The sequence below is a fragment of the Amycolatopsis sp. NPDC005232 genome (assembly GCF_040607795.1).
In the GTDB taxonomy this organism is placed as follows: Bacteria; Actinomycetota; Actinomycetes; order Mycobacteriales; family Pseudonocardiaceae; genus Amycolatopsis.
Genome location: NZ_JBEXHL010000019.1, coordinates 57,672 through 115,342 on the forward strand (window position 1 = coordinate 57,672; position 57,671 = coordinate 115,342).

The following is a 57,671-nucleotide window of genomic DNA, read 5'->3' on the forward strand; positions in this document are numbered from 1 at the left end:
GCGCCGGGTGACTTCACGGGCGCTCGTTGCCGGACAGCTCCTCGAACACGCCCCGAAGCTCCTCAGGATGCGCGAACGAACCACTGAAGCTGTTGCGCGCCAGCGTCCTGACCTCGGCTTCGGCAAGCCCGAGCGCGTCGGTGACGGCTGCGTAGTTCTCGTTGACGTAGCCGCCGAAATACGCCGGGTCGTCGGAATTGACGGTCACCGGGACACCGGCGTCCATCAGCCGCTTCAACGGGTACGTCGTGAGGTCGTCCGTCACGTGGAGGCGCAGGTTCGAGAGGGGGCACATCGTCAGCGTCACCCGCTCGTCGGCCAGCCGGGCGACAAGGCCTGGGTCCTCGGCCGCCGCGTAGCCGTGGTCGATGCGTTCCACGCGGCACACGTCCAGCGCCTGGGCGACACACGCGGCCGGCCCCTCTTCTCCGGCGTGGCACGTGGTGCGGTAGCCCTCCGCACGAGCGGCGTCGAAGTAGCGCGCGAACTTGGCCGGCGGGTTCCCACTCTCGGCACCACCGAGACCGACCCCGAGGACGCGGTCCCGCCACGGCCGGACCACCTCGAGCAACTCCAGCGCGTCAGCCTCTGCGCGATGGCGAGGCGCGCTGACCAGAAGGGCGCCGTCGATGCCCCAGGCTTCGCGCGCTTCGTCGATCCCGTCGACGATCCCGCCGAGCTGGTCGTCGATCGGGATGTCGTGGTCGAGGAAGGCCTGCGGGCCGAACAGCATCTCCGCCCGCCGAACGCCTTGGTTCGCGGCGCGCTCCAGGTACGCGACGGTCAGTTCGCGGAAATCCTCGCGCGTGCACAGCACCCGGCAGCCCTGGAAGTACACCGACAGGAAGTTCTCCAGCCCGGTGAACGAGTACGCGGCCCGCAGCTCCTCGGGTCCCGGCCACGGCAGCTGAACGCCGTTGCGGGCGGCGAACCGCACCGTGTCCTCGGGCTCGAGCGTGCCTTCGAGGTGGACGTGCAGCTCCGCCTTGGGCAGCGCGATCAAGAGTTCCTCCCGGGATCCGCGAAGTGAACTGACCGATTCACTTCCGGCGGGAGTCTACCTACCCGGGCAACAGCGCAGCGACGGCCCGCTCATGCGCAGCGTCGACCTCGGCCGGCGGCGTACCGCAGATCAGCGCCATCTGCAGCCCCCGCCACAACGCGACGATCGCGGTCGCGGCGTCCCCAGCCTCCGCGACTTCACCCTGAAGCGCCTCCGTCACGACAGCCGCCCACCGCTGGCCCGTCTGGGCGAGGAACTCCGGGTGTCGCCCTGGCACGTCGGCCGCCATGCCGAACCTCGCGAAGAACAGCTGCAGATGCGGCAGCCGCGCCGGATCCGCGATGTGCCGCCACGCCGCGCTCACTCGCTCGGCCGGCTTCCCCTCTGTAGTGAGGATCTCGCCAAGCCGATCGAGCAACGAGGTCCCTCCGAGGATCTCGTCCACCGCGGCAGCGACCAACGCATCGAGCGACCCGAAGTGGTAAAGCAACATCCGATTGTTGGACCCGATACCGCGCGCGAGCTCACTCAACGACAGGTCGACCACACCACGCCCGAGGATGAACTCGCACGTTTCACGCAGAAGCCGCGCGCGCTCAACCGGTCCACTCGCCACGCCGCGATCGTAGGGCAGGCCCCTGACCTGCCCACTTCGCGTGGTTGCTCACCCCATGACCGTGTGCCCCACGGCGCGCAGCAGCTCGCTGAGCCAGACCAAGTGGTAGGCGAGAGGGGGTCGCTCGCTCTCCACCAGCTGTCGCACATGCTCTTCGCACTCTGTCAACTGCCCGATGGTGAGCGCTTGCGGCTCCTCGGTGACGTTGTAGAGCGCCTCGGGTGGGATGGACCAGAAGTAGTCGGCATCCACCGCCACCAAGTCCCCGTGGACCTCCCGCACGTGCTCGAACAGCCTCTCGGCGGCCGCGGCCAACTGGTCAAGCCGGATGCCGTTCGCGGTGGTCAACTCGCTCTGCCTTCCTGAAGACTCATCGCGCTGACCCTATTCGAGGGGCCGTGGCGCCACCTCCGATTTTCTTGCGGCACGAGGAAACCACGCAGCCCTTGGCGGAGTTCAGCGGTCCCGTGTGGGCAGCCTGTCGGTCCGGTGCCCACTTCCAGGCAGCCGGCGACAGCTCACCTGCCACGTGCTGGCTCCCCTGACGCTCGCCACCCGCGGGCCCGAGCGCCGCTCGGCAGGCATTGGTGCGTCACCCTCTGTTGCCGGTGTTTGCGCAGGTCGGGCCGTAAATGTGGGCCTCCCTGCAACCCCCCGATCGCGACCCGCTACAGTACTCACATCGCGCTTCACGGAGCACCTCCGGGGAGCACGGGTCCGGGCTGTGGCGCAGTTTGGTAGCGCACTTGACTGGGGGTCAAGGGGTCGCAGGTTCGAATCCTGTCAGCCCGACCGGAAAAAAAGCCGTTTGACTTGGGAAAGCGCCAGGTCAAACGGCTTTTTTGAGATCATGCGTTTGATCTTGCTGGTCAACAAGGCCCCCAGTTTGGGGACCATCGTCGGACATGCCGGGCCGATCCGGTGACCAAACCAAGAACGGTCGCCGGAAGACGAAGAACGCCCGCAGGAACGCGCGCGGTTCGTCCTCGACGAGGCGAACAAGAGTTTCCGTTTCAGCGCGTCCGGTTTGGCGCGCTGAACTCGGGAGGCACCCGGGTAGGGAAGATCACCCGGGTAAACTGTCCGGGTGGGTTCGAGTAGGTGCTAACGCTGGCCCGGCGATGTGCCCGAGGTGTCGACGAGGCCGAACTCGCGGGCGGAGACTATGGCGGGGTCGATCCGAAGGACCAGACGTCGCTCAGCGAGCGGCGTGTCTTCGTCGTTCACCGCGTAGACAAGCAACGCGGGGCGTGGTTGTGGCGGTCGATCGCTCCTCGCGCCGTCCCTCACCACGAGCCTCGCAGACCAGGTCAGCTCGATCCGCCCCGGCGCGGTCTCACGCCAGTTGAACTGCGAGGCTTCGCTGTAATCGGGACGACTGAACTGAAACCGCCCCGAGCCATCGGGGCTGATCACGAGGGACTCATCTTCAAAGGTGCTGTGGTAGAGCCCCGCTGATTCCGACGACCAGGTGCCGACCCACCCATCCAGGCGCTCACCTTCGTACACGGGACCAGCTTCGCACGCTCCACGTTCCCTGCACGTGATGATTCATTGCAGCCGACAGTTCGGCTACGCCGAGGCAGGCACAGCCGTTTCGATCGCGTCGAGCATCGCAGACCAGGGCAGTTCGCGGCCCGGAGCACTGCGCGGCTCGTCAGATGTGCTGTCGCTGGCGGCAATGTGCACGGACCCGTCGCCGGTCATACTCGAGCAGTGGGCGTCGTCTGAGGCATTTCTTTGCCGCTGCAACTCAGCGGATTTGCCCGCGGCAATGACCCCAGTCAGGCCCACTAATCCTGGACCGTGGCCTGATGGTGATGGCGCTCGGCGAGTTTCTTCCAGTTCAGCAACTGCCGTCGAGCCATGATCAGGTCGCCGACGGACAGTCCGAAGGCCGCCCAGCGGTGGGATTGCATAACGGCCTTGAGCAGCAGGCGTGTGGTGCCATGATCCTGGGGCACGACGACGTAGGACATGAAAGCACCCATGATGGTGCCCGTCAGCTGTTTCCCCGGGGCGACCGAGACGACCCGACCCAGCTCACGCCCGCCGGCGGTCGTGAATCTGTCTCCGACGTGAGGCTCGGGAAGGCGTACCAACTCGCGAGGTGAGCGGCGGCCAAGATTGTCGATCCAGTCGTACGAATATGGCGCAAGCCTCACTTGTGTGACCCACGGCCACACCGCTTCGGCGGGCGCCTCGACGCGCACGCCCCGCCAAGCCTGCAGCGCGGGCGAGGTGACGAAGTCATCGCACGGGTAGGAGCGCACGATCTCGCTGGCAGTCACACCCCACCGGTCACCGATCATGCATCCCCCTTCCACCAAGAACCCCTTTGGTCGGCGGTCGAAGCCTGGCACGCGCATCGGCAGGTAGGACTACAGGACCGGACCCCTCGTCTCCATAGTTACACAACGTATCCCCGGCACGGCCAAATATCTCGCCACTAACTGGCCGCCGGCCCGTGAGCTGCGCAAGCCCCCACAGTCGCGCGGGCGGTTCGTCATCGAGATCGATGTAGGGCGCGGCCTTCGATTAGTCGCTGACGGGATCACGGTAGGCAACGTCGCCACCGAGCGCCTTCGTAGGTCGGCGACGAACGAACTGTCAAGACCGCCGCTGTGCACCATGATCGGTACTGGGCCACGCGCCTGAGCGGTGCTGGGGCAAGTCGTGTGGAGGGTTCTGGGCAGCTGGGAGCCGCGGAAGCCGGGATTGGATTCTGACGGCTGTTTCCTGCAGACCCTCTCCCTCTTGGCAACAACGGACTACGGGGTGTTCTGCACTCGATCATCGGACGGTGCCCGTGCCAGTCTGGCCTCCGCCGGGAGCAAGGTGTCGATACTGAGCTGTGGCAGGAGGTTCGGCTAGGGGCGGCAGGGACTGGGAAGAAGGGGCCAGGCTGCCTCCGTGCGTCGGCCGTCGTGCGGGGTGAGATGAAGACGCACTTCGACGATGGGGTGTTATCGCTGGAGCTCATCGGGTCACCTCCACCAGGTCGTATCGGGTGTGCAGCTCGGTCCAGTCGGCGTGGTGCCTGCCATCAGGGGTGTGCCAGCGACCATCTGGGCCGGCGCGCCACTGGCGCATCAAGTCGTCGCGGACGGTCGGCCTGTCGGCCGGCGCGGGCCGCGCACCGAGCCCGGCCGCGAGCCACACCCGCGCCCGCCGCGGGGTCTCGGTGGTAGTCATGACCGACCAACTGCCCGCTGCTGCTCGCCCCAGTGAGCGCGCCACGCCCTGATCTCGGTAGCGGGCGAGGTCGTGTCGATACCCGGGTCGCAGCTGAACTCGCGCGCCGCCTGCACGGCCTGCTCATCGCGCCGGATCAACGGGGGCAGGACTCGGCAGTGCTCGGGCAGCACGCACATGCCGGTCCAGTAGTCGATCCCGCCGAGGACCCCGTTCGCGGTGGGTTCGAGCGCCGGCGCCACGCCCAGGCCGCCGATCGGCAGGTACGGGCGGGGCATGGCCACCGTCACGCCGCCAATCTCCTGCTCGTTCTTCACCACGGAAACGCCCTGGCCAGAAAGATGAAAGGACACGAGGTCGAGATAGGTCATCGCTTGTTTCCTTTCCTGGAGGTCTCAGAGGTCTTCGGAGCTGCGAGGCGAACGGTGTGGTGGGCCTCGGCGTGCAGAGCCGGCGCCGACTCGCTCGGAACCGGATCGACCGGCCACAGGTTGGGGTGGGGTTCCCAGCGCTGCGGGGAAGCCCGGGATGTCGGACCAGTCCAGGGCTTCGGGCCGCCCGGCTGATCAAGGCCAGACCCGACGATGGGGACCACGCAGGGACCACACGTCATGCACGCCGACGAACGACCAGGCGATTCAGCAACACCAGTTGATTAAGGCCGCCCCTGAGCTGCAAAAAGCCAACTCCCACGCCCCGATAGCGCACGCCGGCGGTGGTAGTCAGGGTCGGCTTCGCCGTCCAGGAAGCCCCGATGGACCGCCTTCACCAGCTCCGGCCGGCACGTGGTGCACGGCATTGGCGAAAGCGCCGCCCCGGTCAGCAACACCGCCATGCGGGTCGCGTGGACGCTCGGCATCCGGGCGTGGACCAGCATGTCCGGGACAGCACGAAACCGCCGTCGTTTTCGGACTGTCAAGACACGCCTGTGTCACGCAATCGGTCAACTCGGAAAGCCGGACGAACCCGAAACTGATTCACATTCGCTCGAAGGGTCGAAATCGCGCCGGAACAGGTGTAGGCAGAAGTCGCGGTGGGGCGTGGAGGTGTCGGATGGACACTGGTGGGCTGCCGGGGCGGGATTCGGCCGCTCAGGTAGCCGTGCTGAGTGAGACCGGGCGTACGCGCGTCTGCCGGGTGTCGCTCGGGAAGCGGACCGTGGTGAGCAAGCAGCCGCTGGGCCCGGACGCACACGAGAGGCTGCGGCACGAGCGCGCGATGCTGGAACGGCTTCGCGGGGTTCCGAATGTCGCGCAACTGCTGGACGCGCCACGGTATGAGGGCTCGATTGTGCTGGCGGATGCCGGCGGCCGGAGCCTGGCCGGGCGGGCGGAGCCGCTGGCCGTCGATGTTCTGGTCGAGGTCGGGCTGGGGGTGGCCCGGGCCGTCGCGGCGATGCACCGGCGCGGGGTGTTGCACTGCGACATAACCCCCGCGAACGTCGTGCTCTCCGGCGACGGCACCCCGTGCCTGGTCGACTTCGCGCTGGCCGCCTCTTTCCCCGATTCCGCTCCGCCGGCCGCAGGGCGCCGGGAGATCGTCGGGACGCTGGCCTACCTCGCGCCCGAACAAACCGGGCGGACCGGCCGTGCGGTGGATCAGCGCAGCGACCTGTACGCGTTGGGGGCCACGCTCTACGAGCTGTCGACCGGCGCGCCGCCGTTCGGCTCCGGCGACCCGCTGCGCCTGGTTCACGACCACCTGGCCCGGGTCCCGGCGCCGCCGGTCGAGGTGAACCCGGCCCTGCCGGCCCCCCTGTCCGAGATCATCCTGCACCTGCTGGACAAGGAACCCGACAACCGGTACCAGACCGCGGAAGGTGTCGTCCACGACCTGGAACGGTTGCGCGACGCCCGCGCCGGGCGCACCGCGGAACCGATCCGGATCGGGTACCACGACTTCCCGCGCCGGCCCGTCGCCCCCGCCCGGCTGGTCGGACGCGAGGCCGAGTTGGCGCAGCTGCAGGCGGCGTTCGAGGACGCGCTGGCGGGCCGCTGTCCAGGCGTGCTGATCAGCGGCGCGGCGGGGGTCGGCAAAACCGCCCTGGTCCATGAGCTACGCCCGGCGGTGGCGAGCCGGGGCGGCTGGTTCGTGGCCGGCAAGTTCGACCAGTACCGGCGCGATCTGGAATTCGACGGGGTGTTCCAGGCGTTTCGCGCGCTGGGCCGGCTGCTGCTCGCCCAGCCGGAGAGCGAGCTGGTCCAACTCCGGCAACGGATCACCGCCGTGGTCGGACCGAACGCGGGCCTGCTCACCGCCGTCGTGCCGGAATTCGCCGCCCTCCTCGCCGTCCCCCCGGACCCCGGCGACCCGCTCACCGCGCAAGTGCGCGCGCAACACAACGGCGCCCGGCTCATCCGCGCGATCGCCTCCCCGCGCCGGCCGCTGCTGCTGTTCCTCGACGACCTGCAATGGGCCGGCCCCGGCCCACTCGGCTTCGTCGACCTGCTGCTCGACACCGACCCGATTCCCGGCCTGCTCGTGGTCGGCGTCCACCGGGACAGCGACGGGGAAACGGCACAGTCACCGGTGCTGTCGCGATCTCGTGACCGACCCGGCGTGCGGTACCTGCAGCTGCCGAACTTGCCCACCCCAAGCCTGATCGACCTGGTCGCCGACATGCTGCACGCCGACGCAGCCGCGGCGGCAGGTCTGGTCGAGGTGATCGCGCCACGCACGTCCGGCAACCCCTACGAGACCGTGCAGCTGCTCACCGCACTGGCTCGCCACGGCGTCCTCAGCGCGACCTCGGCGGGATGGCAGTGGGCCCCCGCGGCGGTGCGCGCCCACCTGGGCCCGGCGGAGGACTGCGACCTGCCGGCGTCGCAGATCCAAGCCCTGCCTCCCGAGTCGCGGCAGCTGGTGGAGGCGATGGCCTGCCTGGGCGGGCAAGTCGAGACTGAGGTGCTGCGGGCCGCCACCGGCGAGCCGGCGAACGTGGTGGCACAGGGCCTGGCCCCGGCCGCCGACGAGGGTCTCCTCGTGCTGGAACGCGGCGCCGCGAGGTTCCGCCACGACCGCATTCGCGAGGCCGTCCTGCGCGGGCTCAGTCCAGAGCGGCGCAGCGCCCTGCAACTGGCCATGGCACGACGACTGGCCAGAGCACCTGACCTGTTCGCGGTCGCCGCCGAGCAGTACTTGCCGGTGCTCGACGACGTCGAGGACGACCTCGAGGAGCGGCGAGCGGTGACCGAGCTGATGCAGCGCGCGGCCGGCCAGGCCGCGCTGATCGGCGATCACGCGCTGGTGAACGCGCTCCTGGCGGCCGCGCTGCGGGTCGTGGACCCCGCCGAGACCGCGGTGGCGCTCGAGCTGCGCACGGCCCGGCAGTCGGCGCTGTTCAGCTTGGGCCGCCTGGTGGAGGCCGACGAGGAGTACCGGGAGATCGAGCGGCTCTGCCCGAGGGCACCGGACCGCGCGGATGCGACCGCGATTCACGTGCGGAGCCTCAGCTACCAGGGCCGGTTCGGGGAGGCGATCAGCCTGAGCCTGCAGTCGCTGCGCGAGTGCGGGCTCGACGTCCCGTCGGCCGAGCGGCTCCCCGCCGCGATCGACCGGGGGTTCGACCTCCTGCACCACTGGCTGGAGCACAGCGACCCCGCCGACGACGGGGCCCGGCCGGACCTCACCGACCCCGTGCTCCTGGCTGCGACCCACGTGCTCGACGCGGCGTTCCTGGCGGCCTACTTCGCCGCCGATTTCGCCTCGGTCGCGTGGGTCGGGCTGGAAGGCTTGCGGATCTGGATCGAACACGGCCCCGGCCCGACCTTGCTCGGGCCGGCCGGCGCCGCCGCCTACTGCGCCGTGGCGCAGCGCGGCGACTACGTCGGCGGATACCAGGCGGCGCGGCGCCTCCTGGCGTGGGCCGAGGCCCGCGGCACCGAACCCGGCACGGCGCGGGCGCGCCACAGGTCCGCCCTCTTGAGCTGCTGGCTGGAGCCGATCGAGAACGGAGTCCACGAGGCTCAGCAGGCCCGGGAGGGTCTGATCGCCGGGGGCGACCTGACGAACGCCGGCTACACCTACCTTTTGACAGTGCGGTCCCTCGCGGACTGCGCGCCCTCGCTGGACAGCCTCCTCACCGAGGTCGACAGCGGACTGCACTTCGTGCACCGGACCGGCAACGAGCAGACCGGGCAGGTGCTCGAGACCTACCGGTGGCTGGCCGACGTGCTCCGCGGCGACAGCCCTCCCGGCCCGATCACCCTCGACCGGTTCACCGACAACCCGCTCGCCCTTCTCCACGCGTATCTCGCCCGCGCGATCGCCGCCGCCGTCTCCGGGGATCTGGCCGGTCTGATTCGAGAGAGTGCGGCCGGAATGCGGCTGCTCCCGGTTGCCGCCGGTTTCTACCCCACCGCCGTGATCCGCTCGCTGCACGGGCTGGCCCTCGCCGAGCGCGCCCGCGCGGCCGACGGCGACGAACGCGCGGCGCTGCTGTCCGAGCTGGACGAAACGACGGGCTGGCTGGCCGCCCGGGCCGCGGACGCCCCGGACAACTTCCTGCACCTGCTGCGGTGGGTGGAGGCCGAGCGGGCGTGGGCGGCGGGTGAGGTGCAGGCCGCCGAGCTAGCGTTCGACGCGGCCCGCAGCGAGGTTTCCCGCCGCGCCCGGCCCTGGCACCGTGCGTTGATCACCGAGCGCGCCGCGCGCTTCCACCTGGCCCGCGGCCTGGACCACGCCGGTCGCGAACTGCTCGCCCAGGCCCGTCACTCCTACGCCGCCTGGGGCGCGAGCGCCAAGGTCACCCGGCTCGATGGGGCTTACCCCGCCCTGCGACGACACTTCGACGCGAGCCTCGGACCGGCAATGGACCAGCCCGGCGAGCTTCTGAATCAACCCGGCGCGGTCACCACTGGCACCCTCGACCTGCTCGGCATTCTCTCCGCGTCCCAGGCACTGAGTTCCGAGACCAGCATCGAGCGCTTGCACACGCGCGTCGTCGAGGTGCTCAGCACGATGACCGGGGCCACCGACGTCCGCCTGCTGTTGTGGAGCGACGACCAGCAGAACTGGCTGCTGCCCGAACCCGCGGACACCCCCGGCGACGACCGCGCGGTGCCGATGTCGGTGCTGCGCTACCTCCGCCGGACCGAGGCACCGCTGGTGATCGACGACGTCGTCCACGATGAACGGTTCGCCCACGACGCGTGCTTCACCGACCTCCCCGGCTGCTCGCTCCTCGCCGTACCCATCCTCAGCCGCGGAACCTTACGAGCCGCGCTGCTGCTGGAAAACCGTCTGATCCGCGGCGCGTTCACCACCGACCGGCTCGACGCCGTCAAGCTGATCGCCGGGCAACTCGCCGTCTCCCTCGACAACGCCCAGCTCTACACCCAGCTCACCGCCTCCCGAGCCCGCATCGTCACCGCCGCCGACCAAGCACGCCAGCGCGTCGAACGCGACCTGCACGACGGTGCCCAGCAACGCCTGGTTGCCCTCACCCTGCGCCTGCGCGCGATCCAAGCCGAAATGCCACCGGACGCCGGTCACCTCACCACCGAACTGGACCACCTCGCCGCCGAAACCACCGGCGTGCTCGACGAGCTCCGCGAAATCGCCCACGGCCTCCACCCCGGCATCCGGGCCACCGGCGGACTCACACCGGCCGTTCGCGCTCTCGCCCGCCGCTCGCCGATCCCGGTCGAGCTCGATCTGCACCCGCTGCCACCACTGCCCGAGCCCATCGAAGTCAGCGCCTACTTCATCATCGCCGAAGCCCTGACCAACGCGGCCAAACACGCACGCGCGTCCTCGGTCACCGTCACCATCGATCCCGACCCCCCGACCGGCGTCCTTCGCATCACGGTCCGCGACGACGGTGTCGGCGGCGCCGACCTCGCCCGAGGCACCGGGCTGCTCGGCCTCAAAGACCGCGCCGAAGCCATCGGTGGCTGGCTCCACTTCCAGAGCCCAGCCGACGCGGGCACCACCCTGCACGTGACCCTTCCCCTCGCAGGACCGGACCGGAGATCATCCCGGCCGACGAGGGCACCGTCGTCACCATGACATGGGCCGACATCCGGGGCGTGGGCCGGCATGTCTGTGACTGCTGTGAAAATGCGCAAGTCGAGAAGGCTTGCCTGGTCGCCGATGTCGCTGTGTTCGCACGTCACGCGAAGAGATCAAGGGGTCGCTGAGCACTTGCCGCAACAACAGGGCGATGCCCCGAGGCTCACTGAAAGAGCCCCGGGGCCACAACAACGAGACCTCAGTTCGGGTTGTCGGCGTGGGTCAGCGTCTGCCAGGCGACGAACAGATTGTTCGTCCCAGCCGGGCGCTGGCGTTCGGTCAGCGCCTGGGTGTTGGTCATGGCGATGCCGAGGCGCCCGTGCAGTGCGTTGTAGCCCACCTCGGTCACCGGGCCCAGGCCGAGGTTCAACGAGCCGCCGCAGAGATTGCTGGGGACCGCCGCGCCGAGTTCGTACTTCGATTGGAAGCCGAGGGCCTGGCGGAGGCGTTCGCCGATGTCCGTGGGGTACAGGTCCTGGCCCTGGATGCGCGAGGTTTCGGCGACGTCGGCGATGGAGGCGATGCCGTAGCCCGTGTGGACGAAGTCGCGGCAGGTTTCCTGGGTGAGGCCGGTGGTGAAGGTGCCTTGTTTCTGCCAGTAGTTGACGATTTGGTCGCGCGTGGACAGTCCACTGCCGGGCACCGTCTTGGGGAGGGTGCCGTCCGTGGACAGATACACGTAGGCCGCGACGCGGTTGCGGTAGCGGGTCATGGCGGAGTCGTAGCTGGACTTGTCGTCGAGGAAGACGGAGATGCCCACGGCGGCCTCCGTCATGACGAGTTCCCAGTTGCCGTTGCTGTTGGAGCCGGCCAGGAGCTTGGGCAGGTAGACGTTGCGCAGCATCGTCGCGAAGCGCCCGGCGTTGGGCCAGCTCGTGTAGGTCGACTTGATGAGCTCCGCGGCGCGCGACCACGACGCGCCGGCCCAGCCCGTCTGCAGGGGTGCGTTGCTGTTGGTGTGGCTGGTGATCGTCGCGGACCACGCGTCCATCAACGCGATGGCCTTCTGCGCGTAGCGCGCGTCCTGCGTGATGTACCAGGCCAAGGCGTCGGTGTAGGCGGCGATGGCGTCTTCGCGTTCGTCGGTGCAGCCGTTGTTAGGGTTGGAGTACGAGCCACACTCCACGACGGCGCGGGGTTTCGCCGTGCGCGTGAGCGAGGCGTACTTGCTGCCCATCATCTGGTCGTACGCGCTCTTCCACGGCTGCGCGCCGGCGTTCACCTTGGCACGCACGAAGTCCAGCTGCGGACGGCTCACGAGCACGCCGGGGTGGGTGAACGTGGCCGGAGCGGCGGAGACCGGTGCCGCCAGCAGTCCCAGCGCGACAGGGATCGTCGCGACCAGCGACGCGAGTTTTCGGGCCCGAAAGGACATGGCTCTCCTCGGTGAGGGGGAAGGGAGGTCGTCGTCGATCTCGATCACCGGTGAGCGCTGCGCACCAGTGTCATGGTCCAGACCACCTCACGTCAAGCACGCACGTGGACATCATTCGCATTCGAAAAATACGTTCAGCCCGCTGAATGAACTCGAATGGCGGCTTCTGCGGATAACCCGTGACACTGCATCCGAGAAGGGGTGATCGATGGACGACGCGGGGGTGATCGGCCGGTCCGTGGCCGAGCCCGACCTGTTCGCCGCTATCTTCGACCGGCACGCACCGCACATCCACCGCTACCTCGCGCGGCGGCTGGGCCGGGACGTGGCCGACGACGCGCTGGCGGACACGTTCCTGGTCGCGTTCGGCAAACGGGCTCACTATGACGGCACCCGGCCCGACGCGCGGCCGTGGCTCTACGGCATCGCGACCAACATCGTGAGCCGTCACCGCCGCGACGAAGTGCGCCAGTACCGCCTGCTGCGCGCCGTCGGCCCGCAGGCCGCGGTCGACGGGCACGCCGAGCGCGTGGCCGCCCAGGTCAGCGCCCAGGCGCGCGGGCCGGAGCTCGGCGCGGCGCTGGCGGCCCTCAGCGCCAAGGACCGCGACGTCGTGCTGCTCGTCGCCGCCGAGCAGCTCGCCTACGAGGAGGTGGCTCAGGCGCTGGGAATACCGGTCGGGACCGTGCGGTCCCGGCTCAACCGCGCCCGCCGCCAGTTGCGCGCCGCCCTCGGCGGTGCCGAACACCCCGACGTGAAGGAGGTTCCGTCCCATGGATGAGCTGCAGTTGGTCCGCGACCGCGCGGCCGACGTCCCGCTGCCCGACCTGGCCGAGCTGGGTGCCGCCCGCGCCCGGCTGCTCGCGGCCGCCGCGAGCGAGCCTCGCCGCAAGACCGGGAAACGCCTTCGGCAGGCCGGCGCCGCGACGCTGGGGCTCGCGGCGGCCATCACCGCCGTCGTCACGTTCGTGCCCACCGGCGACGGCCCGCTGGCGCCGCCGCAAGCCGCCGCCGACCCCGTGCGCGTTCTGCACGGCGCCGCGGCCGAGGCCCTGAAGCTGCCCGACACGCCGCCGCGGCCCGACCAGTTCGTGTATGTCAAAACGCAGTACGCCGAAAGCGACCGCGAAGCCTGGATCTCCGCCGACGGCCAGCACGACGGTTACGTCAAGCAGGACGGCCAGGCCTTCCCCTTGCCGGCCTGCGTCGACGGCAAGTACCGCGTCGAGGGCGCCAACAACCCGGCCGCCAACGGCACGGAAGAACCGTGCGTCGTGGTGCCGGCGTACCGGACCGACCTGCCGACCACCACCGACGCGATGATCGGCTACCTGAACAAGAACCACAGCGGCGACGCCGGCGACGTGAACGCGATGGGCAAGGACGTGCAGATGCTCGTCGGCGAGACCTACCTGCCACCGCAGACGAAGGCCGCCCTGTTCGACGCCGCCGCCAAGGTGCCCGGGCTGCAGGCCGTGGACCACGTGACCGACGCGGCCGGTCGCCCGGGCGTCGGCATCACCTGGCCCGGCAACGGCGTGACCCTGGTCTTCGACGCGAAGACCTTCACCTACCTCGGCACCACCCAGGGCGCCGTGGTCGGCTACGGAATCGTCGACCACGTGGGGCAGCTGCCGCGCTGAGGCCTCAGCGGCCGGTGAAGCTCGCCTTGCCGGGCCCCTCGGCGAGGAACGACTTCACCGCGCCGCGCAGGTCCTCGGTGCCGAACAGCTCCGCGGCGATCGCGGTGACGTGGGCGTTGGCCTCGGGCACACCACCGTGCTCGAAGTGCGCCAGCACGCGTTTGGTGGCCGCGTGCGCCCGGGTGGGGCCTTCGGCCAGCCCGCGCGCGAAGGAGCGCGCCGCGGCGTCGAAGCCGTCGTCGGGCAGCACGCGGTTCACCACGTTCCAGCGTTCGAGCGTCTCGGCCGAGTAGGTGTCGCCGGTGAACACGAACTCCTTGGCGCGGGCCACTCCCGCGCGGGCGGCGAGGCGCTGGGTGCCGCCCATCGTCGGCGTCAGGCCCACCACCTTCTCCACGAGCCCGAACTTGGCCCGCGAAGCGGCCAGCAGCAGGTCGCACGCCACGGCGACCTCGAACGCCCACGTGAGGCACAGGCCGTGGGCGGCGAACACCGTAGGGAACGGCAGCGCGGCGATGCGGTCGGGCACCGTGAGCAGCTCGTCGAAGAACACCTTCGCCTCGGCCGGCGAGCCCTGCGCGTCGAACAGTGCGACGTCCACGCCACCGCTGACGACGCGGCCCTCGGCCCTGATGAGCAACGCCCGCGCCGGCTGGGCTTCCAGGGCGGCGACGGCTTCGAGCAAGTCGTGTTGCAGCGAAGCGGTGTAGAGGTTGAGCGGCGGTGCGTCGATCGTCAGCACCGCCAGGCCGTCTTCGCGGTCGAGCCGGGTCACGCGTTCTCCTCGTTGTCCAGCAGCTTGTCCCAGTACGCCTGGGCCGCGGGCCGCCATTCCACGTGCTTGCGGTGGAACAGCTCGCTCGCCTTGCGCCCGCTCCACTCGGCGGGCAGCAGCTCGGCCGGCAGCCGCGGGTCGAGGAACGGGAAGCGCCGCCATTCGTGGACCAGCTCGGTCTGCGCGCGCAGCACGGCCGGGTCGCCCGTGGGTCGCAGGCCGGTGAAGCGGTCGATGAAGTCCTCGTAGCTGTCGGTCAGCTCCGAGAGGTCCCACGACCGCTCGACCATGCTCTCCTGCTCGCCGACCTCGCCGTACGCGGCCGTGAAGGACATCGCCTGGGCGTCGAGCTGCAGCTCCGCCACGATCTGCTGCGCTTCGTGTTGCCGGCCGGGGTCGGGGCTCACCCACACGCCCGCGACGGGCGAGCCGAACCCGGCCCACGTCAGGCGTGTGCGCAGCCGGTGGCGCAGGTCGCGCTTGGCCTCGGGCACCGACACGATCAGCATCAGCCAGCGGCCCTCCCACGCGACGGCCTCGCGCCCGAACGCGTAGATCCGCTCCGCGCCTTCGGTGAGCAGCCGACGGCCCGGCGGCGTGAGCGACCAGCGCACGCGCCGGCCGACGCGTTCGGACACCAGCCAGCCCTCGGCGGCCGAGCGCGCGAGTGCCTGGCGCGCCGACTTCTCCTCGATGTCCAGCATGCCCAGCGCTTCGACGAGCATGGACGTCCACACGGGACGGTCGCGGGGCAGCACGTACTCGCCCAGCACAGTCATCAACAGGGACCGGGCACTCGCGTGGCTGACCTCGCGGCGCCTGCTGACCGTCGGCCGCGGCGCCGCCGAGCGGGGTTCCCGCTGCTTCGCGCGCTGGCCGAGCGTGACCGACGTGGCGGGTTCCGCCATCGCTTTCACCGACCTCACTGCTCCGTGGCTCGTAACCCGCCCAGGCTACCCACGTTCAGTGACCGAGACGACACTCGACACACTGGGAGCGCGTCGGCGGCGCGGAGCGGCACCCGTAGAATCAGCCGGGAAATGAGCGCAACACTCGTCGCGAAGGGCCTGGCCTCCGGCCACGGCGACCGCATCCTGTTCTCCGGCCTCGACCTGGTCGTCGCTCCTGGCGACGTCGTCGGGCTGGTCGGCGTCAACGGCGCCGGCAAGTCCACGCTGCTGCGCACCCTCGCGGGGCTGCAGCCGCCCGAGTCGGGGGAGATCCGGCTGAACCCGCCGACGGCCACCGTCGGTCACCTCCCGCAGGAGCCCGAGCGGCGGCCGGGGGAGTCGGTGAGGCAGTTCCTCGCGCGGCGCACCGGGGTCGCCGAAGCGCAGCGTGAGCTCGACGCCGCCACTGAGGCGTTGACCGAGGGCGTCGCCGGCGCTGACGACACGTACGGGACGGCCCTCGACCGTTGGCTCGCCCTCGGCGGCGCCGACCTCGACGACCGCGCGGGCGAGGTCGCCGCGGAGCTGGGGCTGGCCGTGGACCTCGACCAGCCGATGGTCTCGCTGTCGGGCGGACAGGCCGCACGTGCCGGGCTCGCGTCGCTGCTGCTGAGCCGGTACGACATCTTCCTGCTCGACGAGCCCACCAACGACCTCGACCTCGACGGCCTCACCCGCCTCGAGCGGTTCGTCACCGGCCTGCGTGCCGGCACGGTGCTCGTGAGCCACGACCGCGAGTTCCTCGCCCGCACCGTGGACCGCGTCGTGGAGCTGGATCTTGCGCAGCAGCAGGTGAACACGTTCGGCGGCGGCTACGAGTCCTATTTGGAGGAACGCGCCGTCGCGCGGCGCCACGCGCGCGAGGACTACGAGGAGTACGCCACCACCCGCTCCGCGCTGGAGGCGCGCGGGCAGATGCAGCGCGGTTGGATGGAGAAGGGCGTCAAGAACGCGCGGCGCAAGCAGACCGACAACGACAAGGTCGGCCGGAAGTTCCGCAGCGAGGCCACGGAGAAGCAGGCGTCGAAGGCGCGCCAGACCGAGCGCATGATCGAGCGCCTGGAGGTCGTGGACGAGCCGCGCAAGGAGTGGGAGCTGCGCATGGAGATCGCGGCGGCCCCGCGTGCCGGCGCGGTCGTCGCCACGCTGCGCGGCGCCGTCGTGCGCCGCGGCCCCTTCACGCTCGGTCCCGTCGACCTCCAGGTGGACTGGGCGGACAAGGTCGCCATCACGGGCGCCAACGGCGCGGGCAAGTCCACGCTGCTGGCCGCCCTGCTCGGCCGGCTGCCGCTCGACGAGGGCAACGCGGCGCTCGGCCCCGGCGTCGTCGTCGGCGAGGTCGATCAGGCGCGTCAGCTGTTCCTCGACGACGTCCCGCTGGCCGACGCGTTCGCGCGCGAGGTCCCGGAGCTGCCCGACGCCGAGGTCCGCACGCTGCTCGCGAAGTTCGGCCTGAAGGCCGCGCATGTGCTGCGCCCCGCGGCCACGCTCTCGCCGGGCGAGCGCACGCGCGCCGCTCTCGCGTTGCTGCAGGCGCGCGGGGTGAACCTGCTCGTGCTCGACGAGCCCACCAACCACCTCGACCTGCCCGCGATCGAACAGCTCGAGTCCGCTTTGGACCGTTACCCCGGCACGCTGCTGCTCGTGACCCACGACCGCCGCATGCTCGACGCCGTCTCGGTCACGCGGCGCTTCGAAGTGGCGGACGGGAAAGTCACCGAGTCCTGACGCGTCAGCCGGCCACGGCGTCGACCCCCGTGGTGTGCGACGGGTGGACCACCACGAGGACCTTGCCTGGCGAGGTGGCGTAGCCGACGAACTGGTCCACTCCTTCCGCGGGCAGGTAGCGGCGGGCGATGAGCTCCGAACCGCTGCGCACGCGTGCGGGGTCGGTGACGATCTCGGCCGTCCCGTTCACCGAGACGAAGCTGTAGGGCGGCACGTCGTCGTGCACCGTGAGCGCGACTTCGCCCGACGCGGCGATCGCGCGGCCTTTCACGCTGTCCTGGGTGATGTTGACCAGCAGGTCCTCACTGTCGGCGGCGAACCACACGGGGACGGCGTGCGGGCGGCCGTCGGCACGGACGGTGACGAAGATGGCGCTGCGGCTGCCTTCGGTGAGGAAAGTGCGGGCGCGTTCGGCGGACATCGGGGTGGCCATCTCTGGTTCCTCCAGTGGTCGGGCCCGGCGGGCTCACGCCGGGTCACGGTTGCCGCCACCGTAACCCGGCACACCGACAAACTCGGCTCACCCGGCAGTTTCAGCCGATCGGCAAAAACGCGCTCACGGCCGGTCGGTGAGGTACCCGCCCATCGTCGTGAAGTAGTCGGCCGCAGCCAGCTCCGTGCCGTCCTCCGTGCGCACCCGTTCCACCAGCAGGCCGGGGGAGTGACCGCGCCGCGCCTCGGGACCGGCGACGATCACCACGCCGTCGCCCTCCTTGATGAAGATGCGGCCCGGCGTGCCGCCGTAGTGCCCGGCCGACACCGACGCGCGCACGATCCGCAGCCGCGCCCCGCGGTGGTAGGCGAACGCGTTGGGGTACGGGTCGGACTGCGCCCGCACCAGCCGTTCGATGTCCGAAGCGGGCCACGTCCAGTCGATGAGACTGTCGCGTGGCGCGCGTTTGTGGAAGAAGCTCGCCTTCGACCGGTCCTGGGCGATCGGCACCACGGTGCCCGCCTCGATGAGCGAGAGCGCCTCCGCGACGATCGGCTCGATGAGATCCACTGTGCGGTGGAACAGATCCGTGGTCGTGTCCTTCGAGCCGACCGGCACCGCGCGCTGCACCACGATGTCGCCGGCGTCGAGCTCCGCGTTCATCATGTGGGCGGTCACGCCGACCTCGGGTTCGCCGTTGACCAGCGCCCAGATCAGCGGTGAGAAACCGGCGTACGCGGGCAGCAGCGAGTCGTGGACGTTGAGCGTGCCGTGGGGCGGCAGGTCGAAGATCTCCGGCGGCAGCCAAGTCCGCCAGTTGTTCGCGACGATCAGCTCCGGCTCCGCGGCCTTGAGCTCCGCCAGCAGTTCCGGGTCGTCGGGGCGGTTGCGCAGCAGGGCGCGGATTCCGTTGGCCTCGGCGAGCTCGGCCACCGAATCGTCCCAGATCTTCTCGTACGCGTGGTTGCTCTTGGGGTGCGTGACCACGAGGACGACCTCGTGACCAGCGTCGATGAGGGCACTCAAGGTGCGGTGCCCCCAGGTCTGGTAGCCGAACATGGCCACGCGCATCGGCGAAACCCTTTCGCGGTCGAGGGGACGAACATCACCCACAAGGTACTAGCTGAGCCTCTCCTAAGTTAGGTTAGGGTTTCCTGAGCTTTTTCGGGTGGAGCTGAGCCGAACCGAGATGCGGCAGTGCCGCGCTAGGGGACTTTCATGTCACGAGCAGTGGTCGATGGCCAGGTGCCGGTGTACGACGTGGTCGGGGTGGGGTTCGGACCATCGAACCTCGCCCTCGCGATCGCGCTGACCGAGCACAACGCCGCGCCCGGGTCCGGTGACACGGTCACCGCGCACTTCCTCGAGCGCCAGCCGCGTTTCGGCTGGCACCGCGGGATGTTGATCGACACCGCCACGATGCAGGTCTCGTTCCTCAAGGACCTCGCGACCATGCGCAACCCGACGAGCGAGTTCAGCTTCCTGAACTATCTGCACGCCAAGGGCCGGCTGATCGACTTCATCAACCACAAGAACCTGTTCCCGCTTCGGATCGAGTTCCACGACTACTTCGAGTGGGCGGCCGCCAAGGTCGACGACGTCGTGTCCTACGGCACCGAGGTGCTCTCGGTCGAGCCGGTGCGCGACGGCGATGAGGTGGTCTTCTTCGACGTCCGCGCGAAGTCCGGCGACGAGATCGTGGAGCTGCGCGCCCGCAACCTCGTGCTGGGCACGGGATTGCGGCCCAACCTGCCCGAGGGCGTCACCGGCGGTGAGCGGATCTGGCACAACAGCCAGCTGCTGCCGCGCGTCGAACGGTTGCGCGACAGCGAACCGAAGCGGTTCGTGGTGGTCGGCGCGGGCCAGAGCGCGGCCGAGGTCGCGGCCCTGCTGCACGACGAGTTCCCGCGCGCCGAGGTGTGCGCGGTCTTCGCGCGCTACGGCTACAGCCCGGCCGACGACAGCTCGTTCGCCAACCGGATCTTCGACCCCGAGGCGGTCGACCACTTCTACGGCGCCAGCGAACCCGTGAAGGACCGGCTCATGCGCTACCACGGTGCCACCAACTACTCCGCGGTCGACCTCGACCTGATCGACGAGCTCTACCGCCGCGTGTACCAGGAGAAGGTGCTCGGTGTGGAGCGGCTGCGGCTGTTCAATGTCTCCCGGCCCGTGGACGTGACCGACCACGGCACCCACGTGCGCGCGACCGTCGAATCGCTGACCACCGGCGAACGCGCGGTGCTCGACGCCGACGCGGTCGTCTACGCCACCGGGTACCTGCCGGCGGACCCGACGCCGCTGCTCGGCGAGCTCGCCACGGGCTGCCGGCGGGACGCGGAAGGCCGGCTGCGCGTGGAGCGCGACTACCGCATCACCACCGACGCCGCCGTGCGCGGTGGGCTCTACCTGCAGGGCGGCACCGAGCACACGCATGGCATCACGTCGTCGCTGCTGTCCAACACCGCGGTGCGCGTCGGCGAGATCCTGCGGTCCATTGTGGATCGGCGGGCCGCCGTGGCGCACCTGCCCGAGTACGCGGTGAGCGGCACGCGCTGACGGCGCGGCGCCCAGCCAGTCCAGCTTCAGTCCAACGGTGGAGGTTCCCGGATGACCGGCGTCGTGCCCGGTTCCCCCTTGACCGCGGCGCAGGCCGGGGTCTTCTTCGCGCAGTCGCTCGCCCCGGCGGACCCGGCGTACCGCATCGGCTGGTACGCCGACGTGCGCGGCCGCGTCGATCCGGCGCGGCTCGCGGACGCGGTGCGCCGGGCGGTCGGCGAAGCCGAGGGGCTGCACGTGACGGCCCAGGCCGACGAGACCGGCGTGCCGCGGCAGTACCCGGCGCCGTGGGCGGCCGAGGTGCCCGTGGTGGACCTGTCCGGCGAACCCGACCCCGAAGCGGCGGCGCACGCGTGGGTGCGGGCGGCACTGGTGGAGCACGTCGACCTCGGGCGCGGGCCGTTGACCGCGCACGCGGTGCTGGTGCTGGGACCGGACCGCGTGTGGTGGGCGCAGACGTTCCACCACTTGGTGACCGACGCGCACGGCCAGGCGGTGCTCACCCGCCGGGCCGCGGAGCTTTACGACGGCGACGCGTCCACTGTGGACTGGTCGGTGGCGCCGCTCCTGGCCGCCGACGGCGAGTACCGGGAATCGGCCGCCTACGAAGCGGATCGCGCGTACTGGCGCGAAAAGCTCGCCGGCCGGCCCGATCCGGTGCGGCTAGTCGGCGGCGACGGCGAGGTGGTCCGGCGGTCGGTCACGCTGCCGGCCGCCCGCGCCGACGGGCTGCGGAAGTTCGCGGGCAACCACGGCACCCGCCTGTCGCGCGTGGTGCTCGCGGCGCTGGCCGCCTACGCGCACCGTGTCACGGGCGCCGAGGACCTCGTGCTCGGCCTGCCCGTCGCGGCGCGTCCCGACGCCGAGCTGCGCGGCCGGCCCGGAATGCTGTCGAACCTCTTGCCGCTGCGCGTTTCCGCGCGGCCCTCGACGACACCGGCCGAGCTGGTCTCGACGGTCACCCGCGAGGTCGCCGACCTGCTCGACCACGGCCGCTGCCGCGGTGAGGACCTCGCGCGCGAGGAGAACCTGACCGGCGGGATTCACGAGCTCACCGGGCTGAGCCTCAACTTCCTGCCGGAGGTCTCGGTCGCGTTCGGCGAAGCCGCGGCGACGGTGCACAGCGTCGCGCTCGGCCCCGTCACCGACCTCGCCGTGACCGCGCACGACGCCGGCGCGGGCGGTGGGCTGCGGCTCGAGTTCGCGGCCGCCGGCACTCCCGAGGCGCTGGCCGAGCACGAGCGTCGCTTCCTCGCCGTGCTCGACGCCATGGCCGCGCACGCCGACCGTCCGATCGCGGCGATCGACCTGCTCACCGAACGCGAACGGCAGCTCGTGCTGACCGAGTTCGCGACGTCGCCCGCCGAGTCGCCGGAACTGAACTGGCCCGAGGCCTTCGCCCGTGTCGTCGCGCGGCAGCCGGAGGCCGTCGCCGTGGTGTGCGAGGGCGCGCAGCTCACCTACGCCGAGCTCGACGCCGCCGCGAACCGCCTGGCGCGCCTGCTCGCCGCCCGCGGGGTGGGGGCCGAGGACGTGGTCGCCGTGGCGCTGCCGCGCTCGATCGACCTGGTCGTGGGCCTGCTCGGTGTGCTCAAGGCCGGCGCCGCGTACCTGCCGCTGGACCTGGACCTGCCCGAGGACCGCCTGGAGTACCTGCTGACGGACTCGGGCGCGCGTGTCGTCCTGTCGGTCGCCGAATCCGCGGACCAACTGCCCGTGGTCGGCGACGTCGTGCTGCTGGACGACCCCGCTGTGCGCGCGGAACTCACCGCTCTGGACGGCGCGCCCGTCGACCTCGGCGAGCTGTGGCTCGACCGCGCCGCGTACGTCATCTACACCTCCGGTTCCACCGGCAAGCCCAAGGGCGTGGTGCTCTCGCACGACGGCATCGGCAGCCTGATCGTCACGGCCACCGAGCGCATCGGGATCACGCCCGAGAGCCGGGTCGTGCAGTTCGCGTCGGCCGGGTTCGACGTGACGGTGTGGGACCTCGTGATGTCGCTGTGCGTGGGCGGGCGCGTCATCGTGGTGCCTTCGCACCGCCGCGTCGCGGGCGTCGAGCTCACGGGGTACATCGCGGACAACGCCGCCACGCACATGATCCTGCCGCCCTCGCTGGTCGCCGCGCTGCCGGCCGACTGCGAGCTGCCGAAAGGCGCGGTGCTCATCGTCGGCACGGAAACCGTGCCGCCCGAGCTGATCGCGCGCTGGGCGAAGGACCTGCGCGTGGTCGCCGCGTACGGGCTCACCGAAGCGACGGTGAACTCCACGCTGTGGTTCGCGGAAACGGACTGGACCGGGCCGATCCCGATCGGGCGCCCCGACCCCAACACCCGCTGCTACGTGCTGGACACCGCGCTCAACCCCGTGCCACCGGGCGTCGAGGGCGAGCTCTACGTGGGCGGCCGCGGCCTCGCGCGCGGATATGTCGGGCGTGCCGGGCTCACCGCCGAGCGGTTCGTGGCCGACCCGTTCGCCGGCCCGGGCGAGCGCATGTACCGCACGGGCGACCGCGTGCGCTGGCGCTCCGACGGGAACCTCGACTTCCTGGGCCGCGCCGACCACCAGGTCAAGATCCGCGGTTTCCGGGTGGAGCCGGGTGAGATCGAGTCGGTGATCGCGGCGCACGACGGCGTCGTACGCGTGGCCGTGGTGCCGCGCGAGGTCAAGCCGGGTGATCGGCGGCTGGTCGCGTACGTGGTGCCGGAGCAAGCGCCGGGCGCCGACCGGGACGCGGCGCGGGAGGCCGCGCAGGTCGACCGCTGGAAGGACGTGCACGAGCTGCTCTACTCGGTCGCCGATCGCGACCCGTTCGACGAGGGGTTCACCGGCTGGAACTCCAGCTACGACGGGGAACCGCTGCCGCTGGGTGACATGCGCGCGTGGCGGGATTCCACTGTGGACTCGATCCGGGCGTTGCGGCCGCGTCGCGTGCTGGAGCTCGGCGTAGGCAGCGGGTTGCTGCTGTCGAAGCTCGCGCCGGACACCGATGAATACTGGGCGCTGGACCTGTCCGAAGAAGTGGTGCGGCTGCTGGAAACCCGTGTCGCGGACCGGCCGGAGCTGGCGGGCAAGGTGCATCTGCGGGCGCGCCCGGCGCACGAGCTGGGCGATCTGCCACAGGGGCACTTCGACACCGTGGTGATCAACTCGGTCGTGCAGTACTTTCCGAGCGCGGACTACCTCGTCGACGTGTTGCGGCAGGTCACGGGGCTGCTCGCGCCTGGTGGCTCAGTGTTCGTGGGTGACGTGCGGAACCTGAGTTTGCAGCGGGTTCTGCGCGCGGGCATCGCGGCCGTACAGGGGGACGCGACGCCGGCCGCGGTCGACGCGGCTGTGGCTCGCGAGGACGAGCTGGTGCTCGACCCGGGCTTCTTCGCCGCGCTGCCTCGGCGGATCAGTGCGTTCACCGAGGCCGACGTCCGGCTGAAGCGGGCGACGTACGAGAACGAGCTCAGCCGGTACCGCTACGACGTCGTGCTGCGGACGGAACCCGTTGCCCCACGCGAGGTTCCGGCGGTGCCGTGGGCCGAGCTGGGCTCGTCCGGCGCGTTCTCGGCTCACCTCGGCGAGCACCGGCCGGCCGCGCTGCGCGTGACGGGGATCCCGAACGAGCGGCTCATCCCGGATCTCACGGCGTTGCGGGCGCTCGGCGGGGAGCCGGCGCCCGCCCACAGTGCGGCCACGGACCCGGACGTGCTGGTCGAGCTGGCCGGCGCGGCCGGTTACCGCGCGGCGGCCACGTGGTCGGGGCAGACGGCGACGGCGTTCGACCTCGTGCTGTCGCGCGAGGAGCCGGTCGCGACGTACCTCGGTGCGACCGACGGTCGGCTCGCCAACGTGCCGGTGGTCTACCGCGACCCCGCGTCGCTGATGAAGGATCTGCGCACCCACGTCGAAGAGGCGTTGCCGCACTACCTGGTGCCCTCGGCGTTCGTGCCGCTGGACCGCCTGCCGATCATGACCAACGGCAAGCTCGACCGCGCCGCGCTGCCACTGCCCGACTTCGGGGCGCTGGCGCGGGGCCGCTCGCCTCGGACGCCGCGCGAAGTCGTGTTGTGCACAGTGATGGCCGACGTGCTCGGCGTGCCCTCGGCCGGCGCGGACGACGACTTCTTCGCGCTCGGCGGCGACAGCATCTCGTCGATCCGGCTCGTGCTTGGCGCCGCCCGGCACGGCCTCGCCATCACGCCACGGCAGGTGTTCCAGCACCGCACCGCGGAGGCGCTCGCCGCGTGCGCCGGTGAAGTGACCACAGCCGACGAATCGGCCGAGCCGCTGCTGGAGCTGTCCGAAACGGACTCGGCCGCCCTCGGTTCGCACGCCGAGGTGCTGCCGGTGACCCCGCTGCAGCAAGGGTTCTTCTTCCACGCCGCGTTCGAGGACGACGACGTCTACACCGTCCAGGAGATCTTCGACCTGGCCGGACCGGTGGACCCGCCCACGCTGCGCCGCGCCGTGCAGAACCTCCTCGACCGCCATTCGTCGCTGCGGTCGGGTTTCCGCCAGCTCGACGACGGCCGCGTGGTCCAGGTCGTGGCCGCGCACGCCGAGCTGCCGTGGCGGGAGGTCTCGCCCGAGGCCGCCGCCGACGCGCTGGCCGCCGACCGCGACCGCCGCTTCGCCCTCGACCGGCCGCCGCTGCTGCGCGCCACGCTCGTCGGGCGCGAGCGGCTCGCCCTGACGTTCCACCACATCGTGGCCGACGGCTGGTCAGTCGCCGTGATGGTGCGCGAGATCCTCTCCCGCTACGGCGCCACCGAACCGCTTCGGCCCGAACCCGCCTCGCGGACGGCGCACCTGCGCCGGCTGGCCGCGCGCGACCACGGCGCGGCACGGCAGGCGTGGGGCGCAGCGCTCGCGGGCGTCGAGGAACCGACCCGCCTGGTGACCACGCCCGCCGGAGTGGCGCCACGGCGTCCTTCGCGCGTGCACTTCGCCGTCGACGAGGCGACCACCGCCCGAGTGGGCGCGTTCGCGCGCGAGCACGGGCTCACGCTCGGCACCGTGCTGCACGGCGCGTGGGGTCTCCTGCTCGGCCGCTTGACCGGCCGCGGGGACCTGGTCTTCGGCAGCACGGTGTCGGGCCGCGACCCCGGTGTCGCCGGGATCGAGGACGCCGTCGGCCTGTACATCAACACCTTGCCCGTGCGGGTCCACTGGACCGGGGGCGACACCGTCGCCGGGCTGCTGCGGCGGTTCCAGGACGAGCAGGCCGCGCTGCTGGACCACCAGCACCTGGGGCTCGCCGAGCTGCAGCGGATCGCCGGCGTGGGCCAGGAAGAGCTCTTCGACACGCTCGTCGTGGTCGAGAATTACCCGCGCGAGAACGACGACGCGGGCGCGCTGCGCGTGACCGGCGTCGAGGTGGTGGACGCGGTGCACTACCCGGTCGCGCTCATCGCCACGCCGGGCGACACGCTGGAGTTCGGGCTGAAGTTCGACGCGGTGCGCCTTGACGCACGGGCGGCCGAGCAGCTCGCGGAGCGGTTCGTGCGCGTGCTCGAAGCGTTCGCCGCGGCCCCGGACGCGCCGGTGGCGCACGTGGACCTGGTCTCGGCCGCGGAGCTGGAGCGGCAGGGAGAGCTGAACGCGACCGCCGTGTCAGTGCCGGAGCAGACACTGCTCACGGCGTTCGAACGGCACGTGGCCGAGGCGCCGGACGCGACGGCCGTGCTGTTCGAGGACGAGCGGCTGTCCTATGCGGACCTGGACACGCGCGCGGCCGTGCTGGCCCGACGGTTGCGGGCCCGCGGCGCGCGGCCCGGGTCGGTGGTCGCCGTCGCGGTGCCGCGCTCGGCCGAGCTGATGGTGGCACTGCTGGGCGTGCTGAAGTCCGGCGCGGCCTACCTGCCGCTCGACCTGGAATACCCGGCCGAACGGCTTGAGTACATGCTCGCTTCCTCGGGGGCCGCGCTGGTCGTCATCGAACCGGGGACGGCCGCGAAGGTCCCGGCAGGGCCCGAACAGGTGGCCGTTGACGGCCCCGAAGACAGCACTGCGGTCGAGGTTCCCGGCGCGGCTACCACGCCGGACGACGCCGCCTACCTGATCTACACGTCCGGTTCGACCGGCCGGCCCAAGGGTGTTGTGGTCACGCACCGCGCGATCGTCAACCGGCTCGCGTGGATGCAGCACGAGTACCGCCTGGGCGCCGACGACCGCGTGCTGCAGAAGACGCCGTCGAGCTTCGACGTGTCCGTGTGGGAGTTCTTCTGGGCGCTGCGCGAAGGCGCGGCCGTGGTGTTCGCCCGGCCCGACGGCCACCGCGACCCGGCGTACCTCGCCGAGGTGATCCGCACCCACGGTGTGACAACGCTCCACTTCGTGCCGTCGATGCTGGCCGCGTTCCTCTCCGTCGAGGAGGTCACCGGCGATCCGCGCTGGGCCGCGTCGCTGCGTCGCGCGTTCACCAGCGGCGAGGCGCTGCCCGGCGAGGCCGCGGCACGCTGGCGGCGGCTGACGGGGGTGCCGCTGCACAACCTGTACGGCCCCACCGAGGCGGCCGTGGACGTGTCGTACTTCCCGTTCCGCGACGGTCCGGAAACGACTGTCCCCATCGGACGTCCGGTGTGGAACACGCGCCTGCTCGTGCTGGACACGTGCCTGCGCCCGGTGCCCGAAGGCGTGGCGGGGGAGCTGTACCTCGCGGGCGTGCAGCTCGCGCGGGGTTACCACCGGCAGCCCGCGCTCACGGCGGAACGCTTCGTGGCCGACCCGTTCGGCGAGCCCGGCGCGCGGATGTATCGCACCGGCGACTGGGTGCAGCGCCGCGCGGACGGCGAGCTCGAGTACCTGGGCCGCACCGACCGGCAGGTGAAGATCCGCGGCAACCGCATCGAACTGGGCGAGATCGAGGCCGTGCTCGCGGCGCAGCTAGGCGTCCGGGCGGCCGCGGTCGTCGTGCACGACGGCGCCCTGGTCGGTTACGCAGCCGGTGCGGCGGACACCGGCGAGCTCCGGGCCGCGTTGACCGCGGCGTTGCCCGCGACGATGGTGCCCCACGCCCTCGTGGTGCTCGACGAGTTCCCGCTGACCCGGAGCGGCAAGCTCGACACCCGCGCCCTGCCCGCGCCGGCCGTCCCCGCGGCCGCGGCCACGGTGCAGCGCGGCGACGACCGCGAGTCCGCCCTGACGGCGATCTTCGCCGACGTGCTCGGGCTGGCCGAGGTCGGCGCGGACGGCGACTTCTTCCTGCTGGGCGGCGACAGCATCACGTCGATCAGCGTGTCGAGCCGGGCCCGCCGGGCCGGGTTCGACCTGAGCCCGAAGGACGTGTTCACCCACCGCACGCCCGCCGCGCTGGCGGCGCTCGGTGGCGAGCCCGTGGCGCAGGGCCCGGTGTCCGACCCGGACGGGGTCGGCGACGTGCCGCTGCTTCCCGAGGTCCACCGACTGCGCGAATTCGGCGACAGCGGTGCCGAGTCGATCGAGCTGCGCCTGCCGGCCGACGCGGACACCGAAAGCCTCGCGGCCGCTCTGCAGGCAGTGTTCGACCACCACGACGGGCTCCGGCTCAAGCGCAGCCGCGTCGCGTCGGTGCTGTGGTCGCTCGAGACGCGTCCGGCCGGCGCGGTCGACGCCGCCGAGGTGCTGCTCGCCGAGAACACCACGGCTGCGGGCACCACGGCCGCCAACACCACGGCCGTAAACACCACGGCCGAGTTCGACCCGGACGCCGGGATCCTGCTGCGGGCCGTCCGGTCCGGCGACCGGCTCCTGCTCACGGCCCACCCGTTGCTGGTCGACGCGCCGTCGTGGCGCACGATCGCCGCCGACCTCGCCACGGCGTGGACGGCGGCGCGGGCCGGGCGCACGCCGGTGTTCGCCGCGGTGGAAACCTCGCTGCGCACCCACGCCCGCGTCGCCACCGAGCGAGCGCAGGCGCCGGACCTGCTGGCGGACTTGGAACACTGGGCCACGACGCTCGCACCGGGCGCCGCGACGGTCCCCGTCGCCGGGACGCAGACCGAACGCACCGTGCGGTTCCCGCCCGACCAGAGCCGGGCCCTCGTCGAGCAGCTGCCGGCGTCGGTGCGCGGAGACGTGACCGACGTGCTGCTCACGGCCCTCGCGCAAGCCGGCGGCGAACTGGTCGTCGACGTGCTCGACCGTCCTGAAGGGACACCTGCCGCGGTGGGCGCGCTGCACACCGCGCGTCCGGTGCGGCTGGCCGTGCCGGACCTCAAGCAGGTCAAGGACCTCGTCCGCGCGGCCCCTGACGCCCTCGGCTTCGGCCTGCTTCGCTACCTCAACCCGCAGGCCGCGCCGTTGTTCGCCCAGCTCGCCCGCGCTGAGGTGCTGCTGCGCTACGCGGGCCACGTGCCGTTCGGCGCGCAGGACTGGGACTTCGCGACCGGCCCGGGCGCACCGGTCGGCGCGCACGCGCTGCGGATCGGCGCGGTCTGCGAGGACACGCCGGAAGGACCGGTGCTGGCGCTCACCTTCGCCGGTGCCACACCGGACTTCGTCGACCGCGTGGTCGCCGCACTGGCCGACCTCGCCGCGACGGACGTCGCCGCGGCCGGGCTGACCACGTCGGACCTCACGCTGATCGAGCTGGCACAGGACGAGATCGAGCACGTCGAACGGCTGAGCCCGCTGCCGCTGTCGGACATCTGGCCGCTCTCGCCACTGCAGGAAGGTCTGTTCTTCCACTCCAGCTACGACCAGTCGCGCATCGACGTCTACACGATCCAGGAGGCCATCGACCTCGACCGGCACCTCGACGCCGATCGCCTGCGTGCCGCGTGCGCGGCGCTGATGGACCGCACGCCCAGCCTGCGCGCCGGCTTCACCAGCGAAGGCCTGCGCGGGCCGGTCCAGTTCGTCACCGCCGGTTTCCCGCCGCCGGTGACCGAAGTGGACCTGCGCGTACTGTCCGAAGCAGACCGTGAGCGGCAGCTGACCGAGCTGATGGAGCGCGACCGGACGACCCGGTTCGACCTCGGCGCCCCACCGCTGTTCCGGATCACGCTCGTGCGCCTCGGCGACGAACGCGACCGCGTGGTGCTCAACCGGCACCTGCTGCTGTGGGACGGCTGGTCCGCGTGGCTGTTCATCGAGCAGCTCTTCGCGCACTACGAAGGCGGCGAACAGCCGACGGGCGGGTCCTATGTGGACTACCTGGAGTGGTTGTCCCGCCAGGACGTCGAGGAGGCCACGGCGGCGTGGCGCTCGGCGCTGTCCGGGCTGGGCGAGCCGACGCTGATCGGCCCCGACACGCAGGGGCTGGAACCCGTCACGCCGGTCAACCTCGACGCGCACCTGACGCCCGAGCTGACCGACCGGCTGCGCGACGAGGCCCGGCGCCACGGTCTCACGGTGAACTCGGTGCTCAACGCGGCGTGGGCCCTCGTGCTGTCCACGATGGTCGGCCGCCAGGACGTGGTGTTCGGCGCCGCCGTCGCCGGGCGCCCGGCCGCCGTGCCGGACATCGAGACCACGATCGGCCTGTTCCTCAACACCGTGCCGGCGCGCGTGCGGCTCGTGCCCGACGAGCCGGTGCTCGACCTGCTGCGCCGCATCCAGTCCGAGCGCATGGACCTCACGCCGTACGAGTTCACGAGTCTCGGCGTGCTGCAGCGCGAGGCCGGTCACCGCGTGCTGTTCGACACGCTGTTCGTGCTCCGCGGCGCGGACGGCGACGAGCGTTACGCCGGGTTGCGCCACCGCCACGGCATCTCGAGCCTCGTGAACGTCGATGCCACGAACTACCCGTTGACGCTGGTCGTCACGCCGGGGCAGTCGATGCGCGTGACCCTGTCCTACCGCGACGACGTGATCGCGGCCGACGAGGCCGCCGTGCTGCTGAGCCGGTTCACGGGGCTGGTCGAGCAGCTCGTCGGCGACCTCACTGCACCCGTCGGCGCGCTGGAGACGGTGTCCGCCGAGCGCCGCGCGGAGCTGGGGGAGATCTGGTCGGCCACCGAGCACCCGATGATGCGGGACACGATCGCCGACCTGCTCGCCGCGCAGGCCACGAGCACGCCGGATGCCACCGCCCTCGTGTTCGGCGAGCAGACAGTGACCTACGCGGAGCTCGACGAAGCCGTGAACCGCATGGCCCGCCTGCTGCTTTCCCGCGGCGCCGAGCCGGAACGCGTGATCGCGCTCGGCCTGCCGCGCTCGATCGACATGGTCGTGGCGCTGTTCGCCGTGCTGCGCACCGGAGCCGCGTACCTGCCGCTCGAGCTCGACTACCCGGCCGACCGCCTCGCGCTGATGCTCGACGACGCCGGACCCCTGTGCCTGGTCACGACCACGGCCGTCGCGCAGGATCTGCCGCAGGACCTGCCGCGCGTGCTGCTCGACAGCGAGGAAACGCGCGCGGAACTCGGCGCGCTGTCCGGCGGCGAACTGGCGGACGTCGAGCGCCCGCTGTTCGGCCGCGACCGTGCCGACCGCATGGAACACCCCGCGTACGTCATCTACACCTCCGGTTCCACGGGGAAGCCGAAGGGCGTCGTCACGCCCTACCGCGGCCTGACGAACATGCAGCTCAACCACCAGGAAGCGATCTTCGGGCCGGCCATCGCGTCGGCCGGCGGGCGCCGGCTGCGGATCGCGCACACCGTGTCGTTCGCGTTCGACATGTCGTGGGAAGAGCTGCTGTGGCTCGTGGAGGGCCACGAGGTGCACGTGTGCGACGAGGACCTGCGCCGCGACGCTCGCGCGCTCGTGGCGTACTGCGACCGGCACCAGGTCGACGTGGTGAACGTGACGCCGACCTACGCTCACCTGCTCATCGAGGAGGGACTGCTCGAGGAAGGCCCACTCGACGAAGACACTGCGAGCCACCGGCCCGCGTTGGTGCTGCTCGGCGGCGAAGCCGTGTCCGAATCGGTCTGGAACCGGCTGCGCGACACCGAAGGCGTCTACGGCTACAACCTCTACGGCCCCACCGAGTACACGATCAACACCCTCGGCGGCGGCACGACCGACAGCGACACCCCGACCGTCGGCAAGCCCATCTGGAACACCCGCGCGTACATTGTGGACAACTGGCTGCGGCCGGTGCCCGACGGCGTGCCCGGTGAGCTCTACATCGCCGGCACCGGCCTGGCCCGCGGCTACCTCGGGCGGGCGGCCCTCACGGCGGAGCGGTTCGTCGCGGATCCGTTCGGCGGGCCCGGTTCGCGCATGTACCGCACGGGCGACCTCGTACGCCGGCGGCCCGACGGGAACCTCGACTTCCTCGGCCGCACCGACGACCAGGTGAAGATCCGCGGCTACCGCGTGGAGCTGGGCGAGATCGAGACGGCGCTGGCGCGGCACCCGCAGGTCGCGCAGGCGGCCGTGATCGCGCGGCCGGACCCGTCGGCGCCGGGGCTGCAGCGGCTCGTCGGCTACGTCGTGCCGGCCGAGCTGAGCGGCGACGAGCGCGACGCGGCCGAGGCCGACCAGGTCGGCGAATGGCAGCAGATCTACTCCGACGAGTACACCGAGATCCCGACCGCGCTGTTCACCGAGGACTTCGCCGGCTGGGACTCCAGCTACGACGGCACGCCGATCCCGTTGGCGCACATGCGGGAGTGGCGCGCGGCCACCGTCGCGCGCATCGGGGAGCCGGCGCCGCGGCGGATCCTGGAGATCGGCGTCGGCACCGGCCTGCTGATGGGGCAGCTCGCGCCGCACGCCGAGGAGTACTGGGGCACCGACCTCGCCGCGCCGGTGATCGGCAAGCTCACGCGAGAGCTGGAGCGGGCCCCGGAGCTGGCCGCCAAGGTCACGCTGCGGGCGCAGCCGGCGCACGAGTTCGGCGACCTGCCGCGCGGCCACTTCGACACCGTCGTCATCAACTCCGTGATCCAGTACTTCCCGAGCGTCGACTACCTCACGCAGGTGCTGAGCACGGCGCTCGATCTGCTCGCGCCGGGCGGTTCGCTGTTCGTCGGCGACGTGCGGAACCTGCGGCTCGCGCGGTCGTTCCACACGGCCATCCAGCTCACGCGCGCCGACGTGACGTCCGACGTCGCCCAGCTGCGGCGCGCGATCGAACGCGGAGCGGCGCTGGAGAAGGAGCTCCTGCTCGACCCGGACTACTTCACGGCGCTCGTGCACACGCTGCCCGGCGTCGGCGCCCGCATCCGCGTGAAGCGGGCCGAACTGCACAACGAGCTGAGCCGCTACCGCTACGACGTCGTGCTCACCAAGGACACCACGGGCGAGGTACCGGTGGCGCAGGCGCCGCGCGTGCTGTGGGACGAAGCCGGCTCGCTCGCCGAGCTGGAGAGCAGGCTGACCGGCGAACAGCTGCGCGTCAGCCGGATCCCGGACGCGCGGCTCGCCGCGGAGTTCGCCGCCATGCGGGCGCTCGACGCGGGCGCGCCGCTGCTCGACGTGCTGGATCGCTTCCACGGCACCGGTGACGGCATCGAACCCGAAGCGGTGCATCGCCTGGGTGAGCGCCTGGGCTATGCCGTGCACACGACGTGGTCGACCGGCGTCGACGGGGTGTTCGACGCCGTGTTCGTCCGCGCACATGCACCGGTCTCGGGCCTGTACGTGCCAGCGGCGACCGGCACGAACCTCGCGCGGTTCGCCAACCGCCCCACCGCTGCGCGCGGCAGCGCCGAACTGGTGCAGGTGCTGCGCGACGAGCTGAAGCGGCAGCTGCCCGACTACATGGTCCCGGCCGCGTTCGTGACGCTCGGCAGCCTGCCCCTGACCGACAACGGCAAGCTCAACGTCCGCGCCCTGCCCGATGCCGAACCCGCCGTGTCGCTGGCGGAGAGCCGGCCCGCGGCCTCGCGCGAGGAAGAGGTGCTCTGCGAGCTGTTCGCCGAGGTTCTCGGCCTCGAGCGCGTGGGCGTGGAGGACTCGTTCTTCGACCTCGGCGGGCACTCGCTGCTGGCCACCCGCCTGATCAGCCGCGCCCGGACGGAGCTCGGCGCCGAGCTGGCGATCAAGGACCTGTTCGAGGCACCGACCGTCGCGGGGCTGGCCGCGCGGGCCGGGAGCGGCGAACCCGCGCGGCCGTCCGTCGTACGCGCGGATCGGCCCGGGCGCGTCCCGCTGTCTGCGGCCCAGCGCCGGCTGCTGCTGCTGGAAGAGCTGGGTGAAGTCGGCGAGGCGTATGACTTCCCGCTGTTCTTCCGCGTGCGCGGCGACCTCGACGTGGCCGCGCTGCGCACCGCGCTCGGCGACGTCGTCGCCCGGCACGAGTCGCTGCGTACCGTCTTCGCCGACCACGAAGGCTCGCCGTACCAACAGGTTCTGCCCGCCGCGGAGCCGGAGCTCACGGTCGGGGACTGCGCGGAGGCCGACGTGCCCGAGCGGCTGCGGGGGCTGGCCCGGTACCGCTTCGACCTGCGACGGGAGCCGCCGCTGCGCGCCGAGGTGCTGCGGCTGGGCGATCGTGACCACGTGGTGGCGATCGTGCTCCACCACGTCGCCACCGACGAGTGGTCCGACCGGCCGTTCCTCGCGGACCTGACCACTGCGTACGAGGCGCGCGTGGCCGGCCACTCGCCAGAGCTCGCGCCGCTTCCCGTGCAGTACGCGGACTACGCGCTCTGGCACGAGGCGCTGCTCGACCGGCTCGGTTCCGAGCAGCTGGAGTTCTGGACCACGGCGTTGCGCGGCCTGCCGGACGAGCTGGCGCTGCCGGCCGACCGGCCCCGGCCCGCGCGGCCGAGTGGTGCCGGCCGGACCGTGCGGGCCGGACTGCCGGCCGAGGTCGCCCGAGCGCTGCACGGCTTGGCGGCGTCGTCGGGCGCGAGCATGTTCATGGTCCTGCACGCGACCGTCGCGACCCTGCTGCACCGGCTCGGCGCGGGCGAGGACATCCCGCTGGGCGCGCCGATCGCGGGCCGCACCGACGCCGCGCTCGACGAGCTGGTCGGGTTCTTCGTCAACACGCTCGTGCTGCGCGCCGACCTGTCCGGCGAGCCGACGTTCGCCGAGCTGCTCGCCCGGCTGCGCGAAGCGGACCTTTCCGCGTTCTCGCGCCAGGACCTGCCCTTCGACCGGCTGGTCGAAGAGCTGAACCCGGACCGCGTGCCCGGGCGCAACCCGCTGTTCCAGGTCATGACGGGCTACCACTACCGGCCCGATGGCGACCCGGACGTGCTGGGGCTGCCCACCGAGTGGCTCGAGGTGCCCGGTGAGACGGCGATGTTCGACCTGAGCTTCACGATGGTCGACGACGCCGGAGCCGACATCACGTTGCAGCTGGAGTACGCGACCGACCTGTTCGACGCGGGCACGGCGGAGCGGATGCTCGCGCGACTGGTCTCGCTGTTCGGCCAGGTCGCCGCCGAACCCGCCGCCACGATCGGCGAGTACGACCTGCTCGGCGACGACGAACGTGATCTCGTTGTGCGCCAGTGGAACGACACCGCGCACGAGAGCGAACCGGCGACGGTGGCGGAGCTGGTCGAAGCCCAGGCGGCGGCGACGCCCGACGGCGTGGCCGTCGTGTTCGAGGGCACTTCCCTGACCTACGCCGAGGTGGACGCGTGGGCCAACCGGCTCGCGTGCTGGCTGCGGGAGCAGGGCGCCGGCGCCGAATCGGTGGTCGCGGTCGCGCTGCCGCGCTCGGTCGAGCTGGTCGTGGCGCTGTACGCCGTGCACAAGGCGGGCGCCGCCTACCTGCCGCTCGACCCCGGCCAGCCGGCCGAGCGCGTGGAGTACCTGCTCGCCGATGCCGCTCCGGTGTGCGTCCTCGACGACCCGGCGCTCCTCGGGCGGCTGGACGGCTACCCCGCCACGGCACCGGAACGCGTGGCGCGCCCGGCGAACCCCGCGTTCGTCCTCTACACGTCCGGTTCGACCGGCCGGCCGAAAGCCGTGGTGGTCCCGCACGAAGGCGTGGTGAACCGGCTGCGCTGGCTGCAGCACGCGTATCCGCTGGACGCGACGCACCGCATGCTGCACAAGACGCCGATCACCTTCGACGTGTCGGTGAGCGAGGTGTTCTGGCCGCTCATGGTCGGCGGCGTCGTGGTCGTCGCGCGCCCGGACGGGCACCGCGACCCGCGGTACCTGGCCGAGCTGATCCGGGCCGAGCGCGTGACGGCCGCCGACTTCGTACCGTCGATGCTGCAGCTGTTCCTGGAAGAACCCGCCGCGGCCGGGTGCACGAGCCTCACGCGGATCGTCGTCGGCGGCGAGGCGCTGGGACGCGACCTGGCCGCCCGGGTCCGCGAGGTGCTCGGCATCCCGCTGCACAACCTCTACGGCCCGACCGAGACGTCGATCGACGTGCTGGCCTGGACCGACGACGGCGGCCCGATCGCGATCGGGCGGCCGGGCTGGAACGTGCGTGCGTACGTGCTCGACGCACGCCTGCAGCCGGTGCCGCCGGGCGTCATCGGCGAGCTGTACCTCGCGGGCGCCCAGCTCGCGCGTGGTTACCTCGGGCGGCCCGGCCTGACGGCGGATCGCTTCGTCGCCAACCCGTTCGGCCCGCCGGGTTCGCGGATGTACCGCGCCGGCGACCTGGCCCGCCACCGCGGCGACGGCGTGCTGGAGTTCTCGGGCCGCGCCGACGATCAGGTGAAGGTGCGCGGCGTCCGGATCGAGCCCGGTGAGGTCGAGGCCGCGCTGGCCGGTGACCCGTCGGTGGCGCAGGTCCGGGTGGCCGCGCGCGACGGGCTGCTGGTCGCCTACGTCGTCCCGGCCGGTGCGCTGGACGCGGCCGGTTTGCGGGCGCGGGCGGCGGAAACGCTGCCGGCGCACCTGGTTCCGGCGGCGGTCGTCGAGCTGGCGGAGCTGCCGCTCACCCCGAGCGGCAAGCTGAACCGTCGCGCGCTGCCGGCGCCGGAGTTCTCGGCCGGGTCCGGCCGGGCGCCCCGGACAGCGCGCGAGACCGAGCTGTGCGAGCTCTTCGCCGACGTACTCGGCGTGGCCGCGCCGGGCGTCGACGACGACTTCTTCGCTCTCGGCGGGCATTCGCTGCTCGTGATGCGGCTGGTGAGCCGGATCCGGGGCGCCCTCGGCGTCGACGTCCCGCTGCGCACGGTGTTCGACGCGCCGACGGTCGCGCAGCTGGCCCCCCGTCTCGACGGTCTGTCGGCCGGGCGGCCCGAACTGGTGGTGGCGGCGCGGCCGGAGGTGCTCCCGCTTTCGGCGGCGCAGCAACGGCTCTGGTTCCTCTACCGCCTGGACGGTCCCACGTCGACGTACTCCGTGCCGCACACGTGGCGGCTGCGCGGCGCGCTGGACCTCGACGCGTTGCGCGCGGCGTTCGGCGACGTCGTCACCCGGCACGAGGTGCTGCGCACGGTCTTCGAGGAACACGACGGGGTCCCCGCGCAGCGGCTCCTCGCCGGCGCGCCGCTGGACTTCGCCGTCGAGCGCGTGACCGAGGTGGCCGCGCGGATCCGGTCCGAAGTGGACGTTCCGTTCCGGCTCGACGAGGCCCCGCCCGTGCGCGTGCGTGTGTTCACCGTGGCCGACGACGAGCACGTGCTGCTGGTGCTCCTGCACCACGTGGTCACCGACGAGTGGTCGGAAGGCCCGCTGCTCGCCGATCTCGCGACGGCCTACCGCGCGCGGCTCGAAGGTATCGCTCCCGAGTGGACACCGTTGCCGGTGCAGTACGCGGACTACGCGTTGTGGCACCAGGCCGTGCTCGGCGGCGAGCAGGAGGGCCAGAGCTCGTTCTGGCGCGACGCGCTCGCCGGGCTGCCGGAGGAGCTGGATCTGCCCGCCGACCGACCACGGCCGGCGGAGTCCAGCCACCGCGGCGGGACCGTGACGTTCGAGGTGCCGGCCGAGCTCACGGCGCGGCTGCGCGCACTGGCGATCGAGCACGACACCAGCATGTTCATGCTCAGCCAGGCCGCGGTCGCCACGTTGCTGCACCGCCTGGGCGCCGGCACCGACATCGCGCTGGGCGCGCCGGTGTCCGGGCGCACGGACGAACGGTTGACGGATCTGGTCGGGTTCTTCGTGAACTCGCTGGTCCTGCGCACAGATCTGGCGGGCGATCCCGCGTTCGGCGAGCTGTTGCGCCGGGTGCGGGCGACGGACCTGGCCGCGTTCTCACACCAGGACTTGCCGTTCGACCGCGTGGTCGAGGTGGCGGACCCGGAGCGTTCCCTGGCGCGGCACCCGCTGTTCCAGACCATGGTCGTGTACCTGCCGGAGGGCGCGGACCCGCCGCAGCTGCCGGGGCTGCAGGTCGTGCGCGAGGACGTGACGCAGGACGTCGCGAAGTTCGACCTCGAGTTCGGGTTCCTGGAGCAGCCGGGCGGCGCGATCGCCGGCGCGGTGGAGTACAGCGCGGACCTGTTCGACCGCGCGGCGGCGGAGTCGTTCGCGACACGGCTGGTGCGAGTGCTGGAGCAGGTGGCCGCTGATCCCTCGGTGCCGGTCGGGTCGGTCGACGTGGTGTCGGACGATGAATCAGCGCTGCTGGCGACGTGGAACGCCACCGATCACGACGTGGTCCCGGCGACACTGCCGGAGCTGTTCGAGGCGCAGGTCGCTCGGACGCCGGATGCCGTCGCGGTGGTGTTCGAGGGCGCGTCGCTGTCGTACGCGGAGCTGAACGCGCGGGCCAACCAGCTCGCCCGGTGGCTGCGCGAGAAGGGCGCCGGGCCGGAGTCCGTGGTCGCGGTGTCGCTGCCGCGGTCGCTGGACCTCGTGGTGTCGCTCTACGCGATCCACAAGGCGGGCGCGGCCTACCTGCCGCTCGACCCGGACTACCCGGCCGACCGGCGTGGGTTCATGCTCGCCGACGCAGCTCCGGCCGTCGTGCTCGACGGCCCGGTCGACGCGTCCGGTCACGACAGCACGAACCTGGAGCTCACGGTTGCGCCGGACGCACCCGCGTACGTGATTTACACCTCGGGCTCGACCGGGCGGCCCAAGGGCGTCGTGGTCCCGCACGCCGGGATCGTGAACCGGTTGCAGTGGATGCAGGACGAGTACGCGCTGACCGCCGACGATCGCGTGCTGCAGAAGACGCCGTCGAGCTTCGACGTGTCGGTGTGGGAGTTCTTCTGGCCGCTCGTCACCGGCGCGACGCTGGTGGTCGCCAAACCCGAGGGCCACAAGGATCCCGTGTACCTCGCGGGGCTGATCCAGCGCGAAGGCGTGACGACCGTCCACTTCGTCCCGTCGATGCTGGAGGTGTTCCTCGGCGAACCGGGCGCCCGTACGTGCTCGAGCCTGCGGCGCGTGCTGTGCAGCGGTGAGGCCCTGCCGGCCGACGTCGTGGCGAGGTTCGACCTCGACGCCGAACTGCACAACCTGTATGGGCCCACGGAGGCGTCGGTCGACGTCACCGCGGCGCCCGCGCGGGTGGCGCCGTCGGGCCGGGTCCCGATCGGACGTCCGGTGTGGAACACCCGCACCCACGTCCTCGACGCTCGCCTGCGGCCCGTGCCGCCGGGCGTGGCGGGGGAGCTGTACCTGTCCGGCGTGCAGCTGGCGCGCGGTTACCACGCGCGCCCGGGCCTGACGGCGGAACGGTTCGTCGCGGACCCGTTCGGCACGCCCAGCGAGCGGATGTACCGGACCGGCGACCTCGCCCGGTGGACGGCGGACGGGGAGCTCGAGTTCCTGGGCCGAGCTGACGACCAGGTCAAGATCCGCGGCTTCCGCGTGGAGCTCGGTGAGATCGAGGCCGCTTTGGGTACGCACCCGGCCGTCGCTCAGGCGCGCGTGATCGTCCACGAAGGACGGCAGCTCGTCGCCTACGTCGTCGCTCGGGTGGCCACAGACGACCTGCTCGACAGCGCCGTTCTCAAGCATGTCGCGAAGACGCTGCCCGAGCACATGGTCCCGGCCGCCGTCGTGCCGCTGCCCGAGCTGCCGCTGACGCCGAGCGGCAAGCTCGACCGCCGGGCGCTGCCCGCACCTGAGTTCGAGGCCGGCGACGACGCTCCGGCCACACCCCGCGAGGAAGTGCTCGCGGAGCTGGTGGCCGGCGTGCTCGGGCTGCCGCGCGTCGGCGTGCGCGACGACTTCTTCCGCCTGGGCGGCGACAGTATCGTCGCGATGCAGCTCGTGGCCCGTGCCCGGGCCGCCGGTCTGCTGCTCGGCGCGCGGGACGTGTTCCGCCACCGCACGGTCACCGGCCTCGCGGAGGTCGCGGGGGAGGTGCTGGCCACGCCGTCGTCGGACGACGGACGGCCGTTGCTGGACCTGACCGAGGCTGAACGCGCGGAGCTGCAGGCGAGCGCACCCGACGCGGCCGAGGTCTGGCCGCTCACGCCGCTGCAGTCGGGGCTGCTGTTCCTGGCCACGGCCGACACCGAGGGCCCGGACGTCTACACGGTGCAGTTCGGGTTCGACCTCGCCGGGCTCGATACGTCCCGGCTGCGGCAGGCGGTGCGGGACTTGCTGGGGCGGCACCCGAACCTGCGCACGAGCTACCGGTACCTGGCTTCCGGGCGTCCGGTCGCGCTCGTCGCGCGTTCGGCCGAGCCCGAGTGGCGGGAAGCGACCGACGACGCCCTCGACGCGGAGCTCGCGCACGAGCGCCGCCGGTTCGACGTCAGCGCCGGGCCGCTGCTGCGGTTCCTGCTCGTGCGCTTCGCCGACGGGCACCACCGGCTGGTGGTGTCGCACCAGCACCTGCTGCTCGACGGCTGGTCCGTGCCGCAGCTGCTGGCCGAGCTGTCCGCGCTGTATGCCGGCCGGGAGCTGCCGCCCGCGCTGCCGTACCGCGGTTACCTGGGCTGGCTGCGTGACCAGGACGAGGCCACCGCCAAGGCGGCCTGGCGCGACTCGCTCGCCGGTCTGGCCGAGCCCACCCGGCTCGCGCCCGTGGACCCGGATCGGGCGCCCGTGTTGCCGAAGCAGCGGACGCTGGAACTGCCCCGTGAAGCGACAGGCGAGCTGACGGCGCTGGCGCGCGAGCGTGGGCTCACAGTGAACACGCTGGTCCAGACGGCGTGGGGCCTCCTGCTCGCGTCGCTCACCGGGCGCACCGACGTGGTGTTCGGCGCGACGGTCGCGGGCCGGCCGCCGGAGCTGCCCGGAGTGGAGCGGATGCTCGGGCTGTTCATCAACACCGTGCCGGTGCGGGTGCGTCACGACCCGGCCGAACCGCTGTCGGCGCTGCTGGAGCGCGTGCAGGAGGAGCAGGCCGCGCTCCTGCCGCACCAGCACGTGGGGCTGGCCGACATCCAGCGCGAGGCCGGGCTGGGCGAGCTGTTCGACACGCTCGTGGTGTTCGAGAGCTACCCCGGCGCCGAGGACGATCCTGACGACGGGCTGCGGGCGACGATCGTGGACCACCGCGACTCCACGCACTACCCGCTGACGTGGGCGATCGAACCGGCCGAGCGGCTCCGGCTCACCGCCGAGTACCGCGCGGACCTGTTCACCGACGACGACGCGGAGCGCCTGCTCGCCGGCATGGAGCTGCTGCTGGGTGCGATGGTGTCCGAAGTGGACCGTCCGGCCGGGACGGTCGACGTGCTGCCGGCGCAGCTGTCGCGGCGGATCCTGCGCGACTGGAACGACAACGCACTAGCGGTGGAGCCGTCGACCGTCGCCGGGCTGTTCGAGGCGCAGGTGCGGCGCTCGCCCGACGCCGTCGCGGTCGTCGGCGGGGCGAAGTGGACCTATGCGGAGCTGAACGCGCGGGCCAACCGGCTCGCGCGGGCACTGGTCGAGCGAGGTGCCGGGCCGGAGACACTGGTGGCGCTGGCGTTGCCGAGGTCGGCCGGCGTGCTGCTGGCGATCCTCGCCGTGCACAAGGCCGGTGCGGGCTACCTGCCGCTCGACCCGGACTACCCGGCCGAACGGCTCGCCGCGATGCTGGCGGATGCCCGGCCCGGGCTGCTGGTCACCGTCACGGAGGTCCGCGGTGTCCTGCCCGAGTTCGCCGGCATGGTGCTGCTGCCGGATCTACTGGCGGCTGAGGGGTCCGAAGAGGACTTGACGGACGCCGACCGGCTGCGGCCGCTGCGGCCCGAGAACCCGGCGTACGTGATCTACACGTCCGGCTCGACGGGCACGCCGAAGGGCGTCGTGGTGCCGCACTCGGGGCTGGTGAACCTGTTCCACAGCCACCGGGCCACGCTGCACCGGCCGGCCGTGGCCCGCACCGGGCGCGAGCACCTGCGGGTGGGGCACGCGTGGTCGTTCTCGTTCGACGCGTCATGGCAGCCGCAGCTGTGGCTGCTCGACGGCCACGCCGTGCACGTGGTGCCCGACGAGGTGCGCCGCGACCCGGAGCAGCTCGCCGACCTCATCCGGCGCGAGGGGCTCGACTTCATCGAGGTCACGCCGTCGCTGTTCACACAGCTGGCCGATGCCGGACTCGTCGAAGGCGACCGGTGCCCGCTGGCCGTGGTCGGCGTCGGCGGCGAGGCGGTGCCGGAGGCGCTCTGGCGCCGGCTGGCCGAGCTGGACGGGACCGAGGCGGTCAACCTCTACGGGCCGACGGAGTCCACTGTGGACGCGCTGGTGGCACGGATCGCGGACAGTGACCGGCCGCTCGTGGGCCGGCCGGTGGCCAACACCCGCGCGTATGTGCTCGACGGTTCGCTGCGGCCCGTGCCGCCGGGCGTCACCGGGGAGCTGTACCTCGCCGGTGACGGCCTGGCGCGGGGATACCTCGGCCGGTCGGCGCTGACGGCCGAGCGGTTCGTCGCGGACCCGTACGGCGAACCCGGCACGCGCATGTACCGCACGGGCGACCTCGCGCGGTGGACGCCCGACGGCCGGCTCGACTTCGGCGGCCGCGCCGACGACCAGGTGAAGATCCGCGGCTTCCGCGTGGAGCCGGCGGAGATCGAGGCGGCGCTCGACCGGCACCCGGCGGTGGCGCAGTCGGTGGTCGTGGTGCGCGAGGCGCGGGTGAAGCAGCTGGTGGCGTACGTGGTGCCGGCGGCGCCGGTGGACGCCTCGGAGCTGCGGCAGTACTCCGTCTCGGCGTTGCCCGAGCACCTGGTCCCGGCGGCGTTCGTGGTGCTGGAGCGGCTCCCGGTGCTGGCCAACGGGAAGCTCGACCGCGCGGCCCTGCCCGCGCCGGACTTCTCGGCCCAGGTCGGCGGCCGCGCGCCGTCGAGCGAGCGGGAGCGCGAGCTGTGTGCGATGGTCGGCGAGGTGCTCGGCGTGCCGGGCCTCGGTGTCGATGACGACTTCTTCGCGCTGGGCGGCGACAGCATCGTGGCCATGCAGCTGGTGGCCCGCGTCCGCGCGGGTGGGCTGCGGATCTCGCCGCGCGACATCTTCCGGCACCGGACGGTGGCGGGGCTCGCGACGGTGGCCACCGAGGCCGGCGTCGTGAAGCCGATGTCCGACGACGGCACCGGCACCGTCGGGCTGACCCCGATCATGCACGCGATGCGGGAGCTGGGCGGCCCGATCGCCGGCTACCACCAGGCGGCGCTGCTGATCACGCCGGCCGAGGTGACGAGCGAGAGCCTTTCGGCCGTGCTGCGGGCCGTGGTCGACCGGCACCCGATGCTGCGGGCGCGGCTCGACCGGGAGCCCGAGCGGTGGGCGTTGCGGGTGCCGGCACCGGTGGACGTGAGCGGCTGGGTGTCGCGAGTGGACGTTCGCGGGCTCGGGGGTGCGGAGCTGGAGCGCGTGATCGCGGCGGAGGCTCTGGCCACGCGGGCGCGGCTCGACCCGGACGCCGGGGCGATGCTGCGGGCGACCTGGTTCGACGCCGGGCCGGCGCGGGGCCGGTTGCTGGTGCTGGTGCACCACCTTGTGATCGACGGGGTGTCCTGGCGCGTGCTGCTGCCCGACTTCGCGGCGGCGTGGGAGGCCGTGGCCGCCGGGCGGAAGCCGGAGCTGCCGCCGGTGGACGTGTCGTTCCGGCGGTGGTCGGAGCAGCTCGCGGCGCGGGCGGTGGAGCCGGCTCGCGAGGCGGAGCTGGACCGGTGGCGCTCGGTGCTCGCCGGCGGCGATCCGTTGCCGCTGCTGCGTTCGCGTGATCCTGAGGTGGACGTCGATTCGGGGCTGGGGGCTCTGTCGCTGACCTTGCCGGCGGCGGTGACGGGTCCGTTGCTGGGCCGCGTGCCGGCGGCGCTGCGGGCGACCGTGAACGACGTGCTGCTCACCGGCCTCGCGCTCGCGGTGGCCGACTGGCGCCGCCGCCACGGTGCGGGCGAGGGCACGGCGACGCTCGTCGACCTCGAGGGCCACGGCCGCGAGGACGAGCTCGCCGGCGGCGCGGACCTGTCGCGCACGGTCGGCTGGTTCACCAGCGTCGTGCCGGTCTGCCTCGACCTCGGTGAGCTCGACCTCGCCGACGCACTGGCGGGCGGCCCTGCGGCGCGCACGGCACTCGAGCGCGTGCGGGCGGAGCTGGACGCCGCACCCGTCGCGGGCACGGGTTTCGGGCTGCTGCGGCACCTGAACCCCGTGACCGGGCCGGAGCTCGCCGCGCTGCCGGAGCCGGAGATCGAGTTCAACTACATGGGCCGCTTCGGCCACGCCGACCAGGGCGACTGGGAGTACGCCCCCGAGGGCGACGCCGCCGACCTCGGCGCCGATCCCGGCAAGCGCGTCTCCCACGCGCTGACCGTCAACGCGCTGGCCGAAGACCGGCCCGACGGCCCCGTCCTGTCGGCCCACTGGTCGTGGCCCGAGGCCCTCGCACCCGAAGCGCGGGTGCGCGACCTGGCCGAAACGTGGTTCCGCGCACTGGGCGCCTTGGTGCGCCACGCCGAAAACTCGCAGTGAGAAAGGACAACACCATGACCAACCCCTTCGAAAACCCCGACGGCACCTACCTCGTGCTCGTCAACGACGAGGGCCAGCACAGCCTGTGGCCACAGTTCGTGGCCGTCCCGGCCGGCTGGACCACCGCCTTCGGGCCCGACGCCCGCCAGCCGTGCCTCGACTACGTGGAACAGAACTGGACCGACCTGCGGCCGAAGTCGCTCATCGAGGCCATGGAGTCCTGACGCGGCAACGCGAAACCGCCCGGCCGGAGAACTTCCGGCCGGGCGGTTCGGTGGTTCAGGCTCTGTGCTGAGGTTCGTTGACGAGCGACGGCTTCTCTCGGGTGGGGAACTCGGAAGGGGGACCGCAGTCGAGGACGACTCACCACGCTGTGGGCATGCCCGCGACCGATCAGGATCGGGATGACACGATGAGTGGGTCCGATCCGGCCGTTGGGGGAACGATGTCCGAGGTCACGAAGCTGGCTGATGAGCTCCATCGGACGGTGCTCGACCGGTTCCCGATGTCCGCGATCGTGCAGGGCATCCCCGGCTATGGTGACCGGCTGCCCGACTACGCCGAAGCTGCCGAATCGGACTTCGCCACCACCGTCGCGCGGATCGCGGACCGCGCCGAACGGCTGGACCCGGCCGAGCTGACCGCCTCCGAGCTGGTCACCCGGGCGGTCGTCGTTCAGCAGGCACGTATGCACAGTCAACGGGCCAAGGGCCGGTGGACCGAGTTCACCGTCAGCGACTTCATCCTCACCCCTGTTCCCGGGTTGCTGCTCGATCTCGCCACACTGCCGCTGACCATGGGCGAGGACCTTGTGGGCCGATTGCGCAGCCTGCCCACGTTCTTCGAGACGCTGACCCGGCGCCATCGGGACGGCGTGGCCGCCGGGCTGCTCCCGGTCGCACACCTCGTGGTGGCCGCCGTGAAGCAGCTCGACGACCAGCTCGCCGACCTCGGCACGCTGCGCCGGTCGGCTGAGGGTGCGCTCGGCGACCGCTGCGACGAGATCCTCCGAGAGGTTGTCGCCCCAGCGATCCGGGCCTACCGCGACGTGCTGACCGGCGAACTCCTCCCACGTGGCCGCGACGCCGACCACGCCGGGGTGTGTTGGCTGCCCGGCGGGGAGATCCGGTACGCGGCCGCCGTGCGCGGACACACCACGACGGGCCTTTCGCCGGACGAACTGCACCGGATCGGTCTCTCACTCGTCGCCGAGCTCGGCGAGGAGTACGCGGCGCTCGGCCCGGCGGTGTTCGGGACTTCGAGGCTGAGCGAGATCTTCGCGCGGTTGCGGGGCGACCTGACGCTCCGGTTCCGCACCGGGGAGGAGATGCTCCTCGCGGCCCGCGACGCGGTAGGGCGGGCAACGGCGGCCGCATCTGGTTGGTTCGCCGCCATGCCTTCGTCGGAGTGCGAGGTGGCCGCGTACCCGCCTACGAGCTCGTCCCGTGTTCCCTCCGCCTATCTGGTCGGCAGCCTCGACGGTGCCCGGCCGGGCACCTACTTCGTGAACACGAGGAGCCCCGCCGATGTCCCGAGGCACAAGGCGCAGGTCACGGCGTTCCACGAGGGCGTGCCGGGTCACCACTTCGAGATGACGCTGAGCCAGGAACGCACGAACCTGCCGCTGCTGCGCCGCACCGCACAGGTCACTGCGTTCCGCGAAGGCTGGGCTCTCTACGCCGAACGGCTCGCCGACGAGATGGGTCTGTACACCGGTCCGCTCGACCGGCTCGGCATGCTCGCGATGGACTCCAACCGCGCGGCCCGGCTGGTCGTCGACACCGGGCTGCACGCCAAGGGCTGGAGCCGCCGGCGCGCGGTGGAGTACCTCCTTGCCAACACCCCGATGGCGCCGGCCCTGATCGAGTCCGAAGTGGACCGTTACCTGTCGGAGCCGGGGCAGGCCCTGGCGTACATGGTGGGCCGCCGTGAGATCGGCCGACTGCGCAACCAGGCCGATCACGTGCTCGGCAACCAGTTCGACCTTCGCGCTTTCCACACGGCAGTGCTTTCCGAGGGGCAGGTGCCGTTGTCCGTTCTCGACGAAATCGTCACCACGTGGATCGGCTCGTGTACTCCGCCGAATCCCTGAACCCAGAACGGAATTCCCGCGCACCACACGACAACGCCCGGCCGGAGGACGTCTCCCGGCCGGGCGTTGTCGTGTGCGCACAGGGATCAGGCCGCGGGCTTCACGTCCGTGGCCGGGTTGCCGTCGACGGCGGCGGTCAGCTGGGGGACGATCCGCTCGAGCGTGTAGGGCAGGCTGAGCACGCTGACGAACGACGTGGCGCTGCCGTAGGTGCTCGGGTCCTCGATGAAGACCTCGCGCTTCTGCTTCGCGACGTTCAGGCCCGAGTACAGCTTGTCCTTCGCCAGGGTCGCCTGGCCGCCCGGGATGGTGTCGACGATCCAGACCAGGGCGTCGACGTTGAGCAGGTCGGTGCGTTCCGCGCTGATGTTCGCGCCGAACTTGTCGCCGATGAGCTGGTCGAGGTTCGGGGGCAGCTTGAAGCCCAGCGAAGTCAGGATGCGCGAGCGCGGGTCCTCGCTGCCGTAGACGAAGTAGCCGTCGTACTGGGTGGCCATCAGGGCGCTCTTGCCGGCGAACTCCGGGTGCGCGGCGCGGGCCTTGGCGAACTGGTCTTCGACCCCGGCGACGAGCGCGTCGGCTTCCTTCGCCTTGCCCACGGCCTTGCCGACGGTCTTGGTCGTGTCCTGCCACGGGATGCCGTAGTCGTTGTACTGCTTGGGTTGCGCGATCGTCGGCGCGATCTTCGACAGGGTGGTGTACTGCTCGTGCGTGAGCGCCGAGTACAGGCCGATGATGAGGTCCGGCTTCAGCGCGGCGATCTTCTCGAACTGCGGCCCGTCGGCGTCCTTCAGGACGGTCGGCAGCGGTGCGTTGCCGAGCTTCGCCTTGGCCCACGGCGCGATGGCGCCGGGGAAGTTGCCGAGCCAGTCGGTGGTGCCGACGGGCACGACACCGAGCGCCAGCAGCGAGTCCTGCTCGGTCAGGCCGACGGTGACGACGCGCTGCGGCGCCTTCTCGATCGTGGTCGAGCCGTACTTGTGCTCGATGGTGACCGGGAACGCGGCGGGGTCCGTGGCGCCGGAAGTGCCGGTCGAGCCCGGTGTCGCGGGGGCGTCGGAGCCGCACGCCGTGAGGGCGTCGGCGAGCATGAGCGCCGCGGCGAGCGCCCCGGCGGTCCGGGCGCGCCCGCGCGCGGCGGACAGGAGGGAGAAGCGGGCCATCGTCGGTCCTCTCGATTAATCAGGTTTGCCTAACCTAAGTCAGACCGCCCTGTCGATGCAACCACGTCCACCGCGGCGAGCCTCACTCCGTTACCGGGTCGTCCACTCGGCGCGTCCCCGACCACGCCGCCCACAACGTCGCGTACCGGCCGTCCGCGGCGACCAGCTCGTCGTGCGTGCCCGTCTCCACGACCACGCCCGCGTCGAGCACCACGATCCGGTCCGACGCCGCCGCCTGCGTGAGCCGGTGGGCCACCACGAGCCCGGTCCGCCCCGCGAGCGCCGCCGCGGCGGCCGCCTCCAGCGTTTTCGCACCCGCGCTGCCCGCTTCGGCCGTGGCCTCGTCGAGGATCGCGACCGGCGGGTCGGCCAGCACGAGCCGCACGAGCGCGAGCTGCTGCGCCTGCGTGACGGTGAGCTGGTGCCCGCCGTCGCCGACAACCGTGTCGAGCCCCTCCGGAAGCGCCTGGGCCCACTCCAGCGCGCCGACAGTGGTCAGCGCCGCGCGAAGGTCCTCTTCGGACGCTTCGGGCCGCGCCAGCCGCAGATCGTCAGCCAGCGTGCCGCTGAAGACGTGCACCTCCTGGCTGATCAGGGCCACGGTCCGCCGCGTCTGGGCCGGGCCCAGGTCGGCGAGCGCCACGCCGCCGAGCGACACCGAACCCGAGCCCGGCTGGTGGATGCCGGCGATGAGCTTGGCCAGCGTCGTCTTGCCCGCGCCACTCGCGCCGACCAGCGCGACGCGTTCGCCGGGCGCGAGTTCGAGGTCCACCTCCCGTAGCACCGGGTGACCGTCCACATAGGAGTGCCGCAACGTGCCGGCCTTCACCGACGAGTCCACCGGCCGGGCCGGCTGCTGCGGCTCGACCGGTGCCGGCAGGTCGGCCACGCCGATCAGCCGCGCGAGGCTCGCCGCGGCCGCCTGCGCGTCGTCGACGAGCGCGAGCGCCGTGTTGATCGGACCGAAGAGGCTGTGGAAGTACAGCGCCGCCGCGGTGGCGACACCGACCCTCGCGAGGTCCGCCCCCACGAGCAGGTAACCCGCCGCCAGCACGGCCGAGAGCCCGATGAACTCCGCGAGGTTCAGCCGGCCGAAGAACCGCGTGACCAGGCGGATCCCGCGCAGCGCCAGCTCGACCGCGCCGTCCGAACGCTGACGCACTCGCTCCACGTGCTCGTCGGCCAGCCGGAACGCGCGCACGGTCTTGGCACCGCCGATCGTGTCGAGCAATTGTTGTTGCTGCGCACCGACGGCGGCCCGCTGCGCCGCGTAGAGCGGCTTCGCCTGCCGGACGTACCAGCGCACGGTGTGCAGCTGGATCGGCACGGCGAGCAGGGCCGCGAGGAGGAACCGCCAGTCGAGCACGGCCATGGCCACGAGCGTCAGCACGATCGTGAGCACTGACCGGCCCAGCTCGGGCAGCGCCTCGCGCACGGCCTCCGCGACGACCGACACGTCGTTGGTCACGCGCGTGGTGAGGTCGCCGGAACCGGCCTTCTCGACCTGTTCGAGCGGCAGGCCCAGCACGCGGTCCACGAACCGCTCACGCAGATCCGCCAGCATCGTCTCGCCGAGGCGCGCGAGCATCGAGGTCCCGATGGCCGTGGCGATCGCCGACGCGACCGCCACGAGCACGAGCTCCACTACCGGCGTCACGAGGTCCGTGGCCGGGCGGTGCTGCGCGACGATGTCGACGACGCGGCCCAGCAGTGGCGCGGTGAGCAGGCCGACGGCCGTGGCGGCCACGACGAAGGCGAACGACCCGGCGGCGCGCGCCTTCGAGCGGCGCAGCAGTTCGCCCAGTACAGCGCGGATGCGGTGCCCGTCCGCGGTCGGGAGCAGTTCGCGGGTGCTCACGAGAGCACCGCCGCGCGGTAGTCGGCGCGCCCGCGCACGAGGCCGGCGTGCTCGCCTTCGGCGACCACGCGTCCTTCCTCGAGCAGCACCACGCGGTCGGTGGCCGCGAGCAGAGCCGGGCTGGTCGTCACCACGATCGTGGTGCGGCCGCGGCGCAATCGGGCGATGCCTTCGGCGATCCGGGCTTCCGTGACCGTGTCGACGGCCGTGGTCGGGTCGTGCAGCACGAGCACCGGTGTGTCCGCCGCCAGCGCCCGCGCGAGCGCGACGCGTTGCCGTTGCCCGCCGGAGAGCGAGTGCCCCCGTTCGGTGACGGCCGTGGCCGTGCCGGAGGGCAGCGTGCTCGCCACCTCGTCGGCGGCCGCGGCCGCCAGCACTCCATCCGGCACCGCCGGGCCATCCGCTCGCACGTTCTCCTCCAGGGTTCCTTCGAACAGATCGGCGTCGTGGGCGGCCACGAGCACCACCTCCCGCACGCGGTCCGGGTCCACAGTGGACAGATCGACCGCGTCGACGCGCACCATGCCCGCACCGGGGTCGGTGAAGCGGCCGAGGCAGTCGAGCAGGTCGGTGGCCGTGGCCGGGTCGGCGGTGACGACCCCCAGCAGCTGTCCGGCGGGCACGGACAGGTCCAGCTCCCGCAGCTTTCCGTGCGTCACACGGGAAAGCTCGATTCCGCCCGCGGCCGGCGCCGGCAGCGACGCGCTGCCCTCCGGCACGGCGAGCGGGGAGTTCAGCACGGTCGCGACGCGCCCGGCCGACGCGCGACCCTGCGCGAACTGGCCGTTGACCCACGCGAAGATCGAGAACGGCGTCTGCAGGAACTGCGCGAGCCCGACCGCCGCGACGAGGTCGCCGACGCTGATGTCGCCGTTGGCCGCCAGGTTCCCGCCGACGAGCGCCACCAGCGCGATGAAGATGCCCGTCAACGCGAGCAGCGCACCGTTGTGCCAGGCCTGCGCGCGGGCGGCGCGCACGGTGGCCAGCAACGAATCCCGGCTGGTGCGGCGATACCGGTCGACGGCGGCCGGTTCGGCGCCGATGCCCTTGAGCACCCGCAGCCCCGCCACCAGGTCGGCCGCGACGCCTGACGCGTGCGCCGCCCGCTCCTGCTCCACCTCGCTGCGCTTCTCCAGCGGCTTGCCGATCAGGTGGGCGAGCAACAGCAACGGGGGAGTGCCGAGCAGCACCAGCAGGCCGAGCGGCACCGACATCCGCAGCAGCGCGACCGCGCTGACCACGAGGCCCGCCAGCGCCGAGATCCCGAACGGCACCGTCGCGTTGATCATCCCGACGCGGCGAGCGTCCGACGTCCCGATGCTGGCCAGCTCACCCGCGAGCGCCCCCGTTTCGGTGCCGCCCCGCGAATGCAGCACGCGCCGCGAGAGCGAGAGCCGGATGTCGTGCGCCGCGCGCTCGGCGGCGCGTTCCGCGGCCCGCGCGCCGAAGCGGTAGCTGTAGGACAGCACCAGGAACACCACCGCCAGCACCCCCAGCCAGGTGAGCAGCGTGAGCACGGAGCTGTCGGCCACGGCGTGATCGATGACCACGCCGATCACCACGGGCACCAGGGCTTCACCCCCTTGGTGCGCGGCGGCGAGAACGGACGAGAGCGTCACGGCCCCCCGCTGTCCGGAGATCGCGTGCCGCAGCACGTCCCGCCCGGTCGTCGCTGCAGCCGTCGTCACCGGCGCCCTCCCTTTCGCTCCACCTGCTCAGCGTGCCGCCTGCACCGCGACTTGATAGGTAAGGCTAGTCTAAGAAACGCCCGCGAAGGAGTGCCCGGTCCCCAGGAGGTGTCGGTGGTCGTCAGCGTCAGCCCACCCGTGGCGGCGGGGCCATCCGCGCACCGGGGGCGGGCTCGAACCCTGCGCGGCGGCGGCCTGGTGTGCGCCGTCGCGCTGCTCGTGCTGATCATGCTTGTCAGCCTCTGGGTGGGCTCGAAGAGCATCCCGTTCGGCTCGACCTGGTCGGTGCTCTGGCACAACGACGGCAGCGCCGACGCGGTCATCATCCACGACCAGCGCCTGCCGCGGACGCTGCTCGGCGCCCTCGTCGGCGCCGCCCTCGGGCTCGCCGGCGCGGTGATGCAGGCGCTCACGCGCAACCCGCTCGCCGACCCGGGCCTGCTCGGGGTGAACAACGGCGCGGCCGCCGCGGTGGTCTCGGCCATCGCGTTCACCGGCGTCACGACCGTCCTCGGCTACGTGTGGTTCGCGTTCCTCGGCGCCGCGGTCGCTTCGGTGGTGGTCTACCTGCTCGGCACGGCCGGGCGTGGCGGCGCGACGCCCGACCGGCTCGTGATGTCGGGCGCGGCGCTCACCGCGGTGCTGCAGGCCTACATCGGTGCGGTGCTGCTCATCAACCCCGACACGTTCAACCAGTTCCGGTTCTGGAACGTCGGCTCGCTCAGCGGCCGGCGCGCGGACGTGCTGGTGCAGGTGTCGCCGTTCATCGCGATCGGCTTCGTGCTGGCGCTGCTGCTCGCGCGGCCGCTGAACGTGCTCGCGCTGGGCGAGCAGACCGGCAAGGCGCTCGGTGCGCGCATCGGCCGCACGCGGGTTCTGGGCGCGATCGCGGTCACCCTGCTGTGCGGCGCTTCGACGGCGGCCATCGGGCCGATCGCGTTCATCGGCCTGGCGGTGCCGCAGGCGGTGCGGATCCTGGTGGGTCCGGACCAGCGGTGGGTGCTGCCGTACTCGATGATCCTGTCGCCGGTGCTGCTGATCGGGTCCGACGTGATCGGCCGCATCCTCAACCCGCCGGAGGAGCTGCAGGTGGGCATCGTGACGGCGGTCCTCGGCGCGCCGGTGTTCATCGCCCTGTGCCGGCGGCGGAAGCTGGCGCGCCTGTGACCGCGATCGAGGAACGGCCCGTCCGGGTGCGGCGGGTTTCGCTGCGCGTGACACCGCGCGCGTTGGTGGTGAGCATCGTGCTCGCCGTGGTGCTGTTGGTGCTCAGCGCCGTCAGCATGACGACGGGTGACTACCCGCTGTCGGTGCTCGACGTCGTGAAGACGCTCTTCGGCTTCGGCGACGCGGGCACGGAGTTCATCGTGACCACGCTGCGGCTGCCGCGGCTGCTGCTCGCGATCCTGGTCGGCGCGGCGCTCGCGGTGAGCGGAGGCGTGCTGCAGAGCCTGTCGGCCAACCCGCTCGGCAGCCCGGACGTCATCGGCTTCACCGAGGGGTCGGCGACCGGCGCGCTGCTCGTGATCGTGCTGGCGCACGGCGGTTCCGGCGAAGTGGCGCTCGGCGCGCTCGTCGGCGGGATGCTCACGGCGCTGGCCGTCGGGCTGCTCGCCTACCGGCGCGGGCTGCAGGGGTTCCGGATGATCCTGGTCGGCATCGGCGTCGCCGCTATGCTCACGGCCGCGAACTCGTACCTGATCACGCGGGCTTCGCTGCAGGACGCGTACGCCGCGCAGGCGTGGCTCGTCGGCGGCCTCAACGGTCGCGGGTGGGACGAGATCTGGCCGGTCGCGATCGCCGTGGTGGTGCTGCTGCCGCTCGCGTTCGGCTACGGCCGCCGGCTCGCGCTGCTGGAGATGGGCGACGACTCGGCCAAGGGGCTCGGCGTGCCGGTGGAGCGCAGCCGGGCGGTGCTGCTCGCGGTGGCCGTGACGCTGTGCGCGATCGCCACCGCCGCGACGGGACCCATCGCGTTCGTCGCGCTCGCCGCGCCACAGCTGGCGAAACGGCTGGCGCGCTCGGCGAAACCGGCGCTCGTGTCGTCGGCATTGATGGGCGCGCTGCTGCTCGTGGCCAGCGACCTGGTGACGCGCCTGGTGTTCGGTGAGGAAGGGCTGCCGGTCGGCATCGCGACCGGCGCGATCGGCGGTCTCTACCTGATGTGGCTGCTGTCGAGCCAGTGGCGGCGCAACCGCGGCTGATCCTCAGACGGGCTGCTCGATCGGCGCCGGCTCGCCGAACCGGGCGAGCGCGAGCGCCGCGGTGACCGCGAGCACGAACCCGGCGACGGCCACGATCACGAAGCCGGGCCGCGTGCGGTCGCCGAGCAGCACGACGCCGATGAGCGAGGGCAGCACCGTCTCGCCGAGCACCATCATCGCGGTCGACGTGGTCACGCTGCCGCGCTGCAACGCCGTGGCGTAGAACAGCATCGCCATGCCGCCGGAGACGGCGACGATGTAGAGCGCCGGGTCGGTGAGCAGGTCGAGCGGGGCGAGGCTCGGGATGATGCGGCCGGCCACGGCGACCAGCCCGAAGCACAGGCCCGCGATCAGGCCCAGCGCCGGCGTCCGGACGCGGCGCCCGGCCTTGCCCGCCGCGATCCCGGCCAGCCCGAGCACGACCACCGCGCCCGCGAGCGCCAGCCGGAAGCCCAGGCCCACCTGGTCCGAACCTTCGCTCTGCGCCGACGAACCCAGCAACGCGAGCCCCGCGCAGACGACGACCACGGCCGCCCACTCGCGCGCCCCGAGCCGCACGCCGAACACCCGAGCGGCCACGGCCGTCACCGCCAGGCTCGCGGCCTGCGTGGCCTGCACGACGAACAACGGCAACACGTGCAGGGCGGCGATCTGCGCGACGAACCCGAGCACGTCCAGCCCCAGGCCCGCCACGTACTTCCACTGCCGCAGCACCCGCAGCAGCAACCGCGGGTCGACTCCCGCACCCGCGTCGGGCGTCGCTTTCGCCGCCACGGCCTGCATCACCGAAGCGACGCCGTACGCCACGGCCGAGAGCAGCGCACAGAGCAGTCCCCACACCATGACCGACACCCTATTCCGGGTGCTCGCGCGGAGGTCAGGCTGTTCACCCGGCGGGTGTGCGGTCCCGTTCGGACAGGGCCGGTCAGGCCAGTTCCAGCAGGATGCCGTCCTCGGATTCGCGACCGCCGGGGCCGTGGATGCGGATGATGTCGACGATCGCGTCGAACAGAGTCGGGCCCTCGCCGCGTTGGGCGGCGGCGATCCTGGCGGCGACGGCGGAGCGGTTGTCCGGGTGGCAGACCAGGAGATTTTCTTCCAGCCAGTGGACTGTCGCCTCGTATCCGAGCGCGCGGCGAGACACGTCCGAGTCGAGCCAGCGCAGGACCCAGCCGCCGTCCGGGGTGCCGAAGCCGCCCCGGAGCACGTCGTTGAAGGCGTCCAGGCTCCCACGCCAGCGGTAGCCGTCGAGCAGGCGCGAAAACTCGCGGACGAAGCCCGCGAAGTCGGAAAAACGGGATCCGTCGACGAGCAACACCGGAAGGTCCTCGTCGTTGCCGGTCATGGTGCCAGCATGGCATGACCCGCGTTGCTGGGTTCCCGTCATGTCGAACACGAGTTCGAAGGTCGAGCGAGCGTGAAACGCCGTGAAGGGCGCTACCCCGCAACGGGAAGAGCGCCCTTCACGGTTCTCACCGGGTTCAGAGCGAGGCGTAGAGCGCCCGCTCGAAATCCGCGTACATCTGGAGCTGCCCCGGCGGGACGAACGGCAACGACTGCGAGTAGATCGCGCCGGTGACGCCGCTGGCCGGGTCGACCCAGAAGTGCGAGTTGCACAGTCCTGCCCACGCACCGCTGCCGGGTGCGCGCATGCCCGGCTGCTGCGCCGTGGTGAGCACCAGGCCCCAGCCCCACTTGAGGCCCGGGCCGAGGTCGAGGTCGTGCGTCGAGGCCGGGTCCGCGGTCGGGATGTGCGCCGGGAACTCGATCTCGCCCACCTGATTGGTGAACGCCTCGTCCACAGTGGACTTCCGAAGCACCTCGACCCCGTCGAGCGTGCCGCCGCCGAGCAACATGCGCTGGAACTTCAGGTAGTCGCGCGGTGTGGAGTAGAGCCCGTGGCCGGCGGTGTAGTACTCGGGCTCGGTCGGCAGGTCGATCTCCGTGACCGCCCAGGTGCGGTCCTTATCCTGCACGTGGACGGGCACCAGGTTGGCTCGCTGCTCGGCGCTCGGGACGAACGTCGTCTCCGCCATGCCGAGCGGGCCGGTGATGTTCTCCTTGAGGTAGACGTCGAGCGACTTGCCGGACGCGGCCTCGACGACCCGGCCGAGCCAGTCGGTGTTGATGCCGTACTCGAATGTCGTGCCCGGGTCGGCCACCATCGGCGCGTCGAAGATCACGGTCTTGCCGGCCAGCACGTTCGGTGTGCCGGTGGCCTGCTCCCACTTGAGGATGTCGGCGTTCCAGAACCAGTAGCTCAGGCCGCTCGTGTGCGTCACCAGCTGTGCGACAGTCGCACGGCTCGCGGGTGGGCGCAGCACCGGGTTTTCGCCGTCGAAGCCCTCCAGCACCTGGACATCGGCGAACTCGGGCCGGTAGGTGTCGATGGGGGCGTCGAACTCGAGCTCGCCGCGGTCGCGCAGCTGCAGCGCGGCCACGGTGCCCACCATCTTGGTCATGGACATGATCCGGAAGTGCGAGTCGGCCGAGACCGGCTCCGGCGCCCCCGCGGCACGGGGTCCGGCCGCGCCTTCGTAGATGATGCCGTCACGATCCGCCGCGACGGCGACGACGTTGGGCGCGTGCCCAGCGCCGACCGCGTCTCGTAGCACTCGGTCCATAGCCGAGGTGTCGATCGTCGAAGTCGAGCTCACCGTTGAGTTCCCCTCATCACGTGTTGTGAGTCCTGCCGGAACGACGGCCGCGGATGCGCCGCCACCAATTGCGCGCTCGCGAACGGAGCGTGCCTGCCACCAGGACGATGGCGCTCGGGGCCCCGGCGGGGCGGCGGGTGCCCCGCGGAACCGCGGTCTTCTCCACCGCCACCCGTGAACTGCTCGAACATCCGCCGGCCGACGTCGCCGGCGAGTGCCCGGCCGAACTGGGCGATCCGCCCGGTGAGGTAAAGGCAGTGGTGGCCCGCAGCCGCGCCCCGTCTGGCTGGTTCCTCAGCGACCAGCACGATGCCGGCCTGCGTCCGGCCGCCGGCTTCCTCGCCCTGGGCCGACGACGCGGAACCTGTGTGCGCCGGCGTACGAGAGCCGGATCGGGCCGACGGCCACCCGCGCCCGGCCGCGGTAGCGGTCGTCGCCGAGGTGCTTGGTGAGCTCCGCGCCAGGACCGGGCGAGGAAGCGTCATCACCGCTTTCCCCTCGTCGCGAAACGGTACGCGCGCGCCGGCTCCCGCGCACCCAGTGCGGACAGCAGCCGGCGCCGGTAGGCGGGCGAGCCGTGCGGTTCCCCGGCGGTGTCGACGAGCTCGCCGGCGGGCGTCGCCGCCGGTTCGGCGAGGGCGTCCGCGTCGCCTCCGGCTACGCACACCATCACGGTGACATCGCGCGTGACTGCCCGGTCGGACCGACCGAAGGCCGTCAGCACGGCCTCCTCCACCTGCCCACCGGACACCGGGCCCGGATCGCGACGCCGGCGAGCGCGAAGTCCCCGTGGCGCCGGGCGACCTCGGCGAACGCGAAGCCCTCCCACGCACGCGGCAGCGAGAACCGGACGGCGGCGAGCACGTCCTCAGGGCCGAGGTCGCTCGACTGCGGACCGTTGAAAAACCGGGGGTGAACAAACTTCTCACCACCGCTGGGTCCGACCTCAACCGGCGAAAAGCTCGGCATCGCGCTCCCACGTCACCGACGTGGCCCACCCCGGGCCGACGGTTCGGTTACCGCGATCTCGGCGCGTAGCCGCGCGGTCGCGGCGTCTGGGTCACCGAGGTAGGCCAGTAGCAGGGCCTGCGGTTCGAGTACGTCGGCCCGGCCCCCTGTCGACGGACGCGGTGAAGTGGGCAACAGCCTGTTCGGCGCGGGCGAAAGGCGCATCCGTGATGCGGACCGGGGGTCGGCGTAGGTGACAACTACCGCGCAAAATTGGTGACGACAAGCGCGCACAGCTGCGACGAAACATCGACGTCGTGCACGCTCCTCGGTGACCTGGTCCGCGTTGTAGACTCCGCAGCCATGTCGAACACGAGTTCGAAGGTCGAGCGTGCCTGGCCCGACCCGCTGAGCGGCGACGAAATGACCGTCCAGCTGCGGTTTCTCGGGTTCCTGCGGGCGACCGCGGTGAACAAGGTCGCGGGCCTCACCCGGGAGCAAGCGGTCGCGACGCCGTTGCCGAGCTCGCCGCGGATGAGTGCGCTCGGGGTGGTGAAGCACCTGACGGCCGTCGAACGGTGGTGGCTCTCGATCGAGGCCGGTGGCTCCGACGCGCCGTCGTTGTGGCCGGGTTCGCCGGACCCGAGCTGGGACCTGGCCACCGGCGACGACCCGGCGTCGATGGTCGCCGCCTACCGCGCTGAGTGGGAGCGGTCGGCTGTCGCGCTCGCGGGTCTCACGCCCGAGGAGCGGACACGCCGGGGCGGGGAGTTCACCGTGCGGTGGGTGCTGGCCCACGTCGTGCAGGAGACCGCCCGCCACGTCGGCCACCTCGACGCGCTGCGCGAGCTGGCGGACGGAGACGTGGGGGAGTGAGCCGATAGGCTGCCTGCATGGCAGACCAGCTGTATTTCCGCCAACTGCTCGCCGGCCGGGATTTCGCGGTCGGGGACCCGGTCGCGACGCAGATGGTCAACTTCGCCTACCTGATCGGCGATCGCGAGTCGGGTGAGGCCGTGATCGTCGATCCGGCCTACGCGGTGGGCGACCTGGTGCAGGTGCTCTACGACGACGGCATGCGCCTGGTCGGCGTGCTCGCCACGCACCACCACCCCGACCACGTCGGCGGCGACATGATGGGCTTCTCGCTGCCCGGCATCGCCGA

The 57,671-nt window shown here is 71.9% G+C and carries 32 protein-coding genes and 1 tRNA gene (2 of these 33 cut by a window edge); 14 read left to right on the plus strand and 19 right to left on the minus strand.

Annotated features, from left to right (window positions below; translation table 11 throughout):
• Positions 1-11, plus strand: partial view of a hypothetical protein gene (locus ABZU76_RS31560; protein ID WP_354875832.1) — the end only. 256 nt of this gene lie to the left of the window's left edge; the window shows 11 of its 267 coding nt (coding positions 257-267); its start codon lies beyond the left edge, outside the window; the stop codon is at positions 9-11.
• 2 nt (positions 12-13) lie between these two features.
• Here ABZU76_RS31560 and ABZU76_RS31565 read toward each other — a convergent pair whose 3' ends face one another.
• From ABZU76_RS31565 to ABZU76_RS31575, 3 genes are all read right to left on the minus strand, one after another.
• Positions 14-1,003, minus strand: coding sequence for an adenosine deaminase (locus ABZU76_RS31565; RefSeq protein ID WP_354875834.1), 990 nt, complete (start codon positions 1,001-1,003; stop codon positions 14-16).
• Between the two features lie 58 nt (positions 1,004-1,061).
• On the minus strand, positions 1,062-1,550 hold the full coding sequence (locus ABZU76_RS31570; protein WP_354875836.1) for a hypothetical protein: 489 nt from the start codon (positions 1,548-1,550) through the stop codon (positions 1,062-1,064).
• 117 nt (positions 1,551-1,667) lie between these two features.
• Positions 1,668-1,967: a hypothetical protein gene (locus ABZU76_RS31575; protein WP_354875838.1), complete on the minus strand. Its 300-nt coding sequence runs from the start codon at positions 1,965-1,967 to the stop codon at positions 1,668-1,670.
• A 370-nt stretch (positions 1,968-2,337) separates the two neighbouring features.
• Between ABZU76_RS31575 and ABZU76_RS31580 the strand changes: the two genes are divergently transcribed.
• Positions 2,338-2,411: transfer RNA gene (locus tag ABZU76_RS31580), tRNA-Pro, on the plus strand.
• 312 nt (positions 2,412-2,723) lie between these two features.
• Here the strand turns inward: ABZU76_RS31580 and ABZU76_RS31585 are convergent.
• The 4 genes from ABZU76_RS31585 to ABZU76_RS31600 all read right to left on the minus strand — a co-directional run bounded on the left by ABZU76_RS31585 (position 2,724) and on the right by ABZU76_RS31600 (position 5,185).
• A complete protein-coding gene (locus ABZU76_RS31585) occupies positions 2,724-3,128 on the minus strand; it encodes a hypothetical protein (protein ID WP_354875840.1) in 405 nt (134 codons plus the stop codon).
• Between the two features lie 284 nt (positions 3,129-3,412).
• Entirely contained in the window at positions 3,413-3,931 is a 519-nt protein-coding gene (locus tag ABZU76_RS31590; protein ID WP_354875842.1) for a polyketide cyclase, read from the minus strand.
• Positions 3,932-4,598: 667 nt separating this feature from the next.
• The gene (locus tag ABZU76_RS31595; protein ID WP_354875844.1) at positions 4,599-4,814 is read right to left on the minus strand and encodes a hypothetical protein; all 216 of its coding nucleotides are present in this window, start codon (positions 4,812-4,814) and stop codon (positions 4,599-4,601) included.
• Positions 4,811-5,185, minus strand: a complete 375-nt coding sequence (locus ABZU76_RS31600; protein ID WP_354875846.1) for a hypothetical protein — start codon at positions 5,183-5,185, stop codon at positions 4,811-4,813. The genes ABZU76_RS31595 and ABZU76_RS31600 overlap by 4 nt, the downstream gene beginning before the upstream one ends.
• A 682-nt stretch (positions 5,186-5,867) precedes the next feature.
• Here ABZU76_RS31600 and ABZU76_RS31605 point away from each other — a divergent pair.
• Positions 5,868-10,823 (plus strand): AAA family ATPase, encoded by a 4,956-nt coding sequence (locus ABZU76_RS31605; RefSeq protein WP_354875848.1) that lies wholly within the window; start codon positions 5,868-5,870, stop codon positions 10,821-10,823.
• Positions 10,824-11,025: 202 nt separating this feature from the next.
• Here the strand turns inward: ABZU76_RS31605 and ABZU76_RS31610 are convergent, their stop codons facing one another.
• Positions 11,026-12,201, minus strand: coding sequence for an alginate lyase family protein (locus tag ABZU76_RS31610; RefSeq protein WP_354875850.1), 1,176 nt, complete (start codon positions 12,199-12,201; stop codon positions 11,026-11,028).
• Between the two features lie 208 nt (positions 12,202-12,409).
• Here ABZU76_RS31610 and ABZU76_RS31615 point away from each other — a divergent pair, with 208 nt between their 5' ends.
• Both ABZU76_RS31615 and ABZU76_RS31620 read left to right on the plus strand, forming a co-directional pair.
• Positions 12,410-12,982, plus strand: a complete 573-nt coding sequence (locus ABZU76_RS31615; protein ID WP_354875852.1) for an RNA polymerase sigma factor — start codon at positions 12,410-12,412, stop codon at positions 12,980-12,982.
• Positions 12,975-13,844 (plus strand): CU044_5270 family protein, encoded by an 870-nt coding sequence (locus ABZU76_RS31620; protein WP_354875854.1) that lies wholly within the window; start codon positions 12,975-12,977, stop codon positions 13,842-13,844. The genes ABZU76_RS31615 and ABZU76_RS31620 overlap by 8 nt, the downstream gene beginning before the upstream one ends.
• A 4-nt stretch (positions 13,845-13,848) precedes the next feature.
• On the opposite strand, the gene ABZU76_RS31625 is transcribed toward ABZU76_RS31620, so the two are convergent.
• Together ABZU76_RS31625 and ABZU76_RS31630 are read right to left on the minus strand one after the other, a co-directional pair.
• A complete protein-coding gene (locus ABZU76_RS31625) occupies positions 13,849-14,619 on the minus strand; it encodes an enoyl-CoA hydratase/isomerase family protein (RefSeq protein ID WP_354875856.1) in 771 nt (256 codons plus the stop codon).
• Positions 14,616-15,527, minus strand: a complete 912-nt coding sequence (locus ABZU76_RS31630) for a PaaX family transcriptional regulator C-terminal domain-containing protein (protein ID WP_220240972.1) — start codon at positions 15,525-15,527, stop codon at positions 14,616-14,618. The genes ABZU76_RS31625 and ABZU76_RS31630 overlap by 4 nt, the downstream gene beginning before the upstream one ends.
• Positions 15,528-15,659: 132 nt before the next feature.
• Between ABZU76_RS31630 and ABZU76_RS31635 the strand changes: the two genes are divergently transcribed.
• Complete coding sequence (locus tag ABZU76_RS31635) at positions 15,660-17,297, plus strand: ABC-F family ATP-binding cassette domain-containing protein (protein WP_354875858.1); 1,638 nt, start codon at positions 15,660-15,662, stop codon at positions 17,295-17,297.
• A gap of 4 nt (positions 17,298-17,301) precedes the next feature.
• On the opposite strand, the gene ABZU76_RS31640 is transcribed toward ABZU76_RS31635, so the two are convergent.
• Positions 17,302-17,730, minus strand: a complete 429-nt coding sequence (locus tag ABZU76_RS31640; RefSeq protein ID WP_354875860.1) for a PPOX class F420-dependent oxidoreductase — start codon at positions 17,728-17,730, stop codon at positions 17,302-17,304.
• 123 nt (positions 17,731-17,853) lie between these two features.
• Complete coding sequence (locus ABZU76_RS31645) at positions 17,854-18,801, minus strand: methionyl-tRNA formyltransferase (protein ID WP_354875862.1); 948 nt, start codon at positions 18,799-18,801, stop codon at positions 17,854-17,856.
• Positions 18,802-18,948: 147 nt separating this feature from the next.
• On the opposite strand from ABZU76_RS31645, the gene ABZU76_RS31650 reads away from it, so the two are divergent.
• The 4 genes from ABZU76_RS31650 (at position 18,949) to ABZU76_RS31665 (ending at position 45,988) form a co-directional block, all read left to right on the plus strand.
• Positions 18,949-20,289, plus strand: coding sequence for a lysine N(6)-hydroxylase/L-ornithine N(5)-oxygenase family protein (locus ABZU76_RS31650; protein WP_354875864.1), 1,341 nt, complete (start codon positions 18,949-18,951; stop codon positions 20,287-20,289).
• Positions 20,290-20,340: 51 nt separating this feature from the next.
• The gene (locus ABZU76_RS31655; protein ID WP_354875866.1) at positions 20,341-43,896 is read left to right on the plus strand and encodes a non-ribosomal peptide synthase/polyketide synthase; all 23,556 of its coding nucleotides are present in this window, start codon (positions 20,341-20,343) and stop codon (positions 43,894-43,896) included.
• A 14-nt stretch (positions 43,897-43,910) separates the two neighbouring features.
• Positions 43,911-44,120 (plus strand): MbtH family protein, encoded by a 210-nt coding sequence (locus ABZU76_RS31660; RefSeq protein WP_220240961.1) that lies wholly within the window; start codon positions 43,911-43,913, stop codon positions 44,118-44,120.
• A gap of 221 nt (positions 44,121-44,341) precedes the next feature.
• Complete coding sequence (locus ABZU76_RS31665) at positions 44,342-45,988, plus strand: DUF885 domain-containing protein (RefSeq protein WP_354875868.1); 1,647 nt, start codon at positions 44,342-44,344, stop codon at positions 45,986-45,988.
• Between the two features lie 86 nt (positions 45,989-46,074).
• On the opposite strand, the gene ABZU76_RS31670 is transcribed toward ABZU76_RS31665, so the two are convergent.
• The 3 genes from ABZU76_RS31670 to ABZU76_RS31680 all read right to left on the minus strand — a co-directional run bounded on the left by ABZU76_RS31670 (position 46,075) and on the right by ABZU76_RS31680 (position 50,697).
• Entirely contained in the window at positions 46,075-47,151 is a 1,077-nt protein-coding gene (locus ABZU76_RS31670; RefSeq protein WP_354875869.1) for an iron-siderophore ABC transporter substrate-binding protein, read from the minus strand.
• Positions 47,152-47,233: 82 nt separating this feature from the next.
• A complete protein-coding gene (locus ABZU76_RS31675; RefSeq protein ID WP_354875870.1) occupies positions 47,234-49,009 on the minus strand; it encodes an ABC transporter ATP-binding protein in 1,776 nt (591 codons plus the stop codon).
• Positions 49,006-50,697 (minus strand): ABC transporter ATP-binding protein, encoded by a 1,692-nt coding sequence (locus ABZU76_RS31680; RefSeq protein ID WP_354875872.1) that lies wholly within the window; start codon positions 50,695-50,697, stop codon positions 49,006-49,008. Before ABZU76_RS31680 ends, ABZU76_RS31675 begins: the two co-directional genes overlap by 4 nt.
• Before the next feature lie 114 nt (positions 50,698-50,811).
• Between ABZU76_RS31680 and ABZU76_RS31685 the strand changes: the two genes are divergently transcribed.
• Both ABZU76_RS31685 and ABZU76_RS31690 read left to right on the plus strand, forming a co-directional pair.
• A complete protein-coding gene (locus ABZU76_RS31685) occupies positions 50,812-51,864 on the plus strand; it encodes an iron chelate uptake ABC transporter family permease subunit (protein ID WP_354875874.1) in 1,053 nt (350 codons plus the stop codon).
• The gene (locus ABZU76_RS31690; RefSeq protein WP_354875876.1) at positions 51,861-52,901 is read left to right on the plus strand and encodes an iron chelate uptake ABC transporter family permease subunit; all 1,041 of its coding nucleotides are present in this window, start codon (positions 51,861-51,863) and stop codon (positions 52,899-52,901) included. Before ABZU76_RS31685 ends, ABZU76_RS31690 begins: the two co-directional genes overlap by 4 nt.
• Positions 52,902-52,904: 3 nt before the next feature.
• On the opposite strand, the gene ABZU76_RS31695 is transcribed toward ABZU76_RS31690, so the two are convergent.
• The 4 genes from ABZU76_RS31695 to ABZU76_RS31710 all read right to left on the minus strand — a co-directional run bounded on the left by ABZU76_RS31695 (position 52,905) and on the right by ABZU76_RS31710 (position 56,309).
• Positions 52,905-53,744 carry a DMT family transporter gene (locus ABZU76_RS31695; RefSeq protein ID WP_220240950.1) on the minus strand — a complete coding sequence of 280 codons (840 nt, stop codon included), beginning with the start codon at positions 53,742-53,744 and terminating at the stop codon, positions 52,905-52,907.
• A gap of 82 nt (positions 53,745-53,826) precedes the next feature.
• Positions 53,827-54,246 (minus strand): barnase inhibitor, encoded by a 420-nt coding sequence (locus ABZU76_RS31700; protein ID WP_354875878.1) that lies wholly within the window; start codon positions 54,244-54,246, stop codon positions 53,827-53,829.
• A 136-nt stretch (positions 54,247-54,382) separates the two neighbouring features.
• Positions 54,383-55,558 (minus strand): serine hydrolase domain-containing protein, encoded by a 1,176-nt coding sequence (locus tag ABZU76_RS31705; RefSeq protein ID WP_354875880.1) that lies wholly within the window; start codon positions 55,556-55,558, stop codon positions 54,383-54,385.
• Positions 55,559-56,042: 484 nt separating this feature from the next.
• Complete coding sequence (locus tag ABZU76_RS31710; protein ID WP_354875882.1) at positions 56,043-56,309, minus strand: hypothetical protein; 267 nt, start codon at positions 56,307-56,309, stop codon at positions 56,043-56,045.
• 560 nt (positions 56,310-56,869) lie between these two features.
• Here ABZU76_RS31710 and ABZU76_RS31715 point away from each other — a divergent pair.
• Positions 56,870-57,382: a DinB family protein gene (locus ABZU76_RS31715; protein ID WP_354875884.1), complete on the plus strand. Its 513-nt coding sequence runs from the start codon at positions 56,870-56,872 to the stop codon at positions 57,380-57,382.
• 17 nt (positions 57,383-57,399) lie between these two features.
• Positions 57,400-57,671, plus strand: partial view of an MBL fold metallo-hydrolase gene (locus ABZU76_RS31720; RefSeq protein WP_354875886.1) — the start only. Its footprint extends 439 nt past the window's final position; the window shows 272 of its 711 coding nt (coding positions 1-272); it begins with the start codon at positions 57,400-57,402; the stop codon falls past the right edge of the window.

Bases quoted from the DNA above. Each gene is read 5' to 3' on its own strand.
- ABZU76_RS31630 (WP_220240972.1), bottom strand. From the start codon at position 15,527: ATGGCGGAACCCGCCACGTCGGTCACGCTCGGCCAGCGCGCGAAGCAG.
- ABZU76_RS31635 (WP_354875858.1), top strand. From the start codon at position 15,660: ATGAGCGCAACACTCGTCGCGAAGGGCCTGGCCTCCGGCCACGGCGAC.
- ABZU76_RS31670 (WP_354875869.1), bottom strand. From the start codon at position 47,151: ATGGCCCGCTTCTCCCTCCTGTCCGCCGCGCGCGGGCGCGCCCGGACC.
- ABZU76_RS31640 (WP_354875860.1), bottom strand. From the start codon at position 17,730: ATGGCCACCCCGATGTCCGCCGAACGCGCCCGCACTTTCCTCACCGAA.
- ABZU76_RS31715 (WP_354875884.1), top strand. From the start codon at position 56,870: ATGTCGAACACGAGTTCGAAGGTCGAGCGTGCCTGGCCCGACCCGCTG.
- ABZU76_RS31700 (WP_354875878.1), bottom strand. From the start codon at position 54,246: ATGACCGGCAACGACGAGGACCTTCCGGTGTTGCTCGTCGACGGATCC.
- ABZU76_RS31615 (WP_354875852.1), top strand. From the start codon at position 12,410: ATGGACGACGCGGGGGTGATCGGCCGGTCCGTGGCCGAGCCCGACCTG.
- ABZU76_RS31660 (WP_220240961.1), top strand. From the start codon at position 43,911: ATGACCAACCCCTTCGAAAACCCCGACGGCACCTACCTCGTGCTCGTC.
- ABZU76_RS31655 (WP_354875866.1), top strand. From the start codon at position 20,341: ATGACCGGCGTCGTGCCCGGTTCCCCCTTGACCGCGGCGCAGGCCGGG.
- ABZU76_RS31620 (WP_354875854.1), top strand. From the start codon at position 12,975: ATGGATGAGCTGCAGTTGGTCCGCGACCGCGCGGCCGACGTCCCGCTG.
- ABZU76_RS31590 (WP_354875842.1), bottom strand. From the start codon at position 3,931: ATGATCGGTGACCGGTGGGGTGTGACTGCCAGCGAGATCGTGCGCTCC.
- ABZU76_RS31695 (WP_220240950.1), bottom strand. From the start codon at position 53,744: ATGGTGTGGGGACTGCTCTGTGCGCTGCTCTCGGCCGTGGCGTACGGC.
- ABZU76_RS31645 (WP_354875862.1), bottom strand. From the start codon at position 18,801: ATGCGCGTGGCCATGTTCGGCTACCAGACCTGGGGGCACCGCACCTTG.
- ABZU76_RS31605 (WP_354875848.1), top strand. From the start codon at position 5,868: ATGGACACTGGTGGGCTGCCGGGGCGGGATTCGGCCGCTCAGGTAGCC.
- ABZU76_RS31650 (WP_354875864.1), top strand. From the start codon at position 18,949: ATGTCACGAGCAGTGGTCGATGGCCAGGTGCCGGTGTACGACGTGGTC.
- ABZU76_RS31665 (WP_354875868.1), top strand. From the start codon at position 44,342: ATGTCCGAGGTCACGAAGCTGGCTGATGAGCTCCATCGGACGGTGCTC.
- ABZU76_RS31610 (WP_354875850.1), bottom strand. From the start codon at position 12,201: ATGTCCTTTCGGGCCCGAAAACTCGCGTCGCTGGTCGCGACGATCCCT.
- ABZU76_RS31600 (WP_354875846.1), bottom strand. From the start codon at position 5,185: ATGACCTATCTCGACCTCGTGTCCTTTCATCTTTCTGGCCAGGGCGTT.
- ABZU76_RS31595 (WP_354875844.1), bottom strand. From the start codon at position 4,814: ATGACTACCACCGAGACCCCGCGGCGGGCGCGGGTGTGGCTCGCGGCC.